The sequence below is a fragment of the Flintibacter muris genome (assembly GCF_943192995.1).
Classification (GTDB): domain Bacteria; phylum Bacillota; class Clostridia; order Oscillospirales; family Oscillospiraceae; genus Lawsonibacter; species Lawsonibacter muris.
Genome location: NZ_CALPCP010000002.1, coordinates 54,613 through 109,811, shown reverse-complemented (window position 1 = coordinate 109,811; position 55,199 = coordinate 54,613). Strand labels below are relative to the sequence as shown.

Genomic DNA, 55,199 nt, shown 5'->3' with positions numbered 1-55,199 from the left:
GTAGAACTTGCGGACCGGGCGAAGCTGGAGACCCTCAGCCAAGCATAAAAATCAGCGCCGTCAGCTCTGCTTGAACTGACGGCGCTTCGCTTATCGGTCCATTCCGCAGGCGGAGGCGGATTCAGCCATACAGCGGTCACGGGTTACCGTGTCATAGAAACGGAAGCCCCCGGCGAAGTTATACGCCTCATAACCATACCCGCTCAAAATCCGGCAGGCGATATAGCTGCGCAGGCCGCTCTGGCAGATCATATAGACCGGCTTGCCTCGCTCCACCTCATCCAGCCGCTCCCGCAATTCGTCTACAGGAATGTGGAGGAAACCGTCGATATGTCCGGCGGAGTACTCTCCCACCGTCCTGACGTCCAGCAGGGTAACGCTTCCGTCCCGGGGCAGACGGTCCAGGTCCTCCAAAAACCACTGCTTGAGAATCCCCTGTTCGATGTTGTCAGCCATGAAGCCGGCCATATTCACCGGGTCCTTGGCGGAGGAATAGGGCGGCGCGTAGGCCAGATCCAGGTCCTTCAGTTCAGCGGCGTTCAGCCCGGCGTGGATCGCGGTGGCCAGCACATCAATGCGCTTATCCACACCCTCATAGCCCACGATCTGGGCTCCCAGGAGACGATAGGTCTCTTTCTCAAAGACCACTTTCATGGTCATCAGCTTGCCGCCGGGGTAGTAGCCAGCGTGGCTCATGGGGGAGAGAATGACCTTATCCACATCCAGCCCCGCCTTTTTGGCGTTGGTTTCGTTGATACCGGTGACAGCGGCGGTCATGTTGAATACTTTTATGACGCTGCTGCCCTGAGAGCCGGGATAGCGGCTGTCCCTGCCGCAGATGTTGCCGGCGGCGATGCGCCCCTGCCGGTTGGCCGGCCCCGCCAGGGAGATTAGCGCGTCCTGCCCGGTGACAAAGTGCTTCACCTGGACCGCGTCCCCCACTGCGTAGATATCCGGAATGGAAGTCTCCATCCGGTCGTTTACCACAATGCTCCCCTTGATCCCCAGCTCCAGGCCCACCTCCTTGGCCAGAGCGGTATCTGGGGTAACGCCGATGGCCAGCACTACCATATCGGCATGGAGGGGAGCTTCGTCCTTCAACAGCACATCCACTCCGCTGCCGTTCTCCACGAAACCCTCCACCGTGCGGCCCAGAACCAGCTTGACGCCGTGTCTGCGCATTTCACTGTGGATAAACGCGGCCATATCCGGGTCAAAGGGGTTCATCAGCTGTTTGGGACGCTGGACAATGGTGACTTCCATACCCAGTTCCCGCAGGTTTTCCGCCAGCTCCAGACCGATGAAACCGCCGCCGGCCAACACCGCCGATTTGGGGTGGTGTGCGCGGATGTATTCCTTGATGCGGAAGGTATCCTCCACCGTCCGCAGGGTGAACACCCGGTCCAGTCCCACCCCCGGGAGCCTGGGCTGGGTGGGCTTGGCCCCGGGAGAGAGGAGCAGTTTGTCGTAGCTCTCCTCAAATACCTCCCCCGTCTCCAAATTTTTCACGAAGACGGTCTTTTTGTCCGGGTGAATGGCTGTGACCTCGTGGCGCACCTTCATATTCACCCGGAAACGGGAAAAGAAGCTCTCAGGCGTCTGCAAGGTCAGCGCGGAGGGGTCGGCAATCACGTCCCCAATATAGTAGGGCAGGCCGCAGTTGGCGTAGGAAATATACCCCGACCGCTCAAACACCACAATTTCGGCCTGTTCATCCAGCCTGCGGATGCGGGCTGCCGCTGTAGCGCCTCCGGCCACACCGCCTACGATAACAACCTTCATTTTGCTCCATCCTTTCCGCTTTTCGCTTTACAGATCAGCTGCGTCATGGTGCCCATGGGGCAGTAGACACACCAGCTGCGGGGCTTAAACAAAACCATTGTGAACAGTCCAAGGACTGTAGAGGTCAGCATCACGCTGTAAAACCCAAACGCGAACTGGGCCACGCCGGGATGAAAGAGCGTTCCGTGGTAGGCCCAGTGCCAGGGCAGCTTGAAGGTCCAGAGCAGGGTCACCGCCTGCCGCAGGTCCTGGACGCCGGCAAAGACCAGATAAGTATTCCACAGCATCTGGAAAAACATGACAAAGAAGAAGGCCAAAAAGCCATAGCGAAACCATTTGCTTTTCATCCATCCGGGGATGTCCTTTTTTCGAGACAGGCCGAAACGTCCGCCCAACAGGCCGAAGATCTGTCCCCGGCCGCAGTAACGGTTGCAGTAGCCCTTTGTGCCGCGTACAACAGAAATAATCAAGGGGATGAAGAAGAACACCAGTCCCAGCCAGGCGAACAGAATGTTGAAGAAACCCAACACCAGATAGGTCAGCTCAACAATCCATAGGTAATCATACCAACGCTTTTTCATGCCTGTACCTCCTGAATCTCAATGACAGAGGCCGGACACTCCTTCGCGCATTTTCCGCAGCCCACGCACCGTTCCGCATTGACTGCCGCCCGGATTCCGTGCCAAATCTGGATGGCAGACAGAGGGCATACCTTTACACAGCAGCCGCAGGCAACACAGGTGTTCTTATCCACAACAGCCCTGCGTTTTTTTCTTGTTGTCATACCGTACCTCCCGAATTTAATGAAAGAATTATATCAAGATGGAGCTATGAGTACCGTGATAAAATCACACAAAGGGGAGAACCATTTATTGGCGCGTTTGGTACTCAAATTTGAACTGCTTGTAGGTAAATAGAAAAACCCCAAAGCCTTGACATGTCAAAGCTTTAGGGCAAAAAACGACTCTACCTTAATCCGACGACTGACAGCAGTCTGTTCGGATTGGGTAGGGTCGTTCAGGCTGGAGGTGCCACCCAGATTCGAACTGGGGAGTGGAGCTTTTGCAGAGCTCTGCCTTACCACTTGGCTATGGCACCGTCCTTACAGGATATGCGGTGATTGAAAAGAATATGCTTAGGAAAAAACGGGGCAACGCTTGATTGCCCCGTTTGGAGCGAGTGACGAGGCTCGAACTCGCTACCTCCACCTTGGCAAGGTGGCGCTCTACCAGATGAGCTACACTCGCGTTTGATTCCTCCGCAGAAATTGCCTGCGGAGGATGGTGCCTCCGGTCGGAATCGAACCAACGACACGAGGATTTTCAGTCCTCTGCTCTACCAACTGAGCTACAGAGGCAAAAATGGCGACGCGGAAGGGACTTGAACCCTCGACCTCCGGCGTGACAGGCCGGCGTTCTAACCAACTGAACTACCGCGCCAGGTAGTTTCGGGGGATGTGAGTCAAAATGGTGGGAACAACAGGGCTCGAACCTGTGACCCCATGCTTGTAAGGCATGTGCTCTACCAGCTGAGCTATGCTCCCCGGTGCGCCGCCCCACTTGTGACGGCTTGCTTATTATACTAAAGGAAAACCAAATTGTCAACAGGAAAATGAGATTTTTTGCCGATAAATTTTGGGGCCACTTTACCTCAAAAAATTGGCGGGGTTTACCATACCTGTCCCGTTTGTGATTCTTGACATTCCAAGAAATCAATGACATAATAACATAATGAGATAAATTGATAAATCAGCGCTCTTTAAAAGCGGAAAACCCTACCATATCAAGGAGGCCTGCAATATGAGTGACAAAATCAAACGGATCGGCGTGCTGACCAGCGGCGGCGACGCGCCGGGTATGAACGCGGCAATTCGGGCGGTGGTCCGTACGGCGGTAGGCCAGGGCGTGGAGTGCATTGGCATCCGCCGGGGCTGGAGCGGCCTGATCAACAGCGACTTTGTACCCCTGAACGGCAGCAGTGTCAGCCACATCATCAATAAGGGCGGTACGCTGCTGTACACCGCCCGCAGCGTGGAGTTTATGGATGAGTCCGGACGGGACAAGGCTCTGAACACTTGCCGGCTGCTGGGTCTGGACGGCATTGTGGCCATTGGCGGAGACGGCACCTTCCGGGGGGCGCTGGCGCTGAGCCGGCAGGCGCCTCAGCGGGGCATGAACCTGCAAGTGATGGGCATCCCCGCCACGATCGACAACGACATCGGCTGTTCTTACTACACCATCGGCTTTGACTCCGCCTGCAACACCGCCATTGAGTGTATCGACAAGCTGCGGGATACCATGCAATCCCATGAGCGCTGCTCCGTGGTGGAGGTTATGGGCCGTCACGCTGGCTATCTGGCTTTGGCCGTTGGCATTTCCGTAGGCGCTACCGCCGTGCTGATTCCCGAGCGGGAGCTGGACTTTGAACAGGACATTGTGGAAAAAATCCGCCGGGCCCGCCTGGCCGGCACTACCCACTACATGGTGGTGGTAGCGGAGGGCTGCGGCAGCGCCGTAGAGATTGGCGACCGCATCCACGAGGAGCTGGGCATTGATCCCCGGGTCACCGTTCTGGGCCACATCCAGCGGGGCGGCAGTCCCAGCGTGCAGGACCGGGAGACGGCCAGCCGTATGGGCTACGAGGCGGTTATGGCCATGCTTGAGGGGGACGAGAACTGCGTCATTTCCATCCAGCGCGGCTGTGTCAAGCGCATTGAGATGGAGGAGGCCCTGCAAATGAAGCGGGAGTTCCCCATGGAGCGCTATCAGCTGCTGGAGGCCCTGACCAACGGGGGCAGCAAGTTTAGATAAAGCAAAAGTCCGGACGGCGTACAAGCCGTCCGGATTTGTTTACATCTCTGCCAAAAGCTCCTCCAGCTCCTCTCTGGAGAACTGATACACCTGGTCGCAGAACTGGCAGGTCAGCTCCGCCCGGCCCTGCTCCTGGATGAGCTGGGCCAGCTCCTCTTTGCCCATACTGATCAGGGCCCGGCTCACCCGGTCACGGGAGCAGTAGCACCGGTACTCCACCGGATGCTTTTCCAGAATCTCCAGCTCAAAGTCCTTCAAAACCGTCCGCAGAAGTCCCTCTCCGTCCAGACCGCCGGCCAGAGCGGAGCTGACCGAGCCCATGGCCCGAACTCCGGCCTCAATTTTCTCAATCATGTCTTCGCTGGCCCCGGGGAGCAGCTGGATGAGGTAGCCTCCAGCGGCGGTGACGGACTGGTCCAGTCCCACCAGAACCCCCAGGGCACAGGCGGTGGGAATCTGCTCGCTCTCCACAAAATACATGGCCAGGTCGTCGGCAATTTCTCCGGAAAACAGACCGATAGACCCCACATAGGGTTCCTTCAGTCCAATGTCCTTGATCACGGTGAGGGTACCGTTCTGGCCCACGGCGGCCCCCACATCCAGCTTGCCGGGGCGCTGCTCTATCAGCTCCACCTGGGGATTTTGGACATAGCCGCGCACATTGCCCTCCCAGTCGGACACCGCCAGAATGGTGCCCAGCGGCCCGCCCCCCTTGATCTGGAGGGTGAGGGCCCCCTTTTCCTCCTTGAGCATGTCCCCCATCAGGGAGGCCCCCATCAGGGTGCGGCCCAGAGCGGCGGTGCCCATAGGCAAAAGTTTGTGGATATTCCGTGCCCGCTCCACAATGTCCCGGCCGGTAATGGAGGCGGCCTTTACCAGGCCGTCGCCTGTAATCGCTCTTACGATTTCGTTGGTCATAGATTAAGTTCCCTTTCTTGCGGTAAAAAAGATACGCTGTTCCCCCGCTCTGGGCGGGCGCATTTTCAGCTCGCCAAAAGTCTTTACCTCCTGAAAACCGGCTCTCTCCAGCAGGCCGGTCAGCTCCGCCGGGGTATAGGCCCGCTCCCGGTGGAGCTCCTCCCCCCTGTCCCACTGTCCGGCGGCCCTGTCCAGCCGGAAGATATCCATAAAATAGGAGCACACCCGGCTGCGCCTGGAAAATTCTGCCCGCCACACGCAGTAGGTGTCCTCCGTCTCGTCCAGAAATACCTGGCCGTCCAGCCCCTCCAGCTTTTCCGGAGAGTTGACGTCAAAGAGGAACAGTCCCCCCGGCATGAGGAACAGGTGGACCCGTTCAAAGGCCCTTTGGAGCTTTTTAGGGTCGGTGACATAGTTTACGCTGTCCAGACAGCAGACGCAGGCGTCAATGGTGCCGTAGAGGTCCAGCTTTTCCATACTCTGGCACAGGAAAATGGGCTCAACGGGGGCGATACCCCGGTTTTTCTCCGCCGCCTCGGCCAGCATCTCCGGGGACTGGTCCGCGCCGATCATCTCATACCCCCGCAGGGCCAACTCCCGGGTGAGGGAGCCGGTGCCGCAGGCCAGGTCCAGAACGGTCCTTCCGGGAAGGGGCGTGCGGGAAAAATGTTTTTCAATGTAATCGGCCCAGGCGGAGTAGTCCACGTCGTAGGTCAGGCGGTCGTAGCAGCCGGCCAGAAAGCCATAGCTGCTCATCCCTCCTGCTCCCGCAGGCGGGGGATGATGGTCTTATAGCCCCCCGCCCCATAATGCAGGCACCGGTTTACCCGGCTGATGGTGGCGCTGGAGGCCCCGGTCTTCTCCAGAATTTCGCTGTAGATCAGCCCGTCGTCCAGCAGCAGGGCCACATCCATGCGCTGAGCCATGGATTTCAGCTCGGAGACGGTGCACAGGTCCTCCAGGAAGCTGCGGCACTCCTCCTCGGTCTGGATACTGACAATGGCCCGATACAGGGCGTCGCTGCTCTGTTTATCCAAAAATCTTGACATCTGACCTACCTGCCTCTCTTTATTTTCTATATTTTAACACGCTGACTTAAAAAAGTAAACTTTAAAAAGCAAAGAAAAGTGATCGCAAACATCAAAAGTGCTGACGGGCCGGCCTTGCGGATGATTTGCCGGGGCCGCCGGGACAGCGGGGGGAGCCCCGGCATAGGATGGAGAAATGAGAGCTGGAGGTGTGTCCTATGGAAGAGGAAATCCGGGTTGTCTGGGAGGAGGAGCGCCGCACCCTGACGCTGTCGGGGGAGGCCATTCTGACCTATACTCTGTGCTGGCCCCGGGTGGAGGGGGCCGGTCTGGGCGGCAGGTGGATCAGCCGGTACTACGCCCGGCTGGCCCGCAACTGGCGGCGGCGGTGGGAGCGGGAGGTCTACTGGTCCGCCTGCCTGGAGCTGGCCGCCCGGCGGGAGGCGTCCAGGCCCTTCACCCCCTGGACGGGGGAGCTGACCGGAGAGACTGTCCTGCTGGAGGACGGCGTGCTCAGTATTCGCTTTCAGGGCCAAGAGGTCCGTGGGGACGGCCGTCCCGCCCGGGTGCGCTGGGGGGATGTATGGACTGTCCGCGAGGGCGCGCCCAAGCCTCTGCGCTCCCTGTTCGCCAGGGAGAAGAGGTGGAGGGCTCGCCTGTGGCAGAAGCTGGTCCAGCAGGGGGAGGAGCGCCGTCAGGCGGGGGACTGCTTTTTGGACAGGGACTGGCCCAGAAAGGCAAAAAAAGCCCACCCCCTCCAGGGCTGGTGCCTGACGGAAGAGGGGGTGGAGCTCTCCCTCCCTCAGTGTGCCGCCTCCCCGGCGGCGGAGGGGTGCCCAGTGTTTACCATTCCACTGGAGGGGAAAAAGGCCCCCTTGTAAAAGGGCCAGAGGAGTATGGAGCCGCCCCTACATATAGTCTGATTACCCGTTAAACAATTCCGTCCAGGTGTGGAACTGCTCATACTGTTCCGGCGTGTTGAGCCGCCGGGCGGAGGTATCCTCAATTTCCTCCGCCCGGTCATCATCGGACATGGAGACGAAGCAGACGACCTCCGGGCCAAAGACGCCCTCCGTCCGCAGCGTCTCAAAGGCGCCTGTCACCGTCTCCAGGAGCTGTTCCTGAAAGGCGTCACAGGTATCGTCATCCTCGTCGGAGAGCTTCTCCTCCTGGTCGTAAAGCTGCCTGCTGACCTGATTCAGCCCGCCGTCCGTTCCGTCGGAGTAATCCCACTCGTCGGGAACATAGCGGTTCAGGCTGAACAAGCCCTCTGCCACCTGGTCTACCAGCTCCTGGGGATAATACTCCAGCAGCTGTGTCAGCCGCTCCGGCGTCCGGTCCGCCTTGTCACGCCTTGCCAGGGCCTCTTCGGTGTTCACGGCCAGAAAGAGGGTGACGCAGCTGCTGTCGGTGACCAGGGCCGCACTGTAGATGTGTTCATCCCCGGCCTCCTGGCGGATTTTTTCCATGGTATGCCGCACCGCCTCCTCAATGGCGGGCCGCAGATTTAAGAAAAAATGCTTCCATCTCAATCGCTCAACTCCTAACTGCCTCATCCATGTGGATGCCCAGGGCCGGACGGCCTGGGCCAACCAGCGCGTCCTCAAAATGACACTTCCACTGGAGGCTTTGGTCGATATTGCCATCGGTCACGCCGTCGATGGTGTCACCCTCCTTGATGGGGCGGCGGTTTGCCAGGACGTAGGCGGCGATGTTATAGGCGTGCATCACCACCCAGTTGGGGTCCATCTCGTTGAAGATATATTGCAGGTCCTCCATGTACAGCAGGGTCATGCCCAGTGTGTCCACCACATGGCCGCCGGAGCCCTGAATGTTGAAGAACCGGGCGTTGACAATATAGCGGATAAACCGGTCCAGGCCGGAGGCGGTCTTATTACGGATGACGTCGGCCAGCACCAGCTTGCCGGTGTTCAGGGAGTACACCGCCTCACAGGTGGGGAAGAGCTCCAGCAGGGCCTCCAGAAAATCCATGTCGAAGTCGGCCCGCTCCAGAGGGTCCAGCGCCCCGGTGAGAATGTCGTTGGCGAAGACGCAGTACTTGCACTCCGACAAAACGCGGTCCCGGTCCTGGAGGCAGTCCCACATCTGGCTGCGCTTCATCTCGTCAATGGTCTCTGGGTGGAAGGTGTCGCAGGGCATGACCGACACCTGCACCGGCCCCTCCCCGTTGCTGAACTTGGCAATGTGGTCCAGAGCGGTGAAGAGAGCAAGGCCCTTCATGGCGGAGGACAGGTCGTCAGTGGGCGCTGCGGCGCTCACCCTGCCAATGTGGCCCTCCAGCACCTGGGTCATCCGCTCCAGACTGGGCATTTCACACCTTTCCTTCATCAGCAGCTGCACTATGAACACTCCTCCAGGGCGGATGGAGGAGTCCATCTCGTCCAGCGGGGATTTTTCCTCCGGTTCCGGGGCGTGCTCCGGCCGCTTTTTCTTTTTGAACAGTCCCATAGCAAATTCCTCCTTTAAACTGACTTTACTGTACCATCATTTGTGGAAAACGTCAAGGTTCTTGGCTCCTATAGCAGTCTTCAAATTACATGACAACCCATAGGGCGGGACGACCTCAGCCCGCCGCTCTTCCAGCAAACGCTATATGATATAACGGCGCGCCGAGTCGTCGCGCCCTACATATCTCCGCTGTCTGCAATTTTGATGTTTGCTATAATGACAGTTGTGTGCAGTGGCAGCAATTCTGACGATTGCTATAAAATAAAGAAGCTTAATATCCAACCAGATACCTCTCTTTATCGTCGTGCTATTCCGACATGTTCTTCACCTCCCCCACCATTATACTTAATATATTAGGCATAGTCAAGAGATTGAATATGCTATGGTGGCATTGGGTGAGGCTTTGTGATTAGTTACCGTCCATTTTATCAGACGCTGCTGAAGCGAAATATGACCGAATATCATTTAATCTATAAAGAAGGCATTTCCGCCAATATTCTGCACCGGATGAAGCATGGGAAGAACATTACCATGAAAACGCTGGACACACTGTGTTTTATTCTGGACTGCGAGGTATCGGACATTGTGGAGTACGTGAGGGAACAATGAAAAAACAGGACGCTTTCGCGTCCTGTTTCTGCGTATCGGTGAGGAATCAGTCCACCTTGGGGCCGGCGGCCACCAGGGCCTTGCCGGCGTCATTGCCGGTGTACTTGACAAAGTTCTTCACGAAGCGGCTGGCCAGGTCCTTGGCCTTGGTATCCCACTCGGCGGCGTCGCCGTAGGTGTCCCGGGGGTCCAGGATGGCGGGGTCAACGCCGGGCAGGGAGGTGGGCACCTCAAATCCGAAGTAGGGGATGGTCTTGGTCTCGGCCTTGAGGATGGAGCCGTCCAGAATGGCGTCGATGATGCCGCGGGTGTCCTTGATGGAAATGCGCTTGCCGGTGCCGTTCCAGCCGGTGTTCACCAGGTAGGCCTTGGCGCCGCTCTTCTCCATGCGCTTGACCAGCTCCTCACCGTACTTGGTGGGGTGCAGCTCCAGGAAAGCCTGGCCGAAGCAGGCGGAGAAGGTGGGGGTGGGCTCGGTGATGCCCCGCTCGGTGCCCGCCAGCTTGGAGGTGAAGCCGGACAGGAAGTAGTACTGGGTCTGCTCCGGGGTGAGGATGGACACCGGGGGCAGCACGCCGAAAGCGTCGGCGGACAGGAAGATCACGTTCTTGGCGGCGGGACCGCGGGAGACGGGCCGCACGATCTTCTCAATGTGGTCAATGGGGTAGGACACGCGGGTGTTCTCGGTGACGGACTTGTCGGCGAAGTCCAGCTTGCCCTCAGCATCCACGGTGACGTTCTCCAGCAGGGCGTTGCGCTTGATGGCGTTGTAGATGTCGGGCTCGGCGTCCTTGTCCAGGTTGATGACCTTGGCGTAGCAGCCGCCCTCAAAGTTGAACACGCCCTCGTCGTCCCAGCCGTGCTCGTCGTCGCCAATCAGCAGGCGCTTGGGGTCGGTGGACAGGGTGGTCTTGCCGGTGCCGGACAGGCCGAAGAAGATGGCGGTGTTCTCGCCGTTCATGTCGGTGTTGGCGGAGCAGTGCATGGAGGCGATGCCCTTCAGGGGCAGGTAGTAGTTCATCATGGAGAACATGCCCTTCTTCATCTCGCCGCCGTACCAGGTGTTGATGATAACCTGCTCACGGCTGGTGATGTTGAAGATGGCGGCGGTCTCGGAGTTCAGGCCCAGCTCCTTGTAGTTGGTCAGCTTGGCCTTGGAGGCGTTGTAGGAGATGAAATCAGGGGTGAAATTCTTCAGCTCCTCCTCAGTGGGGGCGATAAACATGTTCTTGACAAAGTGAGCCTGCCAGGCCACCTCCATGATGAAACGGATGGCCATACGGGTATCCTTGTTGGTGCCGCAGAACACGTCCATCACATACAGCTTCTTGCCGGACAGCTCCTTGATGGCCAGCTCCTTGCAGGCGTCCCAAGCCTCCTGGGAGGCGGGCTTGTTGTCGTTCTTGAACTCGTCGGAGGTCCACCACACGGTGTCCTTGGAGTTCTCATCCATAACAATGAACTTGTCCTTGGGGGAGCGGCCGGTGTAGATGCCGGTCATTACGTTGACAGCGCCCAGCTCGGTCATCTGGCCCTTCTCATAGCCCTCCAGGCTGGGGTCCATCTCGGCCTCAAACAGCTGCTCGTAGGTGGGATTGTACACGACCTCCTTAATATCGGTAATGCCGTATTTCTCCAATCCGTAAGTTTCCATAATGAATTCCTCCTTAAAAAATGGTTAAAGTGGGTATCCATTCCGATCGTGCCCTATTTTACCCTATTTTTCCGGCCTTTGCAAGAGACAACTGACCGAAATTGACTAAATGGTTAAAAGGGTCAAACCAACCCCCGCAAAGCCTTGGACAGTTGGGCAAATTGAGGAATGGACAGCCGCTCGCCCCGGACGTCGGGGGGCAGGCCGCAGGCCTCAATGGCCTGGGAAATCTCCTCTTTGGAGGGGCCACCCAAGCTGGCGGACAGGCTGTTGAGCAGCTTCTTGCGCCGCAGGGCAAAGGCGGCCTTCACCACCCGGAAGAAGTGGTCAGGGTCGTCCACCTCGTCGGGCGCGGGGCGGGGGACCATCCGTACTACCGCCGAGGTCACCTTAGGGGCGGGGATGAAGCAGTCCGGAGGCACCTCAAAGAGTAATTCCGGGGCGGTATAATACTGGCAGTAGACGGAAAAGGCCCCGTAGTCCTTGCTGCCCGGCCGGGCACAGATGCGCTGGGCCACCTCCCGCTGGATCATCACCGTAATGCGGGCAAAACAGCCCGCCTCAATGAGGGCGGTGATGGCGGGGGTGGTAATGTTGTAGGGCAGATTGGCGCAGGCGACGGGGGTGAGCCCAACAAATTTTTCCCCAATCAGGGCGGGGATATCCGTCTTCAAAACGTCGCCTGGGACCACCTCAGCGTTGGGACAGTCCCCCAATGTCTCATCCAGGATGGGCAGCAGGGAGCGGTCCAGCTCCACCGACACCACCCGGTCAGCCCGTCCGGCCAGCTCTCGGGTGAGAGGACCGATCCCAGGCCCTACCTCCAGCACGCCGGTTCCCGGACCCGCACCTGAAGAGGCGGCAATGTCCTGCGGCACCCAGCCGGCAATGAGAAAATTCTGTCCCATGGACTTGGAAAAGCGGAAGCCGTGGCGGGCCAGCAGGGATTTGATTTCGTTGATATTACAAAGGTCCATAGAACGCTCCTTTCAGCATCAGCGCATTAAAAGGCCCCCTTCGCAAAGGGGGCTTTTTTGTGCTTACAGAATATGCACCGATTCCGGGTCGAACACCAGGGAGCATTTTTCGCCCACCTGATAGATGCGTTTGTTTTTGGGGTTGTAGTCGGTGAGCTTGACCAGGGTTTCCCCCACCTTCACGTGGTAATTCTGGTAGGAGCCCATAAAGCAGGACAGGGTTACGGTACAGGGCAGGCCGCCCTGTTCGGCCAGCACGGCGGATTCGGGCCGCAGCACCACGGTATACTCGGTCCCCAAGTCCATTCCCGCCTTGGCGGGGACACGGGTGGGGGAACCCTCCACGTTGAGAATGGCATGGTCGCCGTCCATCTTCTCCAGGGTACCCTTGAGGAAGTTGGCCTCACCAATAAAGTCGGCCACAAACTCGCTGTTGGGGTGGTAGTAGATGTCCTGGGGGGAGCCCATCTGGGCCACAACGCCCTTGTTCATGATGATAATGTTGTCGCTGAGAGCCATGGCCTCGCTCTGGTCGTGGGTGACGTAGATGGCGGTGATGCCCACCTCCTGCTGGATGCGGCGAATCTCCGTGCGCATAGAGACGCGCAGCTTGGCGTCCAGATTGGACAGGGGCTCATCGAAGAGGAGGACGGAGGGCTCGATCACCAGCGCCCGGGCCAGGGCCACCCGCTGCTGCTGTCCGCCGGACAGCTGGTTGGTCATGCGTCCCTCCATGCCGGTGAGCTCCACCAGGTCCAAAATGCGCATAACCCGCTTTTGAATCTCCTCCTTGGGCACCTTGCGCAGCTTCAGGCCGTATGCCACGTTGTCGAAGACGTTGTAGTGGGGGAGCAGGGCGTAGCTCTGGAAAACCATGGCGGTGTCCCGTTTATTAGGGGTGAGGGCGTTGATGGCCTGGTCGCCCAGGTAGATTTCTCCCTCGTCGGGGCTCTCGAAGCCGGCGATCATCCGCAGGGTGGTGGTCTTTCCGCAGCCCGAGGGGCCCAGCAGGGTGACGAAGGAGCCCGGCTCAATGGTCAGGGAGGTGTCCTTCACCGCGTAGAAGTCCTTGCCGGTCTTGGGGTCCTGGTAGATTTTAGAGATGTGGTCCAGGCGGACCCCCTTTTTGACTTTTGACATGGCTTAATCCTCCTTGATTTTCTTACTGGTGCCGAAGTACTTGATGAACAGATTCATCAGCAGCACCGAGCCGTAGGTGATCAAAATCAGAATGGTAGCGAAGGCGCAGGCAATGGAGTAGGCGCCCTTCTCGGCAAACTCGTTGATCTGCACGGTAATCAGATAGACGCTGGGTGTGACCAGCAGGATGATGGCGGAGATGGCGGTGATGGACCGGACAAAGGCAGTGACCAGTCCGGAGAGGAAGGAATCCTTAATCAGAGGCAGGGTGACCGTCATGAACACCTTAAAGCTGTCCGCCCCCATGTCGTAGGCCGATTCCTCAATGGATTTGTCGATCTGCCGCAGGGCGGAGATGCCGCTTCGGGTGCCGGTGGGCAGGGAGCGGACCACAAAGACGATAATCAAAATGGCAGCGCTGCCATAGAGTCCCTGCAAAAGTCCGCTGTGGAACAGTCCGCCGGAAAAGCCCCGGATATACCCCACGCCCAGCACCGTGCCGGGCACGGCCATGGCCAGCATGGACACCGCCTCGATAAAGCCCTTGGCCTTGAACTTCCGCTTGACCACCAGGTAGGAGATGATCATGGACAGCAGGGCGGTGATGGGGGAGGCGATCAGGGACAGCACAAAGGAGTCCCGGAAGGCCTGGAGGCCGTGGTAGCGGGAGAAGACCTGACCAAACCACTTGAATGTGAGAGGGGTAAGCTTGTAGCCCCAGGTGGGGAACAGGGCCCCAATGGGCACGCAGGCATACATGAGAATAACAAAGGCCGCCGCCAAGGAACACAAAATGGTGAGAGGGATGGTAACGCTCCTGTCCTCAATGAGCATTCTCCCCCGGGAGGCCTTGCCGGTGAGGGTAGCGGCGGTTTTTGCCTCCAGATAGTATTTTTGAACGATAAACATACCCAGCGTAATACAAAGCAGCACCACGGCCATAGCCGCCGCGCCCTCCTTGTCGTAGGCGCCGGTGATCTGAAGGTAGATGGTGGTGGCCAGGGTGTCGTAGGAACCGCCGATAATCATGGGGTTGGCGAAGTCGGCGATTGATTCGATAAAGGTGACCAGAAAGGCGTTGCCCAGGCCGGGGAGGAGCAGGGGCAGGGTGACCGTTGTGAAAACGGTCCACCGGCTGGCTCCCATATCCCGGGCCGCCTCCTCCAGAGAGGGGTCGATATTTTTCAGCAGCCCCTTGAGCATCATGTAGCATACCGGGAAGAAGGTCAGCGTCTGAACAATCACAATGCCCCAAAAGCCGTAGACGCTGTTGTCATAAATGCCCAGCAGGAAACGGGTGATGACGCCCGCCTTGCCAAAGAGCATAATCATGGACAGGGACAGCACAAAGGGGGGCGACACCACCGGCAGCATGGACACCATCTTAAACAGGCCGCCCATAATATTCAGGTGGAATTTGACCGCTTTCCAGCCGAAGGGCATGGGGATCAGATAGACGGAATCAGCTCCGGGAACCTTGACGTAGACCTCCACATAGGCAAAGAGCAGGCCGACGAGGGTGGACAGAATGCCCACCAGGAAGCCTACCTTCAGGGTGTTGCCAATGGCCCTGGTAAAGGTAGGCATGGCCATAATGCGCTGAAAGGTGGACAGGGTAAAGCCGTTCCCGCCGTAAAAGCTGTCCACCAGCAGGATGGCCAGGGGGTAGAGGATGAACAGGGTCAAAAACGCGATAAGGACCAGGATGGTGCCCACCATAATGGGGTCGGCCATCAGCTTTTTCCGGTCCAGCGCCGCGCTTTGGCTTTTTGCCATGGAGAAGCCCTCCTTTTGTTTCAGATATAAAAGAAGGGGGACGGCGGTATGCGCCGTCCCCCGCTTTTGCGGTGTATTACTCAGTCTGGAAACGGCCGGTGTCGCCGGTGTTGGCGCCGGCGGTGGCCAGAGCGTTCATGACCTCTTCCACATAGGTGCCAATGTTGGCGGTGGCGTCGTCGAAGTCATAGTCCATCACGTTGTTGGGATCCAGGCCGAAGTCGTAGGCGGCCTGGGGCTGCTCGGCGTTATCCAGAACCAGGAACTGGTAGGAGCCGAACTCATCCGCCTGGTTCACACAGTCGGGGGAAAGAGCGTACTCAATCCACAGCTTGGCGGCGTTGGGGTGCTTGGCGCCCTTGAAGATGGCGGTGGCACCGATCTCACAGGTGGTGCCGCTGGAGGGGATAATCAGCTCAATGTTCCCATAGCCGTTGTCCAGAATCTGGGTGATGCCGTCATGCAGGAAGCCGATGCCGATAATGCACTCACCGGTGCCCACGTTCTTGGAGGGACCGGAGCCGGACTTGGTGTACACCTCGATATTCTTGTCCAGGTCTACCAGGTACTGGATGCCATCGTCGTGGCCGTACTTTTGAATCATGGTGTTGATGACCAGCTTGGCGGTGCCGGCGGTGTTGTAGTTGGACAGCCAGATCAGGCCCTGATACTTGGAGTCCAGCAGGTCGGGCCAGTCCTGGGGGGCGTCCAGACCCATGCGGTCCAGCTCGTCCTTGTTGACCATAAAGCCCAGGATGCCGGTATAGATGCCATACCACATATTGTCAGAGTGCTTGTACACGTCCTTGGTGATGTGGACGGCGTTCTGAGCGTCATAGGCCTCCAGCAGACCCTCGGCGGCTACCACGTTGTAGGGATCGGTGGTTCCGCCGAACCAGACGTCGGCGGAGGGATTGCCGTTCTCCTCCTCGATCTTGGCCTGGACCTCGCCGGTGGACAGGCGCTGGAAGGTGGTCTTGATGCCGTAGAGCTCCTCAAACTTGGCGCAGGCGGCGGACAGATACTCCTCCTCGCAGGAGCCGTAGACTACCAGCTCGCCCTCAGCCTGGGCGGCGGCGATCAGGTCGGCCATAGGATCGCCGGCGGGGGTGCTGGCAGCGGGATTGCTGGCAGCCGGGTTGCTGGCGGCAGGCTTGCTGGAAGCGGCGCCTCCGCCTCCGCCTCCGCCGCAGGCGGCCAGAGACAGGACCATGGCAGAGGCCAGCAGCATAGATAAAAGCTTCTTCACGTTTCATTCCTCCATTTCTGATTTCGTCCCCAGCGCAGGCTGCCGCCTGCACCTGTAGGACTTTCTTATTGTAAAACTTCAGGGAGAAAAAGTCAATATGCCCAAAACAACTTTTTGATTTTTGCGGAAAACTGGCAATCTTGCAAAGAACACCCCAAATTACACAAAAACCATATCAAAAAGCAGGATATATGCCAAAGCATATTCTCCTGCTTTCATTATATCGCCTGTTTTGTTTGCTTTTCCTGAGAGGAAATTTTAAAAGAAATTCCATCCAAACTATAGTAATCATCAGCTTTGTGCCACATGCAGGGCCGCCTTGGGCTGTCCGTCTATCACTGGCAGGCCCATTTACTTCTGCGGGCGGCCCACCGGACTTACCGCAGTGCCCACTGGAGTATGAGCAGCAGCCCAAAGCCGGGGGCGCCCAGTACCCCCAGGACCAGAGCATTGACCAGGTTGACCCCCAGGCTGACGCCGATCAGGTGGCTGACCTGGGCAAAGAGGGCCAGCGCGGCCAGGCCGATTGAAGAGCGCAGAGCCAGCCGGAGCAGCCGGGCGGCAGGCCTTCTCAGCAGAAGAAGGGCGGCGCACAGCACCAGGCCGGCCAAGCACCAGGCCATGTATCCGGGCAGGGAAGTCATGTGGCGCCCTCCAGCTCCTTGACCCTGCGCAGCAGATAGTTGTATCGGGCCTGGAGGGAGTTGATTTCAAAGACATAGGACTCAATCAGGTCGCTGTCACTGGCATTGTTGAAGCCGCCGTAGGCCTGATTAATCAGGGTGCGGGTGTGGGCCAGGGACTGGAGCAGCTCCCGGCGGGCCTCCTCCTGGGCGGGGTCGCCCCGGCGGGGAGAGGCTTTCTTTACGGATTGAGGCATCATGTATGCTCCTTTCTCAGATTCGCGGCTGATATATTCTATGGATAGTTTGGACAAATATTCCAGTCATTAAACCGAGAAAAAGCGCCTGGCGGAAATCCGCCAGGCGCTCAGCCTTTACCACACATTACGGTTCTTTAAATTGATGTCGTAGGCGTACAGCGCTGCGGCCAGCTCGGCGCGGGTCACGGGGCCGAGGGGGCGCAGGGCCCCGCCGTCAGCGGTGAGCAGGCGGTTGGTGACCGCCCACTGCATACTGCTGTAGGCCCAGGAGGAAATTTCCTCCTGATCGTCATACTGGGACAGGTCGGCGCCGCTGCGCATGCTGGCCCCGGTGTATTGGGCATAGCGGTGGAGAATGGAGGCCAGCTGTTCCCGGGTCAGGGGGGCGTAAGGGTCAAAATTCCCACCTGCATAGCCGGAGATCAGTCCCTCCTGCTGGCACCAGGATACCGCCTGGCAGAACCAGTCATCAAAGGCCACGTCGGAGAAGCGGGCCTCCACCGCCTCCAGACAGCCACCCATTGTCCACAACACCTGGGCCAGCTGGGCCCGGTTCAACAGTTCGTCAGGGCCGAAGCGGCCGTCCTCTATGCCGGAGAAGTACCCCTGTATCAGGCTGTATTCCACCGCGCTGTAGTACCACTGGTCGGGGGAGATATCAAAGGGGAGCAGAATGCTGCCATGGATTTCCAAATAGTACAGCTGTTCATAGACCTGCCCGTCGTCGGGGTCGGCGCGGCTGATGGTCACGCGGCACAGGGGCAGGGTGCGGGTATAGCTGTCCCACTCCTCCTCTTGGGCCCGGGATTCCTCCGTCTCCTGAAAACGCCCGGCCAGTGTCTCGGCGGACAAAATATAGGGCTGTCCTGCCGTGAGGGCCTCGTTTCCGCCCAAGGCCAGAGCCCCTTGGACGGTCAGGGAGTCCCAGGCCGGGCTTTCACTGCCCTCCGGGAGCCCGCCCAGTTCCAGAATACCGTCGCCGTCCAGATCGGTGAGATAGTCCAGGGTCACCCAGACGCCGTCGGCCTGAGGCTGGATGTAGAACGTGGCATCCCCGGTCACCCGGTTGATCTTGCAGGTGTACTCCTCCCCAACATAGTCCCCGTCCTGCCGGTAGGCCCTGACGGTAATGTCCCGGTCCAAGGTGTCCATCTGAAAGGCGTCAATACGGAAGTCGGCAAAGGGCTCCTCCGGGGAGACGGCCAGCCCGGAGGGCAGCGAGAGGGATACGGCCAGCACACAGGCCATTGCGGCGGCAATCCACCGTTTAAATGCTTTCATAGGGGGCTCCTTTCTGGGGTGCTTGCGGTTGGATACGCTTCAAACAGAATCTGCGGTGAGGGTATTATACTTAATTTTTCCTGGTTTGACAAGGGCTGTAACACAACAGTAAGAATTTGGCACAGTAAGAGCCCCCAGATATTGGGTCAGTTTTCGGTACACAGGGGAACGGAGTCCTCCTCCCAGAGGTAGCCCAGGGTCTGGAGCGCGCTGTCCGTGTGGAAGGGGGTGTCCTCATTCTCCTCCCCCTCCTCGCCCTCCTCCTCCGGGGCGGACAAATCCAGATGGCGCCAGCCGTCCTCTGTCTGGACCACGTTCCAAAAATGGGGCTGGCCGTCAAGGGTACCCTGAGCCACCTGGCAGGGCAGTTCCAGCTCCTGGCACAGGGCGGCAAAGGCCAGCGACAGTCCCTCGCTGTTGGCCGAACCGGAGTTGAAGAACTCGTAAGGGGTGGCACCCCCCTCAGGGTCAAAGCTTCCCTTCTTAAAAAGAGCGCCGGCGGCCTCCAAAATGTGGATGGGCTGGCCGTCCTCGGTGAGGTCCTGGGCCAGCAGCCGCAGCTGTCCGGCCAGCTCGCTCCGGCGGGATTCCAGCTGGTCGCGCTCCAGGGGATAGCTCAGCAGTATCTCCACAATCCTCTGCCTGCCGCTGTTGGGGTAGATGGATACGGAGATCTCCGGCATTCCCAAGGCGCAGGCGGGCACGTCGTAGTAAGCCTGACGGGCCAGGTCCTGGATGAAGGCCTCGTCCTCCTCAAAGTAGCTGATGCGCAGCACCCGCTCCGGAGCAAAAGAGGTGAGGGCTGTTTTCAGCTCACTGCGGATGGCGGTGACACCGGTGGCCTGGACGATAGAGGCCACCTGCTCCCGGGTGCGGCGGTAGGTGATCTGGAGGTCGGCCTCGGAATACATGACCACCGGATCCACTGTGTACTTGATAAACTCCACACAGTAGGCCCCCAGGGGGTCCTCCTGAACCACCTCCAGGCAGGCGTCCGCCAGAAAGGTTTCCACATTCTCCGTACTGGTATACAGGCGGACAGTGCCCTCCTCCATCCCGCCGGTGACAAAATAGATCAGGGCGTTGACCAACTCCTGATAGCTGTCCGCCCGGAGAATGGAGGGGTCCCCCTCGGTGGCGGGGGCGGCGTTGTGGGGGGTAACGGAGGAGTAGTCCCGCTCCAGCAGGGCGGAGCAGCCTGTCAGCAGCAGGGAGAGGGCGAGAGCGCCCGCCAGCAGACGGATTCTCACCGGCTTAATACCCCAGCTCCTCATCAATGAGGATCACTTCCATGGTTTCCACATTCCGGGGCTTCTCCCACAGCACCACCAAGGCCCGGCAGCTGCGCTCCGGGCTGGAGCAGTTGTAGCACTTGTCCGCCTTGACGGCGCAGGGGGTTTTCAACCCCAGGCGCTGGCAGTTTTTTGGGGCGGCAATATTCCGGGCCCGCCAGAGGGCCTGGTCGTAGTCGGGAGCGATTTTGTTTCTGCCCACCACAAAATAGACCTTTTTGTGGCCGAAGATGGTAGAGGCAACCCGGTTGCCCACGCCGTCAATGTTGATAACCTCGCCGGTCTCGGCCAGTCCGTTGACGGAGCAGATGTACACATCGGTAGTGGCGGCCTCCGCCAGAGCATCCTTGTTCCAGTGCCAGAGGGCGTTGTTGTGGGCGGCCAGCCGGGGGTACAGGCCCATCTCCTGCACCGTCATAGAGCCGCCAAAGCTTACGCTTACGCCGTCAATCTCCCGGTCCAGGTAGTCCGCCGCCTCCGCCGCGGTGGCAAAGACCTTAGGGGTAAAGCCCCGATCCTCCAGATTTTTCGTCAGCTTGGTCCAGTCTGTCATGGTAAACACTCCTTTATCTTTGTAGGGGCCGGCACCTTTGCCGCCCCTCTGCCCTATACAACGGGCCGCCCAGGGGGCGGCCCCTACAGGTCGTTCTTCTGATACCGCCGAAAGCCCTGGCCCAGCACCTCGTGGGCGTCACAGACTATGAGGAAGGCGCCGGGGTCCAGCTCATGGACCAGTGCCTTCAAGGGGACAATCTGCTTCTGCTTAAAGGCGCACATCAGCACCAGCTTCTGTTCTCCGGAAAAGCTGCCCTCCCCGTGGAGGTAGGTCACTCCCCGGTCCAGCTGACGGTCAATCTCCTCGGTGATGGGTCTGGGGTTGGAGGTGACAATATAGGCCACCTTGGACTGGTCCAGACCGTAGAGCACGCCGTCCATCACCACGGTGGAGATGTACAGGGAAATCATGCCGTACAGAGCGCTGTTCATGCTCCGGAAGGCGATAGAGACCGCCAGCAGCATAATCAGGTCCACCGCCAGCAGCAGCTTGCCCACCGGCAGCCAGGCGAAGGGGATCTTCAGCAGCCGGGCGGTCAGGTCGGTGCCCCCGGTGGTAGCCCCCTTGGAGAAGATCATCCCCAGAGATACGCCCAGCATCACCCCGCCGAAGATGGAGGCCAGCATGGGGTCCATAGGCGGGAAGGTGTACGCGGCGGCGATCAGGTCCACCAGAACTGAGGTGGCCGTCATGGCGAAGAGGGAGGACACCAGGGTGTGTCCTCCCAAAAACTTCCAGCCCAGGAGAAAGAGGGGGATGTTGAGCACCAGCACCACCGTGCCGATAGGGACAGCGGGGACAAAGTGGTTGAGAATCATGCCCAGGGCGGTGAGCCCGCCAAAGCCAATCTGGTTGGGCACATAGAACCAGTCGAAGCTGAGAGAGTAGATCACCGAGCCCAGGGCGATCCAGAGGTAGTCCCGCGCCATGCGGGCAAAACTTGATTCGGTCATAGGGGTCCTCCCATTACAAAAGTGTCATCTGCTCCTCTCCCCGGTCCTCCTCCTTGAGGAGGGCCCCGGCGACAGGCAGAGAACGGGCCCGATAGCGGGCGGCGTTTTGGATGTGGGTGCGGTCCAGAGGCAGGACCTTCTCCACGCGGTATTTCGGTTTCAGCGTCATCACGTTGACTCCCTGGGTGTTCCGGGTGGCCTTGGGGTTCAGGCTGGCGGTGTGGAATACCACGCACCGGCCCTCGGTGGAGACCACCGCCGCCTCAAAGTCCTCCCGCAGCAGGAAGGCGGCCACCAGGGGTGACTTGTCTGAGTAGGCCCCGGTGAGCTTTTTGCGCCTGGTCTGGGTCTGGTAGGCAGCAAGCTCCACCCGGGCGGCCTTGCCGTTTTCAAAGAAGAACAGCAGATGCCCCGAGTAGTCCCCGGGGATGCAGGCCCACAGGGCCCTTTCCTCCGGGTCCATGGCCAGCTTGGAGGGCAGATAGTCCCCCAGCACGCTGGCCTTGGTGTCGTCAAAGTCGGACAGGCGGGTCTTGTAGCACTGCTGCTTGTCGGTAAACACCAGCAGCTCGTCCCGATTATTAGCCTCCCACTGGAGATAGGGGCCGTCCCCCTCCTTGTACTTCTGTTCACTGGCCATGCGCAGGGACTGAGGGGTGATCTTTTTCAGATAGCCCTCCTGGGAGAAGAACAGGTGGACAGGGTAGTCCGGGGTCTCGTCCTCCACCGTCATCACCGGCTCGTCCATGTGATCGTAGACAATCTGGGTGCGCCGGGGGACGGCGTATTTTTTCTTCACCTCGGCCAGCTCATCCATGATGATCTTCCGAATTCGCTTGGGGGAGCCCACAATGTCCTCCAAATCGGCAATCTCATCCTGGAGGGCGTCCACCTCCTGGGTGCGCTTGAGGATATACTCCTTGTTGATGTTGCGCAGCCGGATATCCGCCACATACTCCGCCTGGATCTGGTCGATACCAAAGCCGATCATCAGGTTGGGGATGACCTCGGTGTCCTCCTCGGTGTCACGGATGATTTGAATGGCCCGGTCAATATCCAGCAGGATCCGCCGCAGGCCCTTTAACAGGTGGAGCTTCTCCTTCTTCTTGTTCATGGAGAAATACACCCGCCGGCGTACCGAATCCATCCGCCAGGCGGTCCACTCCTCCAGAATTTCCCGCACGCCCAGTACCTTGGGCATCCCGGCAATCAGGATGTTGAAGTTGCAGGACTGGCTGTCCAGCAGGGGGGTGAGCTTGAAAAGCTTGGCCATCAGCTTCTCCGGGTCGGTTCCCCGTTTCAGGTCTATGGTCAGCTTCAGACCGGACAGGTCGGTTTCGTCCCGCATGTCGGCGATCTCTTTCAGCTTGCCCGCCTTCAGCAGCTCGGTCACCTTGTCAATGATGGCCTCGGAGGTGGTGGAGTAGGGAATTTCGTAGACCTCAATCAGGTTTTCTTCCTTTACATAGCGCCACCGGGCCCTGACCTTAAAGGAGCCCCGTCCGGTGCGGTAGATGTCCGCCAGGGCGGCGCCATCGTAGAGCAGCTCGCCGCCGGTGGGCAGGTCGGGGGCCTTGAGGGTGGTCATGATATCGTGGTTCGGGTTCTTTAAAAAGGCTATGGTGGTGTCGCACACCTCCCCCAGATTAAAGCCGCACAGGTCGCTGGCCATGCCCACGGCAATGCCCTTGTTGGCCGCCACCAGCACGTTGGGGAAAGTAGTGGGCAGCAGGGTGGGCTCCTTCAGCTTGCCGTCGTAGTTGTCCACAAAGTCCACGGTGTCCTGGTCGATGTCCTTGAAGATCTCGGCGCAGATGGCGTCTAAACGGGCCTCGGTATACCGGCTGGCCGCCCAGGCCATGTCCCGGGAGTAGACCTTGCCGAAGTTGCCCTTGGAGTCCACCAGGGGGTGGAGCAGGGCCCCGTAGCCCCGACTGAGACGGACCATGGTGTCATAAATGGGGCCGTCCCCGTGGGGGTTGAGCTTCATGGTCTGGCCCACGATGTTGGCCGACTTGGTCCGGGCGCCCCCCAGCAGCTTCATGGTGTACATGGTGTACAGCAGCTTGCGGTGGGAGGGCTTGAAGCCGTCGATCTCCGGGATGGCCCGGGAGATAATCACCGACATGGCGTAGGGCATGTAATTGATTTCCAGCGTCTGGGTGATGGGCTGCTCCAGCACCTCCGCCCGCAGGCCCATCACATTGGAGTCGGCGACGCGGTTCTTTGTTTCATTCGACGTTTTTTTCTTGGCCATTTGGTTCAGTCCTTATTTATATTCAATATGTGAGAGCCTCTCGTCCCGTCCACAGGCGGCAACGACCCCCTTCGCAAAGGGGGCTGTCAGCCGAAGGCTGACTGGGGGTTTTCTTCTAAAGCAGTGCCATGTTTCGGTAGGGGGAAACCTTCCACCACCGCCTTCGGCGGCGGTCCCCCTCCCCTTGCGAAGGGAGGCTTTTTCCTGCGGGCTTTTACGAAATATCCGCCAGCTCCAGAAATTCGTGGCCGTGGTCGGCGATATGGGTTTTGCGGCCGGGGAGGTCGTCGCCCAGGAGGAGGTCGAACATCTGAGCGGTGCGCTCCACGTCCTCGGGCATGACCTTGATGAGCCGCCGGGTATCCGGGGACATGGTGGTCAGCCACATCATCTCCGGCTCGTTCTCGCCCAGGCCCTTGGAGCGCTGCACGTCGTACTTTTTGCCCTGGAGGGTGGCCACAATGTCGTCCTTCTCCTTGTTGGAGTAGGCAAACCAGGTCTTCTCCTTGCAGGTGATCTCAAACAAAGGGGATTCGGCGATATAGACGTAGCCCTCCTGAATCAGGGTGGGGGTGAGGCGGTAGAGCATGGTGAGCACCAGAGTTCTGATCTGGAAGCCGTCCACGTCGGCGTCGGTACAGATGACCACCTTGTTCCACCGCAGGGAGCTCAGGTCAAAGGCGGCCATATCCTTGGCCCGCTTGTCGTGGACCTCCACCCCGCAGCCCAGCACCTTTAAAAGGTCGGTGATGATTTCGCTTTTAAAAATCTTGCCGTAGTCGGCCTTGAGGCAGTTGAGAATCTTGCCCCGGATAGGCATGATGGCTTGAAAGTCGCTGTCCCGGGCCTGCTTCACGCTGCCCAGTGCGGAGTCGCCCTCCACAATGTAAAGCTCGCTGCGGTTCACATCCCGGGTGCGGCAGGGGACAAACTTGGCCACCCGGTTGGAGATGTCCATGGAGCCGGTGAGCTTTTTCTTGATGTTCAGCCGGGTTTTTTCCGCGTTCTCCCTGGCCCGCTTGTTAATTAAAACCTGTTCGGCAATCCGCTGGGCATCGGCGGGATTTTCAATAAAGTAGACCTCCATCTGGGAGCGGAGGAATTCCGTCATGGCCTCCTGAACAAACTTGTTGTTGATGGCCTTTTTGGTCTGGTTCTCATAGGAGGTCTGGGTGGAAAAGTTGTTGCTCACCAGCACCAGGGCGTCCTGAATGTCGGGGAATGTAATTTTGCTCTCGTTTTTGGTATATTTGTTCTGCTGCTTAAGCCAACTGTCAACGGCGGAGACAAAGGCGGAGCGCATGGCCTTTTCCGGGGACCCGCCGTGCTCCAGCCAGGAGGAGTTGTGGTAGTGCTCCACCACCTGCACCTTGTTGGAGAAGCAGAAGGAGACGGACAGCTTCACCTTGTACTCCGGCTTATCCGCCCGGTCCCGGCCCTTCCGCTCGGTCTGCCAGAAGACAGGGGCGGTGAGGCAGTCCTCCCCGGACAGTTCGGCCACATAGTCCACAATGCCGTTTTCATACTGAAAATCGGTGGCCTCAAACTTGCCCCCCGCCTGGTTTTTGAACCGGAAGGTCACCCCGGCGTTGACCACTGCCTGGCGCTTCATCACATCCAGAAAGTATTCCACCGGAATATTGATGTCGGTGAACACCTCCAGATCAGGCTTCCAGCGGATGGTGGTGCCCGTCTTTTTGCCCCGGTCGGTGGGCTCAGACTGCAAGCCGCCGATATTCTCCCCCTTCTCAAAGTGGAGCGAGTACTTTTTCCCCTCCCGCCACACGGTGACGTCCATATATTCGCTGGCGTACTGGGTGGCGCAGGAGCCCAGGCCGTTCAGGCCCAGAGAGTACTCATAGTTGTCCCCGCCGGTGTTGTCGTACTTGCCGCCGGCGTACAGCTCGCAGAAGACCAGCTCCCAGTTGAACTTCTGCTCCTTCTCGTTCCAGTCCACCGGGCAGCCCCGGCCCTGGTCCTCCACCTGGATGGAGCCGTCCTCAAAGCGGGTGACGGTAATCAGCGCCCCGTGCCCCTCCCGGGCCTCGTCAATAGCGTTGGACATGATTTCAAATACGGCGTGCTCGCAGCCCTCCAGCCCGTCGGAGCCGAAGATAACCCCTGGGCGCTTTCGGACCCGGTCGGCCCCTTTCAGGGCGGAGATGGAGTCGTTGCCGTAAGTTTTCTTCTGTGCCATGGTGATACCTCGCATTTTTCCACTGGGCGCATAAACCCAATTTATCATCTTATTATACTACCAAAAAACAAGGGGGAAAGTCAAGAAGAAGGATGGCGTATCATGGAACAACTTAAGGAGCTGGTACGCGGGAGCGTGGAAGAAACGCTGAATGCGCTGTTGGAGCAGGAAGCGGAGAAGCTGACTCAGGCAGCCCGGTATGAGCGAAATGAGGCTCGCCAGGGGTACCGTAGCGGTCACTACAGCCGAAACCTTACCACCACCTCCGGCGATGTTACGCTCCATGTGCCCCGCCTGAAGGGAGTCTCTTTGTTGGTACGGATACGAGTCCAGTGTTCGCTGGGAAAGTCGCAGTAAGTCAGAGTCTCCTCAACACCAGCTTCTACCTTCTTCGCAGCCTCCTTCAGCTTCATTTCCCGCAGCTGGACCACCACGGCCTTAGCCTTCTCCCGAGCAGCTTTTTTGCTCTCCTGGGCGTGGATCGCCTTGAGCATCTTGGCCACCAACTTCACCTTAGCGCGCGGTGTCACAGAAAAGACATTGCGGTAAAAATGGACGGTACACCGCTGGTATTTGGCCTCCGGGAACACTTCTCCCACAGCCTCCAGCATACCAAGACACTTGTCCCCAACCACCAGCTTGACTCCGTCCAGGCCACGGCCTCGCAGCCACTGGAAGAAGCTGACCCAACTGGCCTTGTCCTCTTTCATACCCTCAGCGGCGCCAAGAACCTCGCGGTATCCGTCCTCATTTACCGCAATCGCCACCAGAACAGCTACATTCTCATACTCTCCGCCCCAGTTTCGCCGCAGATAGATCCCATCCACATAACCTTCGTCAACACCCTGGATGTGTACCGCTACCTAGGCTCCGCCGCTATCACGGTGCAGAATCGCCAGGGTATGCAGTACATGAAGGATTTTCTGGGGGCGGATTCTATGATCCTGTCCTCCGAAATTCCACAGGGCAAGGTACTGGCAACGCCCAGCGATAACATCGACCTGTATTATATCGACCCCTCTGATGCCGACTTCCAGCAGCTGGGCCTGAACTACACTGTGGTGGGTGAGACCCCGCTGATCGGCGTCCACATGGAGGGCAACTACGGTCGGGTGATGGGCGAGACCCACGCCTTGATGGGTATGAAGCTGTGGGCCGAGTACCTGGACGGCATTGCCAACGTGTCCTTCGGTGACGTTGGCAGCGCTGCGGTCCGCTCCGCTGCCCGGAAATCCAACCAGGTATGAGCCAGTACATGACACACCAGCAGTATGTGTCCCACGGGGGAACGGCGGAGCTTTCCGCCTTCCCCCTGCTGGAGCGGCGGGCACGGGCCAAGCTGGACTACTGGACCATGGGCCGAATTACGGATGTTGACTGCGACATCCACCTGTGCATGACGCTGATTATCAACGCCATGGACGATGTAAAAAAGCACAGCCAGGGCGGAACGGTGAACAGCTTTTCCAACGACGGCGTGTCCGTCTCCTTCGGGGCCCAGAAAGAAATCACAGAAGAAGAGGTTATGGCCTCTGTCTATGAACAGGTGGTAGAAATACTGCCTGTTGGTTTGGTAAGCGTGGTGATTGGATGACATTCCCAACCGTAAAGCTGCCCACCTGGACCCACACGGTGACCGTTCTGAACAAGCGGGCGGGCCGGGACAGTGCCGACTATCTGGACAGCTGGAAGAAAACCGTCCTGCGTGACTGCTTCTGGGCCGGGAAACAGACCAGAGGGCAGGCTGGTCGGATGGCGTCCTCCACAGAGATCAACGAGGGCGCGTCCTTCCTGCTCCGGGTGCCCCGGTCCGAAAGCTACCGGCCATACCAGGAGTGGAAGGGGGATATGGAAGGCTTCACCTTCTCCACCGGTGACTACATCATACTGGGAGAGGTGGCGGAGGAGATCACCCCAGAGACAGTACAGGCCGTGGTGGAGAGCCTCCGCCCTGACGCTTTCGAGGTGCAGCTGTTCAAGGACAACACGGATGGCCCCCTCCCCCACTACCGATTGGAGGGCGTATGAAGATAGTAGTCAAAGAAGTTGAAATAAAGGACGGAAAGAAAACGTTTCAACGAATATTCGGCGAAGGAACAATGACTTTTATTCATAAAACACTTTTTGATTACTGTGCACCCTATGTTCCAATGGATAGCGGAATGTTGTCCCAAACGGTGGATATTACGCCGAAATATGTTCATTACAAACAACCTTATGCTCATTTTCAATATGAGGGTTTGGTTTTTGTAGATGAACGTGGAAGCACATACGCAAAAAAGGATCATTCAAAGCACGCTACCAGTACACCGTTGAAGTATAGCAAAGATGAACATCATCTTGCTACTTCCCATTGGGAGAAGGCTATGATGGTTGCTAAGGGCGATGACTTCTGTAAAACTATTGAGAACTATCTGAGGAGGCGGTAGCCCTATGAGCAAGCACGAAGCAATGGTGGAATACCTGAAGCAATACCCCGGCCTGCGGTCGTTCCTCTACTTCAACACCATCACCGACAAGAGCGGGAATGTCAGCGTTCAGACGGTCTACGGTGAGGAGTGGGAAAAGCGGCAGCTCCGGGGCCACGGAATCAAGCGGTATGACTTCGCTCTTGTCTCCATGGTGCCCCAGGACCCCGGCACCAGCAACGCCAATGTGGTTCAGATGGAAAACGCCCAGGCGTTTATGGTGTGGATCACCGAACAAAACCGGCTGAGGAATTTCCCGAAATTTGAGGGCTGCAAAGTCCTTTCTATTGAAAATCTGCAAAACATGCCAAACCCGGCGGGGGTAAACGCCGCTGGCAGCGTCGCTAAGCTGATGTGCCAGTGCCGGGTCCGGTATTACGAATAGGAGTGAAAAACGTGAAATTATCCGAACTGATGAAGGACTATACCCCGTCCCCCACCTTTGAGGGATTTGCTACCAATGACGATTTTGTCCTTGCGGTTGGTATCAACCTGGAGGAAGGGGCCACGGAAAACGACTACACGGTAGTGCAGCTGGGCATTTCCGGCCTTGACCCTCAGATGAACCCGGTAACCAAGGATTCTCAGTACATCCGTACTGGCCTGTCCACCACCAAGACCGGCACCCAGCGCACTTTTGCCATTTCCGGCGACCGGTATATCGGCGACCCATTCCAGGACTACTGTTTCTCCCTGAGAGTGGCCCACGGCACCGGGCAGACGGTCATTGTGCCCTTACCATTGCTGCGGGTATTGCCTACTGCCAGATCAAGGCGGTGGCCATGACCTGGTACATTGTAGCGGCGCTTATCGTGGGCGGATTCATGGTGGCCTACGCCGCCATGTTTGGCTACGACAAGCTGATGGAGATCATGCAGTGGGGTGGGAAGCGTGAATAAACAGCCTGTATCATATCTTCAGACGGACAAGCGGTGGAAGTCCCTGCCATACCGGGTGAAGGGGGAGACGGCCACCATAGGCGGCTCCGGCTGCGGGCCTACAGCGGCGGCTATGGCCATTGAGACGCTGACCGGACAGACCTTCACTCCCGTGGACGCCTGCAAATGGTCCGTGGACCACGGCTATAAGGCTCTGAACGCCGGTACCTACTACAGCTACTTCGTCCCCCAGTTCAAGGCATTTGGGGTCGACTGTAAGCAGCTGCTTGGCTCCAGCCTCCACAACAAGCCGGGCCACCCCATCCACGACCAGGTTAGGCGCTATCTGGAGGAGGGTTACTATGTAATTGCCCTTATGGGGCCCGGAACCTGGACCAGCGGCGGCCACTACATCCTGCTGTGGGCCTGGGATGATAAGGTTCGAATTAACGACCCGGCCAGCACCAAGGACAAGCGGCTAAACGGAGACCCCGAGACCTTCAAGCGGGAGGTTAAGCAGTACTGGCTGATTGATGCCAGAGATTACAATCAGGAGGATGATATTGTGAGCTACGATAAATTCAAGGAGTACATGGAGCAGTACGAGACGGAAAAAGCGGCCCTGCCCACTCCGGCATGGGCGGTGCAGACCGGCGAGTGGATACAGGCACACGAGGCTGGGATCATCGCCGATCTAAGCCGCCCCCAGTCCCATGTCACCAGGGCTGAGGCGGCCGCTATGGTTATGCGGTCCAAAAAGTAATCCGGGCATGGAGTCGCATCAATGTCAAACGCAAGAGTTAAACTGCCGCAGGATCTGGAGAAAATCCATCTGTTTCAGCTGGAGGATTGCATTATTCAGGCAAACCTTGGAAAGCGGGACCGGAGTATGGCCCGTATGTATCTGATTGACAAAATACCGCAAATTGAGATTGCGGCAGAATGCGATTGTTCCCGAACCACAGTGTGCAAGCATCTCAAAAAAGCAATCGACAAAATAGCGGTTACAAACCGACGCCTATACAAAGGACTTCCCTAAATTTAAACACAAGCTGCACACAATGTTTACACAGCGCAGCTTGTGTTTTGTTATACTTATCTCAGCGGCCAGGGGACGGGCGGTACACGTCCCGCCCAGCGTCCCCCGGTCCGCTGATTTGATGATAAGGACGTGGTTAATATGTACGGTAACCCCTATCCAGGCGCTTACCCGGGCGTATACAACCCAGGGCCCAATGTGATAAATCCACCGACCGGACAGCCCCAAGCACAGACCCTGGTCAACAACCAGAATGCCGGGTATGTGTGCAGGCCGGTGACCTCCAGGGAAGAGGCGGTGGCTTCTCAAGTGGATTTCTTAGGCCCTGGCACCATCATGCCGGACTTCAGCCACGGGATGATCTACTTTAAGCGCTTCAACCCCAACAGCGGCGGGGCGGAGTTCTTTGACTTTTCCGTCCAGCGACCGCCCCAGGCGCAACCTCAGCCCCAGGTAGCTTCTTCTGCCCCGGCCTACGACCCCCGGGAGGATATCGAGGGTCTGCGCAATGAGTTTTCCGTCCTCCGCGGGGAGATGGATGAAATGAAAAAGGCCGGCCAGAAGCGGACCGGCGGGAAGGCGGCGGAGCAATGAGAGGAATGGGAAACATCCCCCAGATGATGATGCAGGGGATGATGCAGGGCATGAGCCCCATGCAGAATCCTATGGTGCAGGAAATTATCCGCATGAGACAGCAGGGCATGGACCCTGCGGCCGCGTTCCAGCAGCTGTCCCAGCGGTATCCGCAATTTCGACAGGCCGCCCCATTCCTGGGCGGCAAGACCCCTCAACAGATGGACCAGACGGCACAGAACGCCCTCCAGCAGTCCGGGGTTGACCCTAATGCTATGGCCCAACAGTTTCAGCGGTTCTTCTGATAATAAAACCGCCCCGGTTAGGGGGCGGTTCGGCACTGGAAGTCAGTCAGCCATCGTCAGATGGGGTATTAAAGGAATAAGTCAAGGTCTTTGTTTCCAGCGTCTTTCTTGTCTTGTGCGTCTAACTGTTCCTTAATCTTGTCGTGGAGCGCAAGCCATTTAGCTCCTGCGCCACTTACCGCAGTGAGCATAATCATCAGGTCAACAATTTCTCCACGTTCAAGTTTCAATGTCCTTGTGTGTCTGTTAATCATTTCGTTCCTTTCTGCCCTCGTGACCTCCGGGGCGGGCATTTCGGTTGGTAGTCAGTCAGCCATCATCAGGTGGGGCAGCTCAATCTCAAACATAACGCCGTACACGTTGTCAGAACGTGGATAAATGTTTGTAACCCTGTACTCTCCATAGGTACGGACAGTATTATCGGTCAGCGGTGCAACCAAGTCGATAGTCCCAATATGTGCAATGATTTGATTGCACTCCTGAATCACATAATCGGTATCATTCAGAATTTTAAGTAACATTTTCTTTCCCTCCCGGCCTGTGGCCTGTTTGATATACGATTGAATTCGTACCTTCTGACACTATAATACTACGATTGTAATCGTATGTCAAGAGTAAAGTTTAAAAAATCCAAAAAAATTTTGACCGTCATTTCTGACGGTCAATCATCCAGCGATATTAGCTCTTTTGGGGTTGTTTCAAGAATTTCAGCAAGTGCTACTATCAGCCAAGCACGGCACTTTTTGAGGGAACATCTTCCATTCGCATACGCCTCTATAGTGCGGACGCTTATTCCGACTTCTTCTGCAATGCGTTTTGAGGTATATCCCTTTGATCGGATGTATTCTCCAAACTTCACATTATCACCCCTAGCAACATGATACTACGAATATAATCGTGCGTCAACTCTTTTTCGGTTTCAGCGGGTCCTGATAAAAACCGCTCTTGGTCAGTCCACGACCGGGAGCGAATCAGCGCCCGGAGTGAGTATATCGAAAAGGAGAATTTTTTATGGCAGAAAACAATGACGCCCTGATGGCCTACGCAATGGGGCAGGACAACGGACGCTGTAACAACGGCGGGCTTGGCGGCTGGGGTGACGGCTGGATGGGCCTGATCGCCTTCGCCATGATCTTTGGCGGCTGGGGCGGCGGCGGCTGGGGCGGCTTCGGCGGCGGTTATGGCGGCGGTGGCGCTTACCCCGTGGAATCCATCCTCCAGCGGAGCCTGGACACCCAGACCATTATCGGAAAGCTGGACGGCCTGAATAACGGCGTCTGCGACGGCTTTTATGCTATGCAGAACAGCATCAACGGGGTAGGCAGCACTGTCATGCAGACCGCCGCTCAGGCGGAGCTGTCCCGGTGCCAGCAGCAGGCCGCGCTGATGCAGCAGCTGTACAATCAGAGCTTCCAGAATCAGCAGTGCTGCTGCGAGACCCAGCGCCTGATCGAGCGTACCTCCTGCGACGCCGCCTACGCTGCGGCCACCAACGCCGCCAACATCATCCAGAACGCCCACAACGACACCGACCGGGTGATTGCCAAGCTGGACGCCATGGAGTCTGCCCGCAAAGACCAGAAGATTGCGGAGCAGGCCGCTGAGATTCAGGCATACCGGCAAAATGCCACGTTCAGCGCTATGCTTGACGCGAATACAGCAGAGATCCTTCGGCGCTCCGGGCACGAATGCCCTTCCGCTGCTTACATTGTCCAGCCCCCCACCCCCGTGAACTTCCCCACCAATGGCTGTGGCCAGGTGAATTTCAACGGCTGGGGCAATAACGGCTGCGGCCAGGGCTGCGGCAGCTGCTGCTAATTAACATCCGTGCGCGTATAAACCAAGAATTTCTGAATTTGCGGCTGCTATACCTGCATAAAACAGTGATTTATGTGTTTAACGCTTTCCCCGAAATTCGGGTGACTATTTCGGGGCGGCGGGGTATCCTGCCGCCCCTTGATTTTAAAGGAGTGAAAAATTATGGCTTGTAAGCCTGTCTGTAAGCTTTGCGATAAGCTGGTGTTGTCTCAGTCCGTCACTTTTGCCGGTGGAAACCTGGTTATCAATCTGCCCGCCGGGTCCTACGGCAACGGCTGCAAGTACTGCATTGTGGTTGCCCAGGCCATTCCCGCCACCACTACCATCAACGCACCTGTGGTAATTACCATCGGGACCGGCACCGAGCAGTACCCGCTGACCAACCGCTGCTGTGCTCAGGTTACCGCCTGCGGAATCCGGACCAGAACCCGGTACTCTACCGTGGTCTCCACCAGCGCCACCGGCGGCACCTTTAAGCTGCTGGGCAACACCTGCCCCTGTCCCACCAACAATCTGAGGAGCATTGACGGTACGGCCCCCGCCGCCCCTGCGGCTCCCACAACCTAAGGAGGGCGCAGCATGAACAAGTACACTAAAATGCGGCTCATGACCTCCAGGAGCCGCCAGGATGGCCGAGACGGGGACCGCCGAGACTACGACCGACCCGACATGCGGGACGGCTACAGCGGCCCTGAGAGCCGTTTCCGGGACCGTGACGGACGGGAGCATTATGACAATGGCCGGTACGCCCCCATGAATCAGAGCGGCTACGGATACCCCCGCTCTGAGTACATGGAGCCCTACTCCCACCACGGCTACCCCATGACGCCCTATGTCCCGCCCGTCTACCAGCGGAAGGACTGGCAGCCCAAGGAAAGATACCGCCCCATGAACAGGATCGGGTTTTCCGTCGACGGCGAAATGGAACGCCTCCCCCAGGAGCTTGGTCACGAGTACCCCATGTCCGCCGGGTATGAGGGCAGAGAGGAAATGTCCAGACACCAGGGAGATGGTTACAGCGTTGGCCAACGGCCCAAAGTGATGCCTGTCTTCAACCGCCAGATGGCGGAGGATTGGGTTTCCAGAATGCAAAACGCCGACGGCACCCGTGGCCCTCACTTCTCCATGGAGAAGGCCAAGGAGGTCATGAAGCAGTACAACGCGGACTGCGACCCTGTGGAGTTCTGGGTGGTCCTTAACTCTCTTTATTCCGACTACGACCAGGCGCTGAAGAAAAACAACGCCTCTACGCTGGAGCTCTACGCCTGTCTCGCAAAGGCGTGGCTCGAGGATCAGGACGCTGTTTCAAACAAACTGGCGGCTTACTACACCTACGTGGTTAAGCGCTAAAAAGTTCCACCACATTTTCCACCACCACAATGACAATTATTGAGTTATTTTGATGTGTTGGACTTCTCAAAGTAAAAAGTGAAACCCGCCGAAAATCCTTGAAACACAAGGGTTAATAGTGACAAGTAACTATTTGCTGCAGAGGGCGGCGTGACCGAGTGTCACGCCGTCTTTCTGCGTCCATAGGTGGTTTTCGTAATAACAGGTTCGCTGATTTCCGGTACTTCTACTTCCTCCAGGAAGTTGAAAACGATTTTGACCTTCTGCGTCCGTTTGCCGCTGGACTTATCCGGGGCATAGACGATGACCTGCTTGATGAACTCGTTCACGATGGTCGGCGTCAGCTCCGGGATGTCCACATACTTTTCCAGTAGGGCAAGGAACTGGTCAACATGGTCCTCCATTTCCTCACGGGTCGCAACCCAGTCCTCAAGACCGATGACCTCGTTGTTGAGCGCAGCCTGCTCCGCCTCATAGCCCTCCAGCATCTTCAGGTATCGCTCCTGGCTCAGGGAGCCGAGTACCATGTCCTCGTAAATACGGGTGATGAGCTTGTCGATGTCCGCCAGCCGCTTCTTTGCTTTCTCCAGCCGCCGCTTGTCCTCCCGGATGGACTTCTCTTGTTCCTCCCTCCGGCACATCAGCCATTCCTCTTGAAAGCCCTCCACATCGGCCCGGATATAATCTGTCACGGCCCGGATACGCTCCAGAACCACGTCCCGCAGAACGTCCTCCCGGATATAGTGCGCCGAACAGGTTCCCCGCCCGCTTTTGTACTTGGCGCAGACGTAATGATCCTGTCTACCCTCAAAGTTCTTACAGGTGGCGAAGTGGAGCTTGCTCCCGCAGTCGGCGCAGACCACCAAACCGGAGAACAGTCCCTGCCGCTCCGCCTTGGTCATGCGGCGCTTGTGCTTGCGAAGCTCCTGCACTCTGTCCCACTGTTCTTTCGGCACAATGGCCTCCTGGGTATCCGGCAGGATGAACATATCCTCCAGGGCGTTGGGAATGCGCTTCTTGAGCTTGTAGGACTTAGAGTAAGTTTTGAAATTACAGGTGCAGCCGGTGTACTCCATCCGTTCCAGGATGTTGACCACGGACTGCTCAATCCAGTGGCAGGGGCGCTCCGGCAGGGGCTTTCCCTTCTGCTGGGCATAGAGGGCCTTGACCGTCAACACCTTGTCTGCCTCCAAGATACGGGCAATCCGGGACGGGCCTACTCCAGCAATGGTCAGGTCAAAAATACGTTTGACTATTGGGGCAGCATCCTCGTCCAATATCCAGTGATTTTTGTCCTGCGGGTCGGCGCGGTAGCCGTAGGGCGGACCGCCTAAGTGCTTGCCACTGGTCCCCTTGGCGTTCATAACGGCGCGGACCTTTTTACTGGTATCTTTGGCATAAAAATCGTTAAAAACATTGCGAATTACGGTAAAATCGTTGTCTCCCTTGGCACTGTCCACCGCATCGTTGACGGCGATGAACCGCACATCGTAGCTCGGAAAGACGATTTCCGTAAACCGACCGACCTGCAAATAGTCTCTGCCAAATCTACTCATGTCTTTAACAATCCAAGTGCCAACCAAGCCCTGCTCCACCAGAGCAAGCCCCTCCCGGACCCCAGGGCGGTTGAAGTTCGTTCCGGTGTAACCATCGTCCACCAGCACCTTGGTATTCGTGAAACCGTGGGAAGCGGCATAGCTGCTGAGGATGCTTCTCTGATTTGCAATCGAGTTTGACTCCCCATCCACCAAATCCTCATTGCTCAAACGGCAGTACAAAATCGTGATTTTCTGCTGATCCACGTTGTCTTCTCCTTTCTTCTGTGGGTCAGCTGACAGTACCGTAGTGCATGGCTCCATTGTAACATGATCCAACTGCTTTGTCGACATCAAACCGCCCCCTTATCCGAAAAAATCAGGCGGCGCATCATGCCGGGGAGCGGCTCGTCCCCGGCGCACTCTGTTTCGATGATATACCAGGTGTTACCGATTTTGCGTGTTACCTTGCAGGAGAAGGGGCTTCTCAGTCCATGCTCCCTGTACCACTCCTCAACAAAATCGGCGGGCGCGTCGAACATCGGCTCATAGCAGGCGCACAGGTCAATGGGTTCGTACACATAGCTTTCAAAATCGTTCAATAAAGTACCTCCATAATTCATAGTCTGTTGGTTCCGGGTCAGGCATCCTTCCGCCGGACCCACTGAATGTCGTAGCCCAGCGCGTCGGCAAGCTGGACAGCCTCCTTGTAGCGGAGAGACTCCCGCTGGAGTTTGTTGGAGAGATTCGACACGCTGTCCGACCAGCCGTACACATCGGAGAGTACGTCTACGACCTCCTGCATGGTCATCCCCTGGCGCACAATGTACGCCTTGATCTCGTTCCTCAAATCGGATTTCAAAACTTTTCCCTCACTTTCCAATGAACTTGATTTTGTGTTCCGTAAAGCGCTTTTTCGGAATGATGAAGTTTTTCACGGTTGTAATTTCCGCTCGGATTTGCTATCATGAAGCCCAGGTCACAAAGGCCACCTGTCCACTTCACAGTTCCATGGGACACCCGCCGAAACCGTGGGAAAGACCGCTTGTCCGCAAAGTGGCTACACGGTTTGGTAAATCACCCGCTGGTATAATTCGTTTGTTTGTGAATGACATTTTTCACGAAAATCACAAGGATTGAATTTCACCCGGCTTTTTAAGGTCAAATCAGCATGACCGCCTATAAAAAGATAAAGGTGAACTCAAAACTATCCGTACATACGTACATCGGTACAGGGATGGTCTACCGTGTACGCCTGTACGCACGTACAGATAATTTCATTTCTTTTTTATAATGCAGGTGGCCTTATCAAGACCTCAATTCCCAGATAGCCCCGGCACCGCTCGCCGCTGCCGATATACACATTGTTGGTGGCCTCCAGCCGGTAGGCATCGGCATTCTGGGCGATAAAGCCGGAAAAGCTCTTGGGGGAAAGCGGGCTTTCTGCGTTATCCTCGCACCAGACCTTATAGGCGGCGTAGAGGTCACGGGTAGCGGCCTCGCTGTCTGCCTTGAACTGGATATAACCGGCAGAGGCCAAGAAGTCCACGATGTTGTTGGCCTCCCGGACTACAACAGAGATGTTCTCTTTGGCCCGGTCACTGATGGTAAAGCGGTAATTGTTGACCAGCAGGCGGTGAAGCCCCTCCAGACACCAGAGGAATATCCCCTCGCGCTCGTTGATCAGCTTTTCAGAGAGAAACGGGTCATCTGTCCGCTCTGCCGGTCTGTCCCTTGTGGTCAAAACGATCTGGCGGCGAAAGAAACCGTCAGACCTGTCATGGAGAGCGGTCAAGGCCCCATTTCCGAAACAGAGGAACCGCACATAAAGCTGGCTCTGGTAGCTCTGAACGCCCTTGCGCTCCATGTCCATCTTGCACTCCGAGGTCACGATGGATTTGATATAGTTGGTCTTGGGCAGGGCGCTCATGTCCATATCATCGTCCACCATCAGCAGCTTGCTTTCCAGGTCGGCGCGGCTGAACCGGTTGTTCTCCACCTTCTGGATGCTGGTGGTGTTCATGCTGTCCCCGAAGATGGAGCGCATCACCAGCCCGATCCGGCTCTTGCCCTCGCCGCCCTTGCCGATGAGCATGAGCATCTTCTGGCCTTTGGTGGTGGGGAGCAGGCAGTAGCCCAGGTACTCCTGCAAGGTGGGGATGTCCTCCGGGTACAGCAGTTCCGACAGAAAGCGCAGCCACTTCTCCGGCGGCGGCGTATCAGGGCGATAGCTGACGGTCAGGCGGTTGTTGCAGTAGTCTTTTTCCGGCGAGAAGCGGCCATCTACAAACAATGTGCCGTTGGCAACGTGGATACGGTCGCACTCCAGCTCTATCGGCTTGGAGTACGCCGCCATCCGCAGGGCGTTCAGAAGCTCGTCCACCTTCCTGGCGATTTTGGTTTCCAGCCACGGACTGATTTGCTCGTAGAGTTCCTTTTTCAAGACGCTCTCGTCCGCCACCAGCCCATCCACCGTGTAGAACCGCCCCCGGATGCAGCGCATGGGATGTCCCCGAAGGAACGTCCGGCAGAACTCCGGCTCCATGAGCTTGTAGTCCTCTGTCAGCCATTCGGGAAACCCGGACTGCAACTCTTCATTTTCATTCAATCTCACATACCTCCAATCTGTAAAAATCGGGCGTCTGCCGCGCCCTCCTGCTGTGGTTATGAGCAAATTTGAAAAAACCGGGCTAATGGCATGACAGCCCTGTTTCAAAAAACATGACAGAGGGAATTTCGGTAGCCGCTGCCCAAAATCCCTCTGTCAGTGTAATAGCGATTATCGCTCCATACCCCGCTTGACGGACTGTGCCGCCCTGCGCTCCGCATCCTGTCTGGCAATCTCGGCTCTGCCCTGTTCCAGTTTGGCGAGGACGGACTCTCTGGCCTTCTCCTTGATCTGCTTGGCGGCGGCGGCTCTGACCTCCGGCTTTCGCAAAACTGCCTGCACTCTGGCAAGCACCTTTTGAGCGGCTTTGTGAATCAGTTCCTGCGCCTTTCCCAGCACCTTGCCGATCAGTCCTTTCTCCGCTGGAGAGTAGCGCCGCTCTGGGGCCAGACACCAGTTCTTGTAATCAGAAACGATCTTCTCATCCTGCAACTGCGTTTCGGCGCGGACGGCATCGGTCACAAGCTCCACCGCCTTGTCGTAAGCAATTTCCGTGACCTCATCAATCAGGGCCTCGGCATCCTCCAGGCGAAGCGACACGGCCTCTAACGCCTGTGCATTTTCTTCAATCGCGGTCTCCTGCTCGGTAATCACTTTCTTCTGCTTCTGGATAATATAGTCGTTCTTCTCCAGGTAACTGCGCCCACGATTGCCAGGGTCAGGTTCTTCTTCCACCGCCAGACCATGCCGTTTGCAAATATCAAACAGAATGACCCGACAGACCGCATCAAAAACCATCTTTCGGTTGTTGGTGCGCCCCGGCTTTTTCTCAGGGTCAGGCAATTCAAAGCCGAGGGCCTCCAGCGCCTTTTCCTGCTTCGGCTCCACTTCGCCATAGCGGTTCACATAGTCGAAAACGTGGCGCTCATGGATATGGGGCGTGGCCTCGTCCAGATGGAGCGCCCAGTCAATGATGTGGACGTGTTCCCCAAAACGGCGTCCCATCTCCATCATAAACTCCCCGACAATTTCCAGCAGCACATCCGGGGAAACGGAGTCTTCCATCGTGCCGATCTGGTAGATAGTCTCCTCCGGGCAGAAGCGTTTGTCCGTCAGCAGATCGTCCACGCTCCGGTCACGCTCAGAGTGGCGTCGTTTGGCGTTCCGCTCATGCTGGCCGTCAAGGTAATCCGAGTAGCGGTTCAGATAAAAGGCCCGTTCCACATCCGCGAAGGAAACCTCCCCATCCTGCTGGGCCGGATAAGTTGCGCCCCGAAAACAATCCCAATAGATGTTCTGCTGAATGCGCTCACTGTCAATGTGTTCGGCGTGTTCGGTATCAAAGGTCCTGTCATTGTGCGTTGATTTGTAGATGCCGCTTTTCCCGGCTCTCCCGTTGTGCCGGGTCAGTCTTTTTGCCATTCTGCTCTCCTTCCTGTTTCTCATTTTTGCTGTTTTTGGAGTGTCCAGGGGCGGCGAAGCCGCCAAATCTGAGTGCTTTGCGCCAGATAATAACCCAGTATAAAGTGACGCAGAGCATCACTTTCACTGGGCCGAGGGTTTCACCCTCTGGACACCTGAGCAGGCGTTGTCACCCTGCACCCGACCCAAAGGGCTTTGCCCTCTGGACACCCAACAGGCGCTGCCGCCCTGTACCCGGCCCAAAGGTTTCACCTCTGGACGCTGACCAGACGCTCGCCGCTCTGGACTTGGCGCAAAGGGCCTGCTGCCCTCTGCACTCCCGCATTTTTTGGAAGTCAGAGGATTTCCGAAAAAAAGAGCCGCTGACTGATACGCTCCCGGCGCGTCCAATCATCGGCTCTCTACTATTGTTATGAGCAAAATTGAAAAAAGCAGGCTAACAGCATGACAGCCCTGTTTCAAAAAACATGACAAGCTGTCTTTCCAATCACGGCAACCTGTGGTATAATGAAAAACAAAAAACATGACAGGAGGAGAGACGCTTGAATCTAATTGAACACACGCTCCTAACGCTGGATTTCTGGCAGGATAATGTAACCTATGAGGGAAAGTCCATGCCGACCGGGACGCTGGCCTGTGCCTCGCTGAGTCTCTCTGATGAAGTCATAGCGAAGCTGTCCCAGCTCTGTATGCCGCTCAATCTGTATATGGGGGCGCTCCAACTTGGACAGGCAGACAGGTTGCAGATGGAAACGGCGAGGGAGAGCGCCTTTCAGATCGTAGAGCTTTTGCGGAATGTGCCGCCGTTCTCCTGCCTGGAATATGAAACTGTCCGCAACTATGTCGATGCCGTTTTTACGGAGGACTATCTGCAAAATACAATGGACTTTGCGAAGTCTGGAAATCTTGCCGGGGTGGTTTCGCCGGAATACCAAAAGGCGCTCACGCTGCTGCGGGTACTGCCTGCCATGGCACACCTGGGGTTCTCCCTGGCAGAGTTCAAGTGGGAGCTTCTGCCATTTGCGGAGAAGTTGCATGAGAGCGACAGAACGCCGGACGGTTACGCCGCCAGCTTTGGGCAATACTTTTCTGCTGACCCTGATTTATCAGCAGAAAACCCCGGCTGGATGTCTCTTGCAAACGCCTCCGTCCAGTACGTTGCCGCGACCATTCCCGGCAAAAAAGCATCCCAGCTTGTGAAACGGATGCACTATGTTTCTTTTGTGGGGATGTTCCGCTCTGACTTGTTTGAAGGGCTGTGCGTAGGTCATGCGCCCCGCAAATGCCCCATCTGCGGAACGTGGTTCCTGACCACAGACGCAAGGCCCACAAAATACTGCGGCGGTCTGGCTCCGGGGGACAAGCGTGGGCGCACCTGCCGTCAGGTCGGCAATCTCCGAGGGCGGGAGCAGCGGGAACGGGCTGACGATCACCCGCTGAAGAAAATCTACGAGCGCCGCACCAACACGATTATTCAAAAACTGCATCGTGGAACGCTGGACGAACAGACTGCCGCCGTGATGAAGCGGCTGGCGAAGAACAAGCTGGAACGGGCCATCGCTGACCGGGAGTATGCCGTCGGGTCTTATGAAGCGGAAATGACGCAGGAGGCACTGCTGGCAGAGGCGCGGAACTATTTGAAATGACGGAGGTGGTGAGGCCATGAAAGAGCGATTTGCAAAATATCCGTTTCAGGGAAACGCCCACGGCCTCACCATGTTTGAAGTTACCCATGTTTACCAGCTCACGCCCCCGCCGCCAGAGCTGTATACGGTCAATGAGTACATCATTGCCGCACAGACGTGGCATGACCTCCGCTTCTTCGCCTACTTCTTGCACCACATAGAGCCGCGCCTGAATGGACGGGTCACAAACTTTCTTTTGCGGGAGGGGCTGGACAGGTATGCCCCGGAACGGTTTCTGGACTATAAACAAAGCTGCGTTCTTGCCATGCTGGAGTGTCTGGAAAGCTACGACCCATACAAGGGCGCGGAGTTTCTTACATACACCCATCATGCGATTGGAAACGCTCTGATCCAATGCCGGATGATGGAGGAGAGCGGTTCCTTTTCATCCTTGGACGAGTACAAGCGGGTGCGTGGTATTGCATGGCTTTACAACGAATCGGGCAAGCCCAAGGGCGAGGTTGTCAGTGAGTACACCAAAAAAGAGGGCTGTTCCGAGGAAACAGCGGAGCAGTATCTGACTGTGGCGCAGTTCAACCGCAGTCAGGTTTCGCTTCATGTTACGGCCCAGGATGAGGACGGAGAGGAAACCGGCGAGGATGTAACGAGGGACGATTCCTGGGACTATACAGCGATCCTCTGGAACGGCTCTCAGGCGGCAACGGTTCGTGCCGCTTTCGAGAAGCTGTCTTACCGTGAGCAGCGGCTTTTGGAGGAACGCAACGCCATCTGCATGACCTGTGGCAGGGTCAGTCCAATATCCGAGCGCAAGTCCTTTGAGGAATTGGCGGTGATGTTCGAGGGCAGTACCGCCAGCGGCGCGGAAAGAGCGTATCGGCGGGCGGTGGAGAAATTGACCGCCCTGCTGGTGGAGGCCGGTGCGCTCCACGCCGTTCGGCTCAAACGGAAATCGGTGAAGCGGATAAAAAAGAAAATCGCCGCCGCAGTCTACGAGTATCAGGCAGACTGCGACGGCGAGTGGGGCGAGATTCAGTTTGACTTTGTGAGCGGCACAGCGGAGATCATCCAACTGGCGGAGTGGGATACAATGGTGAGCAAGGTGTTTGCGGTGCGTTTTATCCGGTATATCCTCACCCTGCCGGAAAACCAACTTCCAGTTAGTACCATGATTGCGTTTGAGGGTCGGTAGTGAGTAACATATTCCAATTCTGTCGCATTTCCCTTCATAGAACCATGACTTTTGTGTGGTGCTACCTTTAAAGATACTGCTCCAAAGATATTTTCGTTGTTTTCAATATGTTTTTAATAATTTTCAGTTGTTGGGCCGTACATGTGTTGAGAATTTGGACGATCTCATCTATGGTAGAACTTCGCTCGGCAGAAATTCCATCATAAAGGAGATCGTCAGTACGAACGTCCAGGATTTCAGCCAAATCAACAAACACAGGCAAACTGAGTTTTGTGTTTCCAGTTTCGATATGGCTCATGTGAGTAACGGAAATCCCCACCTGTTCAGCAAGAGTTTCCTGGGAAAAACCCTGTGCTTTTCTGATTTTCCGAATTCTTTGCCCAATTGCATAATAGTCCATAAATTTTTCCGCCTATATACTACAAGTCTACTTGAATTATATGGACTGTTATGCTAAAATAAAATGAATTGAACGGGCTAAATTATGCCCATACAATTAAGAGAACCCTGAAAATTGAAAGGAGAGCGAATGGAATGAAGCAAACGAAGCGTATCCTCAGCTTGTTGCTGTCGCTATGCCTTGTGCTGGGTTTAATCCCAGGCACGGCGTTCGCGGCTGGCGGCAATCTCCCGTTCACGGATGTGAACACAACGGACTGGTGTTACGACGCGGTTCAGTACGCCTACGAAAAAGGTATGATGAACGGCACCAGCACCACTACATTTTCGCCTGACGGCACCACCACAAGAGGCATGATCGTGACCATCCTGCACCGCATGGAGGGCACGCCCACCGCTACCGGCACAGCTTTCACGGATGTTCCGACCGGTCAGTGGTACTCCGATGCGGTTTCCTGGGCCAGTGCGAACGGTATCGTGAGTGGCTACGGCAACGGTCTGTTCGGCCCCGGTGACCCCATTACCCGTGAGCAGATGGCGGCTATCCTGAACCGCTATTCGACGTACAAAGGCTACGATGCCGGTACAGTCGGTAGCATCACAGGTTTCTCCGACGCATCGCAGGTCAGCGCTTATGCGGTGGAGCCAATGGGCTGGGCTATCGGGAACGGCTTGATCTCCGGTGTCGGGAATAATACGCTAGCCCCGAAGGGAAACGCGACCCGCGCACAGGTCGCGACAATCTTGAAGCGCTTCTGCGAAAACATTGCGGATAAGGCTAATACTGCGCCGGAGACGCCTGTCGACAAAACCTACACAGTCACGTTCGATCTGAACTATGGGAGCAATACTCGGTATGACGCGAAGACTGTCAAAGAGGGCGAAACCGTCAGCAAGCCCTCCAATCCTAGCCGTAGCGGTTACTCTTTCAGTGGCTGGTACGCCCAGAAGTCCGGCGGCAGGCAGTTCGACTTCAAGACGGGCATTACATCGGACCTGACGCTGTATGCGCATTGGAGCAGCAACAGCAGTTCGGGCGGCGGTAGCTATGGTGGTGGAGGTAGTTCAGGAGGTTCCACTACTCCCGACAGGCCAACACCCCCTGTCAGCAGCGACTATACCCGTGGAGAATGGATCTATGCGCTGGCAAATAAAGTTGGAATGGATCTGAATGCAGACGCAGATGAGGTAATCTACTCTTACGCCGATATCGAAAACAGCCGCTACGGGGTTGCCGTTGAAACGGCAGAGCGGTATGGCATTCTGCCGCCGACCGATTTATCGGATCCGGAACAAGATGTTCCCCTTTTCAGACCAGACGAGCCTGCGACTCGTGAATTTGCTGCCTATACCGCAGTAAGAGCGATGGGCTTTAGCGAAGGAACCTCGGCGCAGAGCGATTTTTACAATAATGTAAGTAGCTGGGACGATTTTAGTAGTATTACTTATCCAGATGAGGCTTCTATCGCAATTGGTTTCGATTTTCTGAAATTACATGGTAATCGGTTTGAACCAAAGTCCAGCATGACTAGCGCAGACGCAACTTCCATTTTTGCGGCCATTGATACGCTGAACGCTTCCCTGGAGCTGAACCCTGGAGACGAACACGATAATACGATCTATAAAGATGGCGTTATTCGAGATGAACTGAATGGGGTTGCCTCTTATTCTGTGACAAAGTCTGGAGATAGCTATACAGTTAGTCTGCTGAAGGCCGAAACAACGGTGACAGGATTCAATCCTGGGGAAGTTGTCATCCTTCCTGCCAACAGCAGTTATCCCGCTGGTATTGGATTAAAAATTGTCAGTGTTTCCGATGATGCTAGTAACTGGACGCTAACCTGTACTGAGCCGGAATTGTGGGAAGTCTATGAGGAAATTGACTTTGCCGGACACGGCGAAATCGTAGAGGATGCGATTGAAACAGATGCTGGAATTACTGTTGAATATGATCCAGACGGAAAGATAGAAGATGAGGGTCCCCAGTCTCGTATCAACATTGATTTGGGTGGTACAACAAAGATACCTGGCACATTAAAGTTCAAAATCGCAAGCAAGACGATCGGCGACCTGAAACTCAGCGGTAGCGTAGAAGTCGAAATTCCAGAAGTTACTGGCATCGTGAAAGGAAAGATCGGATGGTTCGACACTTCTTTCGATGAATTTACTCTAGCCATTAAGGAACAGATAAAAATCAAAGGCGATTTGACTTACACATTGGCGGAAAGCGGTTATGAATTAACCAGTGAAAGCCTTACAGGGACAGCCTTGGGAAGCCCGAGTGGTATTTCAAGTAACTCACGCTGGCTAGATGGCAGAGTGGAACTGGGTAGAGTACCCATCCACCTGGGCGCTGGGATGTCTTTCGACATCGTATTTTTCTACAACGTCTCCATCAAGGGATCTACCAGCATTACTTACACAATCGAGTCTAGGCAGGGGTTCCAGTACAAGAACGGTACTTCCAGATGGATCTTCGAGTACAATGATAGCCTTGACTTTTTGGAGATCAAGGGCAGCGCCAAGGCGGGTATCGGTATCAAAGGCGTTGTTTGTGCGCTGGAGTTAATGGATCTGATCGGTATCGCTACCGAGGGAGGAGTGGGCTTTAACGCCTCCTTTACGCCCCACGTTCTCGCTACACAAACGCTACTGTGTGCTGATGTAACGTTGTACCCTTACTGGGAAACCAGTTTGGACACAGATACTGTGGTTGGCAAGTTCTTAGAGAACGTCTTTCATTACACCCTGACATTTGAACATCTGAAGAACAATGCCAGTAACCCTTATAAGCTTAAATTCCATGTAGAGAACTGTGTAATTGTACCTGAGTGTACCTTCGGACGTGGAGAGATTCACGGGTCCGTTTTCCAGGCAGATAACCGGACAACGCCGATTCAACATGCGCGAGTGAGCATCTATACTCTCACAGACGATCCGAATTATCCGAATGATCCTGATAAGGCAACTGCTGTACTGGCTCGCACAAAATACACAGACGCCCAAGGTCAATTCAAAGTGGATAATCTGATACCTGGGGACTACAGAGTAATGATTTCTGCAACAGGGTATAAGACCTACACTGCAACAGTCAAGGTAGAGAGTACGGGCACAACAAATATTCCCGCATTCCTTATGGTTGACAGAAGCAACACCGGCACGCAAACTGTTACCGGTGATATTATGGATGCGGTTACAGGCAATGGCGTCTCCGGCACGACCTATGTTTTAAGGAAAGGCCAGAATGTTCAGACTGGAGCAAACATTGGCAGTGGAACATTCGCCGACGCTACATACACACTAACCTTGGAACCCGGCACTTACACACTGGAGATTTCAAAGGCCGACTATGTAACCACCTATCAGACTATTACTGTAACCGACAGCGGGGCAACCGGCACGCACATTACGCTCAATCCGACTGGCAGTACTGGCGTTGGTGATGGCATTCTCCGTGTTGTGCTGGAGTGGGGCGAGGAACCCTGGGACCTGGATTCCCATATGTTCGGTCCGACCTCTAACACTAGTGCTGACGTATTCCATACTTACTTTGCTGATCAAGAATACTGGGACAATGGAACTTGCGTAGTGGATTTGGATCGGGACGATATAGACAGTTATGGACCGGAGACAACTACGGTTCACGATATCCGGACAGGTCGTGGCTATAGTTTCTACATCCACGACTTTACAAATCGTGATAGCACGAGTTCCAACGCCATGTCTATGTCCGGTGCGACTGTTAAAGTTTACAGCGGGAATGCCTTGATCCGAACATTTGCAATTCCGACAAACTGCGAAGGAACAGTCTGGCATGTGTTCGATTATAATCCTACGACGAATACATTGATGCCGGTCAATACCTTCTCTTACAGCAACGACCCGGATTCTCTTGGCATCCGTGCGCAAGCGAGCGATGAATATCTCCTCGACGAAGGAAGCGCAGTTCTTCTTATCGCAGAAAGTGCCTGCCAGCCCAAAAACACTACCCCTGAAACCTCGGTTGAAGAGGAAACAACCGGCGTTGTGCAGGTTACGGTTACAGATGCTACCGATACGATTGCGGATGTGAGCTATGTATTAAGACGCGGGTCTGATAGCATAGACGGAGAGGCTCTCGATTCCGGCATATTGGAAAATGACATATATTCTGCGGAGTTGTCCATTGGAGACTATACGCTGGAGATAAGCAAGGACGGCTGTGAGGTTGTTTATGTCAATATCAGTGTTCAGGAGAACGAAACGACCTCTATCCAAGCAGAACTTATAGCGGTGGATACTGGTGACGGCGAGGCTTCGAACGTTGAGGCAGAAACAGATGGCAGTAACGAGACACCTGAAAACATCAATAATTCGAATATTCCAAATGCCGAAAAAGGCTCGAATAGTGGTGGAGATATGAATGCTCCAGCAAACAATGATTCCGGCGATGCCTCTGGCAACGAGCATGGAGCAGAAGCGACCGAAGACGCAAGTGATTTGGCAGCCGATGCACAAGGGAATATTTCACCAGCTAATGAAACCGTATCAAGTGCGGTGTAAAAGAAATCCAGCATATCGCATGAGCCATACTTCGTAATAAAGCAGCCGAAGGAGTGGGGCAGGGAACTTCCCTGCCCCACTTTGAAAAGGATGGGTGAAAATTTAATGAAAATTAGAGCCGATGTTCCTGTACGAGTCTACCATATCATCCGTGGATGTTGCATCCTAGGGGTGCTTGTAATTCTGCTTTCTCTGGGCATAGAATGGCATCGGGCAAGGAGCTATGTCAAAGTAGATGCAGTTATCTCGGATATTATCAAAGAGTTGGATTACGGAACAAGCAACGAATCCAGAACTAGTATAGTTCGATACATTCGATGTACCTACGAAGTGGGTCAAAATACATATCACATACAATATCGTACATTTTTCACATTTGGAAAACACGTTGGTGACCATGTGACATTGTACTGTAATCCGGCTTCACCACAGTCCGTATTGGATCATTTTCGAGTAGAAGTCTGTATATGCGGGCTTGTTTTTCTGTTGGTATTTATTCTGGGGATGACAAGTGCAATTCATCAGAAAATCAGATAACTGTAAAATCAGTTTGTTTGCGTTCGTACGATCCAAACAAGAGATCCTGTTACAAAATAAATCAGCAGGGTTGCAATGGTGACCCTGCTGATTTAGGATTTGCACTACGGATTGACAACTGACATGGTTAATGTGGGATTAGTTCCTTATCACTGTAAAGGCAAGGCTTTCGGCGGGTTTCTTACTGGCACGCCCGAAGGGACTCGAACCCCCAACATTCAGAACCGGAATCTGACGCTCTATCCAATTGAACTACGGACGCACATCTTTGAGCGACTAAGTTATTATAACAGATTTTACGTCCGTTGTAAAGGGGTAAAATGGCAGTTTTTTGAGAATGGTTTAGAAATATTCAGGACTGGCCGTCCTGATAGGGGGCAAACTCTTCGGCGTCGGGATCGTCAAAAACCTTGGCAAAAACCTCGCCCTCCATAGATTCATGGTCCAGAAGATACCGGGCAGTAATCTCCAGTTCCCGGCGGCATCGGGTCAGAATCTCCTCACACCGGGCGTAAGAGTTGTCAATGAGGGCGCGGACTTCGTCATCAATGATAGCAGCCACCTCTTCGGAGTAGGTTTTGGCCTGGGCCATGGAGCGACCGATAAAGACCTCGTCATGGCCGCTCTCAAAGGTGACACTGCCCAGCTTGTCGCTCATACCGTAGCGCATCACCATACTTCGGGCAATGGAGGAGGCCCGCTGGATGTCGCTACCCGCGCCGGTGGAGATATCACCCAGTACCAGCTGCTCAGCCACCCGTCCGCCCAGACAGCGGGTGATCTGCTCAGTGAGCTCTTTTTTGGACTGATAGGCCTTGTCCTCGTCGGGCAGGGAGATGGTCATACCGCCTGCCTGGCCTCGGGGGATAATGGTAATCTGGTGGACAGGGTCGGCGGTGGACAGTTCATGGATCACCACCGCATGGCCCGCCTCATGATAGGCGGTCAGCCTTCTGGTATGCTCAGTCACCACCCGGCTGCGCTTTTCAGGGCCGGCAATGACCTTGAGCATGGCCTCGTGGAGGTCAGACATAAGGATAAACCGCCGGTCCGCCCGGGCGGCCAGCAGGGCTGCCTCGTTGAGCAGGTTTTCCAGGTCAGCCCCGGTAAAGCCAGAGGTGGCCTTGGCGACGTCCCTGAGGACCACATCCTCGGCCAGGGGCTTTTCCCTGGCGTGGACCTTCAAAATCTGTTCCCGGCCCTTGATGTCGGGCAGGCCCACATAGATCTGGCGGTCAAACCGGCCAGGCCGCAGAAGGGCGGGGTCCAAAATATCCTGGCGGTTGGTAGCGGCCAGCACAATGACCCCTTCGTTGGAGGCGAAACCGTCCATCTCTACCAGCAGCTGGTTCAGGGTCTGTTCCCGCTCGTCGTGGCCGCCGCCCAGGCCCGCGCCCCGCTGGCGGCCCACGGCGTCAATCTCGTCAATGAAGACGATGGCAGGAGCCTCCCGCTTGGCCTGGTCGAACAGGTCACGAACCCGGCCCGCGCCCACGCCCACATACAGCTCCACAAAGTCGGAGCCGGAGATGGACAGAAAGTGGACCCCGGCCTCCCCGGCCACCGCCTTGGCGATCAGGGTCTTGCCGGTGCCCGGAGGGCCTACCAGCAGCACACCCTTGGGGATGCGGGCACCCAGGGCGGTAAATTTCTGGGGGTCCCGGAGAAATGCCACAATCTCCTGCAGCTCCTCCTTTTCCTCATCCGCCCCGGCCACATCGTCGAAGGTGACCTTTTTCCCCTGGTCAGACAGGGTGCGGGTGCGTGCATGGCTGAACCGGGCAGCGCCAGGGGTGCCGCCCCCGCCGCCGGCGGAGCCGCGCTGCCGCATCATCAGATACCAGAACAGGCACAGCACCACCGCGGCCACCAGATAGGGGATCAGGTTGTACCACCAGGAGCTCTCCATCCCAGGAAGATAGTCGTACCCCTTCAATACCCCGGATTCCAGCTGTGCGTTGACCAGCTCCCGCATGTCCGCGTAGAACAGGGCAGAATTGGCAACCCGGTAGGTGAGCTGTGCGGACTCCTCCCCATCCCGCCCCCGAAGGGTGAGGGTGAGGGTGTTGTCCTCCAGGGTAAAGTACTCCACCTGTTCCTGGAGAAACAGGGTGCGGATCTGGCTGTAGGTGGGGGTCTGCGTCCTGTCCATCTGCTGCAGGCTGGTAAAGGCGAAGATGATGAGCAGTCCCAGCAAAAGATACACAATGATGTCCCGGGGACCAAAGCGTCTCATAGGCAAAGAGTCCTTTCCAATGAATCAGCCGCCATAGACCTCGGGCTTTAAAATCCCGATGTAGGGCAGATTGCGGTATTTTTCAGCGTAGTCCAGGCCATAGCCCACTACAAAGGCGTCGGGGATGGTGAAGCCGCAGTAGTGCAGGTCCACCGGCTTGACCCGGCGGTCCGGTTTGTCCAGCAGTGCACACAGGCGCACGGAGGCGGGGTGGCGGTGCTCCAGAATGTTCAGCAGATAACTCAGGGTATTGCCGCTATCCAGAATATCCTCCACCACAATCAGGTTTCGGCCGGTGATGTCCTCAGACAGGTCCTTGGTGATCTGCACCTGCCCGCTGGAGGTGGTGCCGGTACCGTAGGAGGACACGGACATAAAGTCCAGCGTGCAGGGCAGGTCGATAGCCCGGCACAGGTCGGCCATGAAGACGAAGGAGCCCCGGAGCACGCTGATGAGCATGATCTCCTTGCCGGCGTAGTCCGCCTCAATTTTCCGGGCAATTTCCTGAACCCGGTTTTTCAGCTGTTCTTCACTAAATAATATCTCCTGAATATCCTTCTCTAACATGGAAATTTTCTTCCTTTCCGCGCAAAAAATTCAGTTTAATCCAGGGCGGCCACCGTGATGTGCCAGGCGGGCCGTCCCGCCTGGGGTACAAAGGCCCGATCGGGGCCCAGCCCGGCCACGGCGGCCACACGGCCCCCGCAGTGAAAAACGGGGAGAACATCCCGCTGAAAGCGGGGCAGTCGGGCTTCAATCATCCATTTTTTAACGGTTTTGCCCAGCCGTCCAGGTGGAGTAAGCCGGTCTCCTGTACGCCGGGAGCGCAGCTCCAAAGCGGGGACGGCTTGGCGGTCCAGCCAGAAGCTCCAGGGGCCCTGGGTCTGGCCGCCGTAGTCCTCCGGGACGCAGGACACCTGCCATGGACCGCAGTCCAACCGGCCTGGGAGGGGGAGCGGCCCCTCCTCCAGGGGGATGGGGCCCAGCCGGGGGACCAGCAGCAGCTTTTCGTAGCAGCGCCGGGCGTTGGTGGCGTGGGGCAGGCAAATCCGGGCGGAGGGGTCCGTCCCCCGGCACAGCCTGAGCAGCGCACCGAGATGGGCGGCAGAGCAGTTCTGATCCCCTCCCCACAGCCGCCCCAGCAGCAGCCTCAGGGCCCGGCTGGCTACGGGGTCGGGAGCCTTTCCGATCAAACCGGCGTCAATGGCCAGCCCGCCCCCCTCCGGCACGGCCTGGTCAGACAGTGTCCGGGCCAGGCCGGTGAGACAGGCCTCGTCCTCCCGGAGCAGGGCGGCGGTGTCCGCCATCCGGGCCAGAAATCCGGGGGAAATATCCTCCAGCACAGGCAAAATCTGGTGGCGGATGCGGTTGCGGGTGTAGTCGTCGTTCTGGTTGGAGCTGTCCTCCATATGGGGCAGAGAGAGGTGGAAGAGGTAGTCCTCCACCTGCCGCCGGGTGGTGGTAAGCAGGGGACGGATGATCTCCTCCCTCCGGGGGAGGATGCCCCCCAGTCCCCGCAGGCCGCTGCCCCGGGCCAGGTGGAACAGGATGGTCTCCACATTGTCGCTGGCGGTGTGAGCGGTGGCAATCAGACTGGCACCCGCCTCCTGCGCCGCTTCGCGGAGAAAGGCGTAGCGCATGTCTCGGGCGGTCTCCTCAATGCCCGTCCCCCGGAACCGGGCCTGACCGGCCACGTCTCCGGAGCCGGTGTACAATGGGACGGCGGGGAAAACAGTTCCGTCAGACCGGCGGTGCCGGCCGCAGCACAGCTGGACAAACTGCTCCACAAACCGCTCATCCCGGTCTGACTCCGCCCCCCGCAGCCGGTGGTTGTAGTGGGCGGCGGCCAGGCGAAAGTTCAGCTTGTCCCGCAGGCGGTACAGCGCGTGGAGCATGGCAATGGAGTCCGCCCCGCCGGATACCGCGCACAGCACTGTGGACCCCGGGGGGATCAGGTCCTGCTCCCGGATAAAGTTTTCAACGGTTTTCAGCATGGCAGGACCTCCGTTTTGATGTAGGGAGCGGCCTGGGGCCGCCCGCTGAATGTGGGCAGAGTTCAGGGGATGGGAGTAATTTCCACCGCCAGATGAAAATTTGAGGTATATCTGACCTGGTAGCGCTGGGCGTGCTCCAGGTTCCAGGGGATAGACTGGCTCTCACGGAAGGGCCGCTCTGTACTGGGGGAGAACTCCATGGCAACCGGGACCAGGATATCAATCCACTTGCTGCCAGGGGCCGTGTTGAGCACGCGGCATCGGACGGTGAGGTTTTTGTACCCGCTCCCCCACATATCGGGAATGCTTCCGGCGTACACCTTTGGCTGAATCCACACCTCCGCCGATTCCAGCTGGCCGCTGTCCACCTGTTCCAGCTCCCTTTGGAGCCTGGGGATGCTGACCTGCGGGGCGAGGGACGAAGAACCGGGGGTGCTGCCGAAGAGGAGCAGACCGTATAGGGCCAGCACCATCACGGACAGCGCGATCAGGATAAACGGGCTCATAAGCCGGCCGACATCAGCGGCGTTGAATTGATCCAGCAGCTTTTTCAGCTCCTCCCGCCGCCGGTCAGGACCGGGGCCGCTGAGACAGGTGAGAGACAGGTATTCGTCATTCAGCGTTTTCCCCAGTTCCTTTCCTTCCGGGCAGCTGCGGAAAAAGCGGATGACAATCATAACAATCAGCCGCACCTGAATCACAGCCCCGACGCCCAATACCAGGACCATCCCCCAATAGCTGCGCAGATATCCGGTGAGCAGGTCGTGAGCCGGGGAGACCTCACCCAGAGCGGAGGTCCGAAGTCCATCAACAAAAGGGGGAAAGACGGCCAGACCAAGGAGAAGGAAACCCAGCAGTCCCCAGCCAATCCCGGCCAGCAGCTCCCGGACAACCCGCCAGGCGTAGTCTTCAATTTTGGTGCGCTGTGTTTCTATGGCTCCTCACCCCCAACCGGTACGATCTCCACCGCCAGATGAAAACCGGAGGTAAAGGTCACCTCATACCACCGGGCGTTGTCCCAGCTCTCCAGGGCAAAGCCCTCCGGGTCCAGCGTGGATTCCAGGGCCTCCGGAAAGCGGAGGGTAATCCCGCTCCGGCCGGTGTCCGGGCCAAAGACGGTCCTCCTCTTCACCTGCCAGCCCTCCGGGTGGCCGGTGAAGAGGGCGTCCGGGGCGGACCGCCCGCCGATGAAAACGGTCATGTGTTCTGTCATACCGGCCTCAATCTGCTGGATGTCCGCCTGGGCAAGCTCATAAAGGGCAATGGGCCCGTCTGAACCCAGTGTCCCCCACATCAGGGCGGCGTACAGGGGCAGAAAGAAGGGCGCCAGTAAAAAGGAGGCCATCCGATGCTCCTTCCGGACCTTTGGGTCCAGACTCCGGCACATAAACCGGGAAATCAGAGCAGAAAATACCACAAAAATCAGCGGCGACAGCAGCCCCAGAACAGCGTGGAACAGATATCCGGCCTGGTAGGCCCGCAGAAGAATCAGGGCGGCAACCTCCTCCGACGGGACCAAAAGGAGCACAGACGGAATAGCGGCGCCAATCAGCCACATCCCGCCGAAGCCGCCAAAGGCCAGGACAGGAGTAAGGATTATAACAGGCAGATGGCTTTGGGGAAGAGGAGGCACCCTGTCAGGGTTTACATATGGGACGATTGGCACAACATCCCCTCCCGCAGGCGGAACAAGCTAAACATCAACGGGTATGATCTCCACTACCAGACGGAAATTTGAGGTGTAGCGGACCTGATAGCGCCGGGTGTGCTCCAGATTCCAGCTAATGGTCTGCTTCTCGTCATAGAGCCGGTCCTGGTCCAGGGAAAAGCCCAGCGCGTCAGGCACATAGACCGATACCCACTGATCCCCTGTGTCCGCGCCGATTATTCCATATCGGGTGGAGACCTCCGCCAGCGACTGGGTATAAGGGCCGGGCAGGCAGGCGGGCTGGGTTTTGGGATTAATCCAGACCTCCGCCTGAACCAGAAAGCCCGATTTGATCTCAGCCAGGTCCGCTCCGGCCTGAAAGAAGCGGCCGGGCAACTCCCCATGCTGGACTAGAGCCCAGATCACCAGGCAGGGGAAAATCAGGCAGACCGCGGCGGCAGCCGGCATTTGCCGGCTCCCCGGAACGCCGGACAGCCGCCGGCAGGCAAAACGCCCGGCCAGAAAAATCATTGGAAAACCGGCCAGCACAGCCGCCGCCAGCACCACATACCACAGCCGGCATATTTTTAAAAGGTGCTGTGCGGCATTGCCGGCGGAGACAGCCGGTGTCAGCAAATTGGGAAAGATCAGCGCCCCCATAAGCAGCACCAGCCACGCCATAGTGGTAAGCAGAGGCGTCAGCATCCACAAAAGCGTCAGGGTGGACCTGGCGTCTTTCCAGTTGAAGCGGTTCATCCATACTCCTCCCGCCGCCACTCCATGTCGGTGAAGGTGGTGAACTCGGGGGTCCACTGCAAATCCACCTTACCCGTCTCACCGTGGCGGTTTTTGGCGATGATACACTCGGCCAGGTTGGGGTTTTCAGCGTCCGGGTTGTAATAGCCCTCCCGGTAGAGGAAGAGGACAATGTCCGCGTCCTGCTCAATGGCGCCCGACTCACGCAGGTCAGACAGCATAGGCCGCTTGTCCTGCCTGGATTCGTTGGCCCGGGACAGCTGGCTCAGGCACAGCACGGGGACATTCAGCTCCTTGGCCATGATTTTCAGGCTGCGGGAGATATCGGAGACAATCTGCTGGCGGTTGTCCCCGCTGCGGGTCTTGCCGCCGGCGGACTGCATCAGCTGGAGGTAGTCGATAACCACCAGCCCCAGGTCCTCCAC

58 protein-coding genes, 6 tRNA genes and 2 pseudogenes (2 of these 66 only partly in view) are annotated in these 55,199 nt (G+C 56.9%); 22 read left to right on the top strand and 44 right to left on the bottom strand.

Translation table 11 applies throughout. The features are described 5' to 3' along the window. Positions 1-48 carry the 3' end of a Crp/Fnr family transcriptional regulator gene (locus NFS22_RS02845; RefSeq protein ID WP_251316254.1) on the top strand. 612 nt of this gene lie to the left of the window's left edge, so the window shows 48 of its 660 coding nt (coding positions 613-660); its start codon lies beyond the left edge, outside the window; the stop codon is at positions 46-48. A 42-nt stretch (positions 49-90) separates the two neighbouring features. Here NFS22_RS02845 and NFS22_RS02840 read toward each other — a convergent pair whose 3' ends face one another. The 8 genes from NFS22_RS02840 to NFS22_RS02805 all read right to left on the bottom strand — a co-directional run bounded on the left by NFS22_RS02840 (position 91) and on the right by NFS22_RS02805 (position 3,325). After that, positions 91-1,782 carry an FAD-dependent oxidoreductase gene (locus NFS22_RS02840; RefSeq protein WP_251316253.1) on the bottom strand — a complete coding sequence of 564 codons (1,692 nt, stop codon included), beginning with the start codon at positions 1,780-1,782 and terminating at the stop codon, positions 91-93. Beyond that, positions 1,779-2,363, bottom strand: coding sequence for a 4Fe-4S binding protein (locus tag NFS22_RS02835; RefSeq protein ID WP_251316252.1), 585 nt, complete (start codon positions 2,361-2,363; stop codon positions 1,779-1,781). The genes NFS22_RS02840 and NFS22_RS02835 overlap by 4 nt, the downstream gene beginning before the upstream one ends. After that, positions 2,360-2,566, bottom strand: coding sequence for a 4Fe-4S binding protein (locus NFS22_RS02830; RefSeq protein WP_251316251.1), 207 nt, complete (start codon positions 2,564-2,566; stop codon positions 2,360-2,362). Before NFS22_RS02830 ends, NFS22_RS02835 begins: the two co-directional genes overlap by 4 nt. Before the next feature lie 239 nt (positions 2,567-2,805). Next, positions 2,806-2,880 (bottom strand) — tRNA-Cys (locus NFS22_RS02825). A gap of 73 nt (positions 2,881-2,953) precedes the next feature. Next, a tRNA-Gly gene (locus tag NFS22_RS02820) sits at positions 2,954-3,029 on the bottom strand. Between the two features lie 34 nt (positions 3,030-3,063). After that, positions 3,064-3,139, bottom strand: a tRNA-Phe gene (locus NFS22_RS02815). Positions 3,140-3,144: 5 nt separating this feature from the next. Beyond that, positions 3,145-3,221 (bottom strand) — tRNA-Asp (locus tag NFS22_RS02810). A gap of 28 nt (positions 3,222-3,249) precedes the next feature. Then, a tRNA-Val gene (locus NFS22_RS02805) sits at positions 3,250-3,325 on the bottom strand. Positions 3,326-3,581: 256 nt separating this feature from the next. Between NFS22_RS02805 and NFS22_RS02800 the strand changes: the two genes are divergently transcribed. Next, positions 3,582-4,592 carry an ATP-dependent 6-phosphofructokinase gene (locus NFS22_RS02800; protein ID WP_251316250.1) on the top strand — a complete coding sequence of 337 codons (1,011 nt, stop codon included), beginning with the start codon at positions 3,582-3,584 and terminating at the stop codon, positions 4,590-4,592. 39 nt (positions 4,593-4,631) lie between these two features. Here the strand turns inward: NFS22_RS02800 and hslO are convergent, their stop codons facing one another. From hslO to NFS22_RS02785, 3 genes are read right to left on the bottom strand one after another with little or no spacing between them, the layout of a single operon-like run. Next, a complete protein-coding gene (gene hslO / locus NFS22_RS02795; protein ID WP_251316249.1) occupies positions 4,632-5,510 on the bottom strand; it encodes an Hsp33 family molecular chaperone HslO in 879 nt (292 codons plus the stop codon). A 3-nt stretch (positions 5,511-5,513) separates the two neighbouring features. Continuing rightward, positions 5,514-6,266: a class I SAM-dependent DNA methyltransferase gene (locus tag NFS22_RS02790; RefSeq protein WP_251316248.1), complete on the bottom strand. Its 753-nt coding sequence runs from the start codon at positions 6,264-6,266 to the stop codon at positions 5,514-5,516. Next, positions 6,263-6,559 carry a YerC/YecD family TrpR-related protein gene (locus tag NFS22_RS02785; RefSeq protein ID WP_251316247.1) on the bottom strand — a complete coding sequence of 99 codons (297 nt, stop codon included), beginning with the start codon at positions 6,557-6,559 and terminating at the stop codon, positions 6,263-6,265. Before NFS22_RS02785 ends, NFS22_RS02790 begins: the two co-directional genes overlap by 4 nt. 197 nt (positions 6,560-6,756) lie before the next feature. On the opposite strand from NFS22_RS02785, the gene NFS22_RS02780 reads away from it, so the two are divergent. After that, on the top strand, positions 6,757-7,419 hold the full coding sequence (locus NFS22_RS02780) for an RsiV family protein (protein WP_251316246.1): 663 nt from the start codon (positions 6,757-6,759) through the stop codon (positions 7,417-7,419). 42 nt (positions 7,420-7,461) lie between these two features. On the opposite strand, the gene NFS22_RS02775 is transcribed toward NFS22_RS02780, so the two are convergent. Continuing rightward, positions 7,462-8,070: a DUF4303 domain-containing protein gene (locus tag NFS22_RS02775; protein ID WP_251316245.1), complete on the bottom strand. Its 609-nt coding sequence runs from the start codon at positions 8,068-8,070 to the stop codon at positions 7,462-7,464. Between the two features lie 4 nt (positions 8,071-8,074). Beyond that, on the bottom strand, positions 8,075-9,007 hold the full coding sequence (locus NFS22_RS02770; protein ID WP_251316244.1) for a DUF4261 domain-containing protein: 933 nt from the start codon (positions 9,005-9,007) through the stop codon (positions 8,075-8,077). Between the two features lie 405 nt (positions 9,008-9,412). Here NFS22_RS02770 and NFS22_RS02765 point away from each other — a divergent pair, with 405 nt between their 5' ends. Beyond that, positions 9,413-9,616 (top strand): helix-turn-helix domain-containing protein, encoded by a 204-nt coding sequence (locus tag NFS22_RS02765; protein WP_338147925.1) that lies wholly within the window; start codon positions 9,413-9,415, stop codon positions 9,614-9,616. A 46-nt stretch (positions 9,617-9,662) separates the two neighbouring features. Here the strand turns inward: NFS22_RS02765 and pckA are convergent, their stop codons facing one another. From pckA to NFS22_RS02700, 13 genes are all read right to left on the bottom strand, one after another. After that, the gene (gene pckA, locus NFS22_RS02760; RefSeq protein WP_251316242.1) at positions 9,663-11,270 is read right to left on the bottom strand and encodes a phosphoenolpyruvate carboxykinase (ATP); all 1,608 of its coding nucleotides are present in this window, start codon (positions 11,268-11,270) and stop codon (positions 9,663-9,665) included. A 122-nt stretch (positions 11,271-11,392) separates the two neighbouring features. Beyond that, complete coding sequence (gene rsmA, locus NFS22_RS02755; RefSeq protein ID WP_251316241.1) at positions 11,393-12,247, bottom strand: 16S rRNA (adenine(1518)-N(6)/adenine(1519)-N(6))-dimethyltransferase RsmA; 855 nt, start codon at positions 12,245-12,247, stop codon at positions 11,393-11,395. Between the two features lie 63 nt (positions 12,248-12,310). Further along, the gene (locus tag NFS22_RS02750) at positions 12,311-13,387 is read right to left on the bottom strand and encodes an ABC transporter ATP-binding protein (RefSeq protein ID WP_251316240.1); all 1,077 of its coding nucleotides are present in this window, start codon (positions 13,385-13,387) and stop codon (positions 12,311-12,313) included. Between the two features lie 3 nt (positions 13,388-13,390). Further along, a complete protein-coding gene (locus NFS22_RS02745; protein ID WP_251316239.1) occupies positions 13,391-15,163 on the bottom strand; it encodes an ABC transporter permease in 1,773 nt (590 codons plus the stop codon). Positions 15,164-15,239: 76 nt separating this feature from the next. Then, complete coding sequence (locus tag NFS22_RS02740; RefSeq protein ID WP_251316238.1) at positions 15,240-16,412, bottom strand: ABC transporter substrate-binding protein; 1,173 nt, start codon at positions 16,410-16,412, stop codon at positions 15,240-15,242. 377 nt (positions 16,413-16,789) lie between these two features. After that, positions 16,790-17,056: a pro-sigmaK processing inhibitor BofA family protein gene (locus tag NFS22_RS02735; RefSeq protein WP_251316237.1), complete on the bottom strand. Its 267-nt coding sequence runs from the start codon at positions 17,054-17,056 to the stop codon at positions 16,790-16,792. Then, positions 17,053-17,292, bottom strand: coding sequence for a DUF2508 family protein (locus NFS22_RS02730; RefSeq protein WP_251316236.1), 240 nt, complete (start codon positions 17,290-17,292; stop codon positions 17,053-17,055). Before NFS22_RS02730 ends, NFS22_RS02735 begins: the two co-directional genes overlap by 4 nt. A 117-nt stretch (positions 17,293-17,409) precedes the next feature. Then, complete coding sequence (locus NFS22_RS02725) at positions 17,410-18,576, bottom strand: S-layer homology domain-containing protein (protein WP_251316235.1); 1,167 nt, start codon at positions 18,574-18,576, stop codon at positions 17,410-17,412. A gap of 146 nt (positions 18,577-18,722) precedes the next feature. After that, complete coding sequence (locus tag NFS22_RS02720; RefSeq protein WP_251316234.1) at positions 18,723-19,826, bottom strand: transglutaminase-like domain-containing protein; 1,104 nt, start codon at positions 19,824-19,826, stop codon at positions 18,723-18,725. A gap of 4 nt (positions 19,827-19,830) precedes the next feature. Beyond that, positions 19,831-20,421, bottom strand: coding sequence for a lactate utilization protein (locus NFS22_RS02715; RefSeq protein WP_251316233.1), 591 nt, complete (start codon positions 20,419-20,421; stop codon positions 19,831-19,833). 83 nt (positions 20,422-20,504) lie between these two features. Next, complete coding sequence (locus tag NFS22_RS02710) at positions 20,505-21,377, bottom strand: YitT family protein (RefSeq protein ID WP_251316232.1); 873 nt, start codon at positions 21,375-21,377, stop codon at positions 20,505-20,507. Between the two features lie 13 nt (positions 21,378-21,390). After that, the gene (locus tag NFS22_RS02705; protein ID WP_251316231.1) at positions 21,391-23,634 is read right to left on the bottom strand and encodes a DNA gyrase subunit A; all 2,244 of its coding nucleotides are present in this window, start codon (positions 23,632-23,634) and stop codon (positions 21,391-21,393) included. Between the two features lie 214 nt (positions 23,635-23,848). Continuing rightward, positions 23,849-25,831 carry a DNA gyrase/topoisomerase IV subunit B gene (locus NFS22_RS02700; RefSeq protein WP_251316230.1) on the bottom strand — a complete coding sequence of 661 codons (1,983 nt, stop codon included), beginning with the start codon at positions 25,829-25,831 and terminating at the stop codon, positions 23,849-23,851. 102 nt (positions 25,832-25,933) lie between these two features. Here NFS22_RS02700 and NFS22_RS02695 point away from each other — a divergent pair. After that, positions 25,934-26,137, top strand: a pseudogene (locus NFS22_RS02695) (transposase); the annotation flags it as partial. A gap of 5 nt (positions 26,138-26,142) precedes the next feature. Here NFS22_RS02695 and NFS22_RS02690 read toward each other — a convergent pair. Then, positions 26,143-26,661: pseudogene (locus NFS22_RS02690) on the bottom strand (IS256 family transposase); the annotation flags it as partial. 81 nt (positions 26,662-26,742) lie between these two features. Here NFS22_RS02690 and NFS22_RS02685 point away from each other — a divergent pair. The 10 genes from NFS22_RS02685 to NFS22_RS02645 all read left to right on the top strand — a co-directional run bounded on the left by NFS22_RS02685 (position 26,743) and on the right by NFS22_RS02645 (position 31,094). Continuing rightward, complete coding sequence (locus NFS22_RS02685) at positions 26,743-27,078, top strand: hypothetical protein (protein ID WP_251316229.1); 336 nt, start codon at positions 26,743-26,745, stop codon at positions 27,076-27,078. 8 nt (positions 27,079-27,086) lie between these two features. Continuing rightward, positions 27,087-27,425, top strand: coding sequence for a head-tail connector protein (locus tag NFS22_RS02680; protein ID WP_251316228.1), 339 nt, complete (start codon positions 27,087-27,089; stop codon positions 27,423-27,425). Beyond that, positions 27,422-27,859 (top strand): hypothetical protein, encoded by a 438-nt coding sequence (locus NFS22_RS02675; RefSeq protein WP_251316227.1) that lies wholly within the window; start codon positions 27,422-27,424, stop codon positions 27,857-27,859. Before NFS22_RS02680 ends, NFS22_RS02675 begins: the two co-directional genes overlap by 4 nt. Then, complete coding sequence (locus NFS22_RS02670) at positions 27,856-28,260, top strand: minor capsid protein (RefSeq protein ID WP_251316226.1); 405 nt, start codon at positions 27,856-27,858, stop codon at positions 28,258-28,260. Before NFS22_RS02675 ends, NFS22_RS02670 begins: the two co-directional genes overlap by 4 nt. Positions 28,261-28,264: 4 nt before the next feature. Next, on the top strand, positions 28,265-28,684 hold the full coding sequence (locus NFS22_RS02665) for a hypothetical protein (protein WP_251316225.1): 420 nt from the start codon (positions 28,265-28,267) through the stop codon (positions 28,682-28,684). An 11-nt stretch (positions 28,685-28,695) separates the two neighbouring features. Beyond that, positions 28,696-29,085 (top strand): phage tail tube protein, encoded by a 390-nt coding sequence (locus tag NFS22_RS02660; RefSeq protein ID WP_251316224.1) that lies wholly within the window; start codon positions 28,696-28,698, stop codon positions 29,083-29,085. 105 nt (positions 29,086-29,190) lie between these two features. Then, complete coding sequence (locus NFS22_RS02655) at positions 29,191-29,940, top strand: C39 family peptidase (protein WP_251316223.1); 750 nt, start codon at positions 29,191-29,193, stop codon at positions 29,938-29,940. Between the two features lie 21 nt (positions 29,941-29,961). Continuing rightward, positions 29,962-30,216 (top strand): LuxR C-terminal-related transcriptional regulator, encoded by a 255-nt coding sequence (locus NFS22_RS23995; RefSeq protein ID WP_420908826.1) that lies wholly within the window; start codon positions 29,962-29,964, stop codon positions 30,214-30,216. Positions 30,217-30,414: 198 nt separating this feature from the next. Beyond that, positions 30,415-30,810 carry a hypothetical protein gene (locus NFS22_RS02650; protein ID WP_251316222.1) on the top strand — a complete coding sequence of 132 codons (396 nt, stop codon included), beginning with the start codon at positions 30,415-30,417 and terminating at the stop codon, positions 30,808-30,810. After that, a complete protein-coding gene (locus NFS22_RS02645; RefSeq protein ID WP_251316221.1) occupies positions 30,807-31,094 on the top strand; it encodes a hypothetical protein in 288 nt (95 codons plus the stop codon). Before NFS22_RS02650 ends, NFS22_RS02645 begins: the two co-directional genes overlap by 4 nt. A 68-nt stretch (positions 31,095-31,162) precedes the next feature. On the opposite strand, the gene NFS22_RS02640 is transcribed toward NFS22_RS02645, so the two are convergent. The 3 genes from NFS22_RS02640 to NFS22_RS02630 all read right to left on the bottom strand — a co-directional run bounded on the left by NFS22_RS02640 (position 31,163) and on the right by NFS22_RS02630 (position 31,953). Then, on the bottom strand, positions 31,163-31,348 hold the full coding sequence (locus NFS22_RS02640) for a hypothetical protein (RefSeq protein WP_251316220.1): 186 nt from the start codon (positions 31,346-31,348) through the stop codon (positions 31,163-31,165). A gap of 51 nt (positions 31,349-31,399) precedes the next feature. Beyond that, positions 31,400-31,615 carry a hypothetical protein gene (locus NFS22_RS02635; protein ID WP_251316219.1) on the bottom strand — a complete coding sequence of 72 codons (216 nt, stop codon included), beginning with the start codon at positions 31,613-31,615 and terminating at the stop codon, positions 31,400-31,402. 140 nt (positions 31,616-31,755) lie between these two features. Further along, a complete protein-coding gene (locus NFS22_RS02630) occupies positions 31,756-31,953 on the bottom strand; it encodes a helix-turn-helix domain-containing protein (RefSeq protein ID WP_251316218.1) in 198 nt (65 codons plus the stop codon). 152 nt (positions 31,954-32,105) lie between these two features. Between NFS22_RS02630 and NFS22_RS02625 the strand changes: the two genes are divergently transcribed. The 3 genes from NFS22_RS02625 (at position 32,106) to NFS22_RS02615 (ending at position 34,262) form a co-directional block, all read left to right on the top strand. Beyond that, complete coding sequence (locus NFS22_RS02625; RefSeq protein WP_251316217.1) at positions 32,106-32,912, top strand: hypothetical protein; 807 nt, start codon at positions 32,106-32,108, stop codon at positions 32,910-32,912. 162 nt (positions 32,913-33,074) lie between these two features. After that, the gene (locus tag NFS22_RS02620) at positions 33,075-33,479 is read left to right on the top strand and encodes a hypothetical protein (protein WP_251316216.1); all 405 of its coding nucleotides are present in this window, start codon (positions 33,075-33,077) and stop codon (positions 33,477-33,479) included. A 12-nt stretch (positions 33,480-33,491) separates the two neighbouring features. Continuing rightward, entirely contained in the window at positions 33,492-34,262 is a 771-nt protein-coding gene (locus NFS22_RS02615) for a DUF7841 family protein (RefSeq protein ID WP_251316215.1), read from the top strand. A gap of 161 nt (positions 34,263-34,423) precedes the next feature. Here the strand turns inward: NFS22_RS02615 and NFS22_RS02610 are convergent, their stop codons facing one another. From NFS22_RS02610 to NFS22_RS02590, 5 genes are all read right to left on the bottom strand, one after another. Then, entirely contained in the window at positions 34,424-36,121 is a 1,698-nt protein-coding gene (locus tag NFS22_RS02610) for a DUF4368 domain-containing protein (protein WP_420908831.1), read from the bottom strand. A 29-nt stretch (positions 36,122-36,150) separates the two neighbouring features. Then, positions 36,151-36,399, bottom strand: a complete 249-nt coding sequence (locus NFS22_RS02605) for a hypothetical protein (protein ID WP_251316213.1) — start codon at positions 36,397-36,399, stop codon at positions 36,151-36,153. Between the two features lie 38 nt (positions 36,400-36,437). Continuing rightward, the gene (locus NFS22_RS02600) at positions 36,438-36,659 is read right to left on the bottom strand and encodes an LLM class flavin-dependent oxidoreductase (protein WP_251316212.1); all 222 of its coding nucleotides are present in this window, start codon (positions 36,657-36,659) and stop codon (positions 36,438-36,440) included. Positions 36,660-37,085: 426 nt separating this feature from the next. Further along, the gene (locus NFS22_RS02595; RefSeq protein ID WP_251316427.1) at positions 37,086-38,342 is read right to left on the bottom strand and encodes a DNA primase family protein; all 1,257 of its coding nucleotides are present in this window, start codon (positions 38,340-38,342) and stop codon (positions 37,086-37,088) included. A 234-nt stretch (positions 38,343-38,576) separates the two neighbouring features. Next, a complete protein-coding gene (locus NFS22_RS02590; protein WP_251316211.1) occupies positions 38,577-39,827 on the bottom strand; it encodes a plasmid recombination protein in 1,251 nt (416 codons plus the stop codon). Between the two features lie 542 nt (positions 39,828-40,369). On the opposite strand from NFS22_RS02590, the gene NFS22_RS02585 reads away from it, so the two are divergent. After that, complete coding sequence (locus tag NFS22_RS02585; protein ID WP_338147924.1) at positions 40,370-41,473, top strand: DUF6076 domain-containing protein; 1,104 nt, start codon at positions 40,370-40,372, stop codon at positions 41,471-41,473. Positions 41,474-41,489: 16 nt separating this feature from the next. Next, positions 41,490-42,662, top strand: coding sequence for a hypothetical protein (locus tag NFS22_RS02580; RefSeq protein WP_251316210.1), 1,173 nt, complete (start codon positions 41,490-41,492; stop codon positions 42,660-42,662). 67 nt (positions 42,663-42,729) lie between these two features. Here the strand turns inward: NFS22_RS02580 and NFS22_RS02575 are convergent, their stop codons facing one another. Beyond that, positions 42,730-43,062: a helix-turn-helix domain-containing protein gene (locus NFS22_RS02575; RefSeq protein WP_251316209.1), complete on the bottom strand. Its 333-nt coding sequence runs from the start codon at positions 43,060-43,062 to the stop codon at positions 42,730-42,732. Between the two features lie 134 nt (positions 43,063-43,196). Here NFS22_RS02575 and NFS22_RS02570 point away from each other — a divergent pair, with 134 nt between their 5' ends. Then, complete coding sequence (locus NFS22_RS02570) at positions 43,197-47,603, top strand: S-layer homology domain-containing protein (RefSeq protein WP_251316208.1); 4,407 nt, start codon at positions 43,197-43,199, stop codon at positions 47,601-47,603. A 722-nt stretch (positions 47,604-48,325) separates the two neighbouring features. Here the strand turns inward: NFS22_RS02570 and NFS22_RS02565 are convergent. The 5 genes from NFS22_RS02565 to NFS22_RS02545 all read right to left on the bottom strand — a co-directional run bounded on the left by NFS22_RS02565 (position 48,326) and on the right by NFS22_RS02545 (position 53,098). Beyond that, positions 48,326-48,402, bottom strand: a tRNA-Arg gene (locus NFS22_RS02565). Between the two features lie 90 nt (positions 48,403-48,492). Next, positions 48,493-50,376, bottom strand: a complete 1,884-nt coding sequence (gene ftsH, locus NFS22_RS02560) for an ATP-dependent zinc metalloprotease FtsH (protein WP_251316207.1) — start codon at positions 50,374-50,376, stop codon at positions 48,493-48,495. A gap of 24 nt (positions 50,377-50,400) precedes the next feature. Continuing rightward, positions 50,401-50,943, bottom strand: a complete 543-nt coding sequence (gene hpt, locus NFS22_RS02555) for a hypoxanthine phosphoribosyltransferase (RefSeq protein WP_251316206.1) — start codon at positions 50,941-50,943, stop codon at positions 50,401-50,403. 35 nt (positions 50,944-50,978) lie between these two features. Then, positions 50,979-52,370 (bottom strand): tRNA lysidine(34) synthetase TilS, encoded by a 1,392-nt coding sequence (tilS, locus tag NFS22_RS02550; RefSeq protein ID WP_251316205.1) that lies wholly within the window; start codon positions 52,368-52,370, stop codon positions 50,979-50,981. Positions 52,371-52,432: 62 nt separating this feature from the next. Further along, a complete protein-coding gene (locus tag NFS22_RS02545) occupies positions 52,433-53,098 on the bottom strand; it encodes a hypothetical protein (protein ID WP_251316204.1) in 666 nt (221 codons plus the stop codon). Between the two features lie 36 nt (positions 53,099-53,134). On the opposite strand from NFS22_RS02545, the gene NFS22_RS02540 reads away from it, so the two are divergent. After that, complete coding sequence (locus NFS22_RS02540; RefSeq protein WP_251316203.1) at positions 53,135-53,347, top strand: hypothetical protein; 213 nt, start codon at positions 53,135-53,137, stop codon at positions 53,345-53,347. Here the strand turns inward: NFS22_RS02540 and NFS22_RS02535 are convergent. The 3 genes in view from NFS22_RS02535 to dnaB are tightly spaced (at most 27 nt apart) and all read right to left on the bottom strand, a layout consistent with a single transcriptional unit that may run on beyond the window. After that, positions 53,302-54,036, bottom strand: coding sequence for a hypothetical protein (locus NFS22_RS02535; RefSeq protein WP_251316202.1), 735 nt, complete (start codon positions 54,034-54,036; stop codon positions 53,302-53,304). The two genes, NFS22_RS02540 and NFS22_RS02535, sit on opposite strands and share 46 nt — an antisense overlap. A gap of 27 nt (positions 54,037-54,063) precedes the next feature. Beyond that, positions 54,064-54,774: a hypothetical protein gene (locus tag NFS22_RS02530; protein ID WP_251316201.1), complete on the bottom strand. Its 711-nt coding sequence runs from the start codon at positions 54,772-54,774 to the stop codon at positions 54,064-54,066. Further along, positions 54,771-55,199: the 3' end of a replicative DNA helicase gene (dnaB, locus tag NFS22_RS02525; protein ID WP_251316200.1), read on the bottom strand. 930 nt of this gene lie beyond the right edge of the window; 429 of the gene's 1,359 nt are visible here — the last part of the coding sequence; its start codon lies beyond the right edge, outside the window — the gene reads right to left on this strand; its stop codon occupies positions 54,771-54,773. The genes NFS22_RS02530 and dnaB overlap by 4 nt, the downstream gene beginning before the upstream one ends.

Excerpts from the sequence above, each read along its gene's own strand:
- NFS22_RS02645 (WP_251316221.1), top strand. The coding sequence starts at position 30,807 with ATGAGAGGAATGGGAAACATCCCCCAGATGATGATGCAGGGGATGATG.
- ftsH (WP_251316207.1), bottom strand. The coding sequence starts at position 50,376 with ATGAGACGCTTTGGTCCCCGGGACATCATTGTGTATCTTTTGCTGGGA.
- hslO (WP_251316249.1), bottom strand. The coding sequence starts at position 5,510 with ATGACCAACGAAATCGTAAGAGCGATTACAGGCGACGGCCTGGTAAAG.
- NFS22_RS02725 (WP_251316235.1), bottom strand. The coding sequence starts at position 18,576 with ATGAAAGCATTTAAACGGTGGATTGCCGCCGCAATGGCCTGTGTGCTG.
- tilS (WP_251316205.1), bottom strand. The coding sequence starts at position 52,370 with ATGCTGAAAACCGTTGAAAACTTTATCCGGGAGCAGGACCTGATCCCC.
- NFS22_RS02770 (WP_251316244.1), bottom strand. The coding sequence starts at position 9,007 with ATGGGACTGTTCAAAAAGAAAAAGCGGCCGGAGCACGCCCCGGAACCG.
- NFS22_RS02545 (WP_251316204.1), bottom strand. The coding sequence starts at position 53,098 with ATGGTCCTGGTATTGGGCGTCGGGGCTGTGATTCAGGTGCGGCTGATT.
- NFS22_RS02745 (WP_251316239.1), bottom strand. The coding sequence starts at position 15,163 with ATGGCAAAAAGCCAAAGCGCGGCGCTGGACCGGAAAAAGCTGATGGCC.
- NFS22_RS02750 (WP_251316240.1), bottom strand. The coding sequence starts at position 13,387 with ATGTCAAAAGTCAAAAAGGGGGTCCGCCTGGACCACATCTCTAAAATC.
- NFS22_RS23995 (WP_420908826.1), top strand. The coding sequence starts at position 29,962 with ATGTCAAACGCAAGAGTTAAACTGCCGCAGGATCTGGAGAAAATCCAT.
- NFS22_RS02670 (WP_251316226.1), top strand. The coding sequence starts at position 27,856 with ATGAAGATAGTAGTCAAAGAAGTTGAAATAAAGGACGGAAAGAAAACG.
- NFS22_RS02715 (WP_251316233.1), bottom strand. The coding sequence starts at position 20,421 with ATGACAGACTGGACCAAGCTGACGAAAAATCTGGAGGATCGGGGCTTT.
- NFS22_RS02790 (WP_251316248.1), bottom strand. The coding sequence starts at position 6,266 with ATGAGCAGCTATGGCTTTCTGGCCGGCTGCTACGACCGCCTGACCTAC.
- NFS22_RS02675 (WP_251316227.1), top strand. The coding sequence starts at position 27,422 with ATGACATTCCCAACCGTAAAGCTGCCCACCTGGACCCACACGGTGACC.
- NFS22_RS02575 (WP_251316209.1), bottom strand. The coding sequence starts at position 43,062 with ATGGACTATTATGCAATTGGGCAAAGAATTCGGAAAATCAGAAAAGCA.
- NFS22_RS02595 (WP_251316427.1), bottom strand. The coding sequence starts at position 38,342 with ATGGAGCCGGAGTTCTGCCGGACGTTCCTTCGGGGACATCCCATGCGC.
- NFS22_RS02685 (WP_251316229.1), top strand. The coding sequence starts at position 26,743 with ATGAAGGATTTTCTGGGGGCGGATTCTATGATCCTGTCCTCCGAAATT.
- NFS22_RS02840 (WP_251316253.1), bottom strand. The coding sequence starts at position 1,782 with ATGAAGGTTGTTATCGTAGGCGGTGTGGCCGGAGGCGCTACAGCGGCA.
- NFS22_RS02625 (WP_251316217.1), top strand. The coding sequence starts at position 32,106 with ATGGCAGAAAACAATGACGCCCTGATGGCCTACGCAATGGGGCAGGAC.
- NFS22_RS02785 (WP_251316247.1), bottom strand. The coding sequence starts at position 6,559 with ATGTCAAGATTTTTGGATAAACAGAGCAGCGACGCCCTGTATCGGGCC.
- NFS22_RS02700 (WP_251316230.1), bottom strand. The coding sequence starts at position 25,831 with ATGGCACAGAAGAAAACTTACGGCAACGACTCCATCTCCGCCCTGAAA.
- NFS22_RS02635 (WP_251316219.1), bottom strand. The coding sequence starts at position 31,615 with ATGTTACTTAAAATTCTGAATGATACCGATTATGTGATTCAGGAGTGC.
- NFS22_RS02570 (WP_251316208.1), top strand. The coding sequence starts at position 43,197 with ATGAAGCAAACGAAGCGTATCCTCAGCTTGTTGCTGTCGCTATGCCTT.
- rsmA (WP_251316241.1), bottom strand. The coding sequence starts at position 12,247 with ATGGACCTTTGTAATATCAACGAAATCAAATCCCTGCTGGCCCGCCAC.
- NFS22_RS02705 (WP_251316231.1), bottom strand. The coding sequence starts at position 23,634 with ATGGCCAAGAAAAAAACGTCGAATGAAACAAAGAACCGCGTCGCCGAC.
- pckA (WP_251316242.1), bottom strand. The coding sequence starts at position 11,270 with ATGGAAACTTACGGATTGGAGAAATACGGCATTACCGATATTAAGGAG.
- NFS22_RS02615 (WP_251316215.1), top strand. The coding sequence starts at position 33,492 with ATGAACAAGTACACTAAAATGCGGCTCATGACCTCCAGGAGCCGCCAG.
- NFS22_RS02780 (WP_251316246.1), top strand. The coding sequence starts at position 6,757 with ATGGAAGAGGAAATCCGGGTTGTCTGGGAGGAGGAGCGCCGCACCCTG.
- NFS22_RS02580 (WP_251316210.1), top strand. The coding sequence starts at position 41,490 with ATGAAAGAGCGATTTGCAAAATATCCGTTTCAGGGAAACGCCCACGGC.
- NFS22_RS02835 (WP_251316252.1), bottom strand. The coding sequence starts at position 2,363 with ATGAAAAAGCGTTGGTATGATTACCTATGGATTGTTGAGCTGACCTAT.
- NFS22_RS02800 (WP_251316250.1), top strand. The coding sequence starts at position 3,582 with ATGAGTGACAAAATCAAACGGATCGGCGTGCTGACCAGCGGCGGCGAC.
- NFS22_RS02680 (WP_251316228.1), top strand. The coding sequence starts at position 27,087 with ATGACACACCAGCAGTATGTGTCCCACGGGGGAACGGCGGAGCTTTCC.
- NFS22_RS02640 (WP_251316220.1), bottom strand. The coding sequence starts at position 31,348 with ATGATTAACAGACACACAAGGACATTGAAACTTGAACGTGGAGAAATT.
- NFS22_RS02830 (WP_251316251.1), bottom strand. The coding sequence starts at position 2,566 with ATGACAACAAGAAAAAAACGCAGGGCTGTTGTGGATAAGAACACCTGT.
- NFS22_RS02710 (WP_251316232.1), bottom strand. The coding sequence starts at position 21,377 with ATGACCGAATCAAGTTTTGCCCGCATGGCGCGGGACTACCTCTGGATC.
- NFS22_RS02665 (WP_251316225.1), top strand. The coding sequence starts at position 28,265 with ATGAGCAAGCACGAAGCAATGGTGGAATACCTGAAGCAATACCCCGGC.
- NFS22_RS02590 (WP_251316211.1), bottom strand. The coding sequence starts at position 39,827 with ATGGCAAAAAGACTGACCCGGCACAACGGGAGAGCCGGGAAAAGCGGC.
- NFS22_RS02530 (WP_251316201.1), bottom strand. The coding sequence starts at position 54,774 with ATGAACCGCTTCAACTGGAAAGACGCCAGGTCCACCCTGACGCTTTTG.
- NFS22_RS02620 (WP_251316216.1), top strand. The coding sequence starts at position 33,075 with ATGGCTTGTAAGCCTGTCTGTAAGCTTTGCGATAAGCTGGTGTTGTCT.
- NFS22_RS02730 (WP_251316236.1), bottom strand. The coding sequence starts at position 17,292 with ATGCCTCAATCCGTAAAGAAAGCCTCTCCCCGCCGGGGCGACCCCGCC.
- NFS22_RS02735 (WP_251316237.1), bottom strand. The coding sequence starts at position 17,056 with ATGACTTCCCTGCCCGGATACATGGCCTGGTGCTTGGCCGGCCTGGTG.
- hpt (WP_251316206.1), bottom strand. The coding sequence starts at position 50,943 with ATGTTAGAGAAGGATATTCAGGAGATATTATTTAGTGAAGAACAGCTG.
- NFS22_RS02610 (WP_420908831.1), bottom strand. The coding sequence starts at position 36,121 with ATGGAGCCATGCACTACGGTACTGTCAGCTGACCCACAGAAGAAAGGA.